Below are 56123 nucleotides of genomic sequence, written 5' to 3' on the forward strand. Positions count from 1 at the left end.
GGAAAGAAGATTTCTGCCGTTCTTGCGAGGACGACCATCCCCAATTTAGCCCCCATTAGAACAACACAGACTAATAATATGTTAATGGCTTGAATCGGAGTTGTCGGCATAATTTGGACGATCATAAACTCACCTACGTAAAATACCACTTGAGAACTAAAGATGAGCGTACAGAATGCAACGCTTAATGTGATTAGCTTCCCCAACCATTTGCCAAAAACGAGTTCATTAATCTCGAAAAGGGACGAAGACGGATTCTGCTTGGCAACGAGCATATATAACATGACTAACGCTGCTCCCATTCCAATCCCTAACAATTCCGGCATCCACGCGTCCTGCTTGGCTTCAGACGCTACCGTTGATGGAACGACTAAAATTGCAGTGCCAATCGCATATAAAATGACCATCACCATAAATTGCCTTGGGGTAAATTGATCTTTTCCCATGGATATACGTCCTCTTTTCATTTACCTCGCAAGTAACCAAGCCCGAGCAACAGGACAGGATGAACGCCTCCAAAATATAGCGCCAAAGGTATCCATGTCTGCTCATCCCACTCGCGAATATAGGCTACATTGGGATACACAACTAACGATAGTACTGCGACAATGATTCCGGCTGGAGTCGAGAGCGCTTTGTAATTCTGTGATCGAAATAGAGCCGCTATCCCTCTAAGCATGACATGAAAATATAGCGTTAATTTAAAATAAATCGATATAAACCAAACAAACGCAACCGTGACCTCAATCCGCTGTAAAAAGTTGCCTACGCTAATTTTCTTTGCCAAGGCATACGTGGAATACACTTGTCTGGATGATTGGTCTGAACCCAACACCAAGATGCCAAGAAGTACGATAATAATCATAATGCCACCGCTTAGCATCCCCCCATAAATGAATGATTTAGAGAACCTCATAGGGAATTGGGTGTCTTTAGAAATTAAGCAAAGGGTAAATACGATCGGGAAATACGAATAAACAACAATCATTAAAGAAGCACGCGCATTGGATAAGATACCCGCTTCGCCAATGGGCAAGAGGTTGATCAAATGGGACTGCGGACTTACGAAAATCACTAAAAGGAAAAACAAAAGCAATATCCACGGAAAAAAGATTTCCGCTGTCCTCCCCAGAACGATAACTCCTGTTTTGGCACCTATGATTACGAATGTAATCATAAGTATGTGAATAGCTTGAATTGGCGTTGTCGGCATGATTTGAGTGGTCATGAATGCGCCAATATAGAAAAGTACCTGAGCGCTTATGACAGCCCCAACAAGAACAAAAAAAAGAGTCACCACGGTCCCAAGCCATTTCCCCAACACGAGATTATGGATATCGAACAGTGTACATCCTGGAAACTTCTTCGCTAATTTGACATAAAACCATAAAAAGAGAAGACCTATTCCTACCCCTGCTAGCCCTGATATCCAGGCATCCTGCTTCGTTTCTGCAGCTAACAAAGTGGGAACGACTAAAATCGACGTGCCCAGCGAAAATAAAAAGATCAAGATCATGAGTTGACGGGCTGTGATGGTTTTCTCGTTGTTCATAGCTTTAATAACCCGATCTGAACTAATAGTTTGGTTAATGGCGCTACAATAACCGTAATCCAGTCGGCCGGATTAGGTATTTCTTTGGCAATTCCTTTCCATGTAGCCATGACATTGCCAAGCGCCATGAGGGTGCAGTAAATCCAGACCTCCTTTCTCCATCCTTGTTTCCATATACGAGGGATTTCAAAGCACGCCAGTGCGACAGAGATCAGAAATACGCATATACCAACTAACATCTCAATTACTCCTTCACATCGCCTACAACCGAGTCGCCTAGCGTCCCTGTTCCTCGAACTTTTACATCGATGTTTAAATGGGGTTCAATTTGCTTATATGTGTCTTCCCAATGATCCTTCACTTTCTTCCAATATTTCGGGTCAGCACGATGCACAGCCTCCCCAAAGCCAAAAATGTCCGTTCCAAAGCTCTGCGTTTTCTTGATCGTTTCTTTCATATTGGACATCCCAAACGCAATAATTTGTTTGTTTATGTAATCAATCGTTTCTGTTTTGAAAAGTTCAATTGGGCATTCCACATCCGAAACATTACCTTCCAGTCGCATTTCAATGTAAATTTCTGGCTTATCCTTTTTGACGACTGCATATATCTTGGATTTGCTGCGGGCTATATCTACGCCAATCAGTCCTTCTTTGGGACAGGCCACGTGCACGGAAGATCGTTTCGCCTGATTGGTGATGATGGAATAAGCACGAGATTCTTTTTCGTTCAGCCATCCGACAAGCTTATCTTTCTTGAACACTGCGTTACCGGAATATTGCAACCGAACCAGCGGGGCCGTGTAATAAATATTGGTTTTGCCGGTGCCTGACGAAGGCTCTCCCATAATTCGTATCCCGGACACGACAGGACTCTTGCCTGCGGTCACTAGCGCGTTGGATAATTGGTCCAGTTTGATCGTTACCGCAGAAGTCCACTCTTTCTTGGCAGCCTCAAGAGAATTATAGATATAATTAGCGGGTACTTTTTCCAAGGGGGTCACAACGCCCAGCAGTTCCTTAGCCGTACTTTCCCTCGCGATCACCACGTCGAAATCGGAGCGAAACTCACTCCCTCTCATCAGATAGTCCATCGATTTGGCGATACCTTGCTTAGCCAACGTTTCAGAGAAGACCAGAATTCGAATGTGCGCGAAATAGATGTTCCGTGATATGGAAGAAGTCAGTCGTTTGACGGCTTCGTTCAACGTTGTGCCCTTGGAGGAATACACGATAACGGGAATCTCATGTTCCCCTTTACCTTTTGTAACACTGCTCGGATTTACGACTTGGACGGTTAATTCATACTGGTTTCCAATGAAATCGATGCCAACACCCTCAGCAATGGCAATATCGTTTAGCTCCCTGCGGCTCCAGCAGCCGCTTAACAGCAAAACGATGACTAGTAGGCTCACCGTTAGCCGCGCTTGTGATTTCACGTCTGCCTCTTCCCTCCTTCTAAGGTTTGAAGGTCTTCCTTTTCGCTTGCTTTACAACATTTCGGGCATGTGCAGCACGTACTCTTGTAAATAAGGTTTGAAAAGGAAATCTAAACAAGGCATCTTTCTGCTTGTCCAACTCCAACGGGGCAAACGGGCTCAAATAAGGCACACCGAATGATTGCAAGCTGTTCAAGTGCAAAATGAGTCCGAGTAATCCTGCAAGTATTCCAAATAGCCCGAATGAGGCAGCTAGAGCCATTAATGGGAACCGCAGAATGCGTATGGCGTTCGATAAATCATAGGAAGGAGAGACGAAGCTGCAAATCGCCGTAATCGAAACGACAATAACCATAGCCGCCGAGACGATGCCCGCTTCGACAGCCGCTTGACCGATAACGAGAGTTCCAACGAACGATAGTGCGGAACCAATGCTTCGCGGCATGCGAAGTGCTGCTTCACGCAGAATCTCAAAAGTAATTTCCATGAGTAAAGCTTCGATAAAGGCTGGAAACGGAATGCCCTCCCGCTGTGCAGCAAGGCTGATCAATAGCTGGGTCGGCAGCATCTCTTGATGAAATGTTGTTATCGCTACATACAGTGAAGGAGACAATAGGGCAATAAGAAAACCTGCATACCGAAGCATCCTCACTAACGTGCTGATATCGACCCGATGATAATAATCCTCAGATGCTTTCAGGAAAGATTCAAATAGCGCTGGAGCAATAAGTACGAAAGGCGTGCCATCAACAAGAATCGCAACTTTACCTTGCATCAATTCGAGCGCTACTACATCAGGCCGTTCCGAGTTATAAATCGTAGGGAATGGTGTAATAATTTCATCTTGAATCAATTCTTCAATGTTGCTGCTCTCGAAAATGCCATCGATTTGAATCTGCTTCAAACGATTGCGCGCCTCCAGAATCAGCGATTCCTGAGCAATCTCTTTTATATACATAAGCGCGACATCAGTCTGTGTAACCGTACCGATCTGTATCGTTTCCACCCATAAATGAGGATCTTTAATTTTCCTCCGAACCAATGCGGTATTCGTTCGAAGCGATTCGGAGAATGCTTCCCGCGGTCCGCGCACGACAGTTTCTACGAGCGTCTCCGTGACACCCCGGTCTTTCCACCCTTTGGTGCTGGCAGCAACTCCGACCGTATACCCGTTAATCAAGATTACCGAGTCGCCAGAAAGGATATGATTCAACATCACTTTCATATCCGATACTTGTTGAATTTCACCAATCGTCAGGGTGTGTGCTTTTAATACGTCAAAAGGATCTTGTTCGGAGTCCACTTCCGTAGACTCCGTCATTAACGATCTCAAGATGAAATCATTGATGACATTCGCATCAGCAAGTCCATCCGTATACAGAATCGCTATCGGTTCCGTAATGGCATCATACGTAAATTCGCGAATCACGAGATCCGTACTGTACCCAAGTACGCTTTGAACGTAAGTTATATTTTCTTGAATGGTTGGAAATAACGGCAAGGATGCTATAGGTTCGATGATTTCCTGTGACTGCGTGTGCTTTTTGGAGCGGAGCCAACGAGCGAACATGTAGGTTTCTCCGAATTCTAAGTTGATAATGTCTTACCGACATTATTTCCTAAACTTTCCTGAGGTATGCGTAAATTGGATTACGAGGCGGGAACCGTTGCAAAAAAGAAAAACGACATTCGAATGAACGTCGCTTCGTGTGTATCGTATGAGAGTTATAATTTCTTTTCATAACACAAGCTTCCCGGAGTATCGATATATTCGTCGAACGGTTCAATCGGGTAGTACCCATATTTGGTATATAAGGCAATGGCCTCCGGTTGCGCTGCGCCTGTTTCCAGCCTAATGGTATGATTGCCCGCTTCCAGAGCCTGTTTCTCCAAGAATGATAGCAATTGCGAAGCAATACCCCGATTGCGGTATTCCTTATCGACAAAGAAACGCTTCAGCTCGGTGCTCCCCGGACTTATCGGACGCAACGCGCCGCATCCGACAGGCATGTCCCCCTCAAACGCGACGGCAAAGGTGATCCGCTCAACGGAGGGATCATTGAAATCGACAAAATGAATCTCTTCAATCGGGTATCGCTGCATCAAATCTTGATCCAGCTTGGCAATAAGCGCCAATAAAATCGGGTCCGTATGTTTCACGAGTTGAATATGTAAGCTCATGGGATACTCTCCTCCAGGATGGTCATTTTTAAAAAGATATAGTTTGAATTTGGGCGGGCTCTGCGAGTGCTTTCCTCGGGTAGCCGATAGAGGCGTTAATAAACCGGCAATGATGATGCACATAGTCCATCCGATGATGGACATGTCCGAAACACCATATTTTATTTGCGAGTTGATTGCTATAAGAAGATCCGTCAAAGTAGTAGAAGCTGGTTGTCAAATCGAGCTCCATGCCCTTCGGTACCTGGCTCCAATCGGGTGATACGTGTGTGAGAATGACATGCGAAGCAGCTATAATCTTATCTAATTTGGCTTTTTCGTTTTGAAACATATCCAGCGTCAATCGGGGCTTCCCCCGAAGCCGGGAGTAATCGTTCGAGACTGTCAACCAATGCTTAAATACCCGGTCCTGAGTCGATTGAAGTACTTGAATCCCATACTGCAAATCGTACCACATGCCGCAGCCGCCGTAGACCACACCATCCAGCTCGACGGCATCTCCGTCCAAATATTGAACACCGGACAATTGACTCGCGAGCAGTTTCATTTCCTTCATCCGATCCAGCGAATCACGATGTCCGTTGCCTTGCAGAGTCGCCTTGTCCAAGTAATAATCGTGATTGCCCATAACGAGTAAAATGTTCGCATAATGAGTTTTAAGCAGCTTAAGGAACAAATAATTCTGTTTATTGCTATGGCCCAAATCGCCTGCAATCAGCAGCGTTTGCGAGGATGGCTCCGGCAATATCCGCCGAATGAAGGACTTCAGCTTCCTTTGCAAACTCCATAAACTCCCCGTATCTTTAACCCAAAAATCAAGATGAATATCGGAAATAAGATCGAATTGTCTCATGATATCCCTCTTCGCGTACGATATATAGAGAGTTTACAACATAAAGCGACATGTATCCAAGACCTTTTTTCATGAAGAAGTTCAATTCTGCTTGAAAGCCTATCAACCGTATACTATACTTTGGGCAAATACCATTAGGAGATCATGCCATGGATCATCCATCTCATACAACTTACGAAGTCGCACAAGTATGCCTGCTCGCCGGGAAAATTATGCTGGAGAACGGCGGAGAAACGTATCGCGTTGAAGATACGATGACACGCGTCGCAGATGCTTTCGGGATTCCCAATGCGCACAGCTTTGTGACTCCGACAGGTATTATCTTTTCAATCGACGGACCCGAGCACGCAACGCGCTTGATTCGAATCTCCGAACGGTCAACGGATTTGCATAAAGTGACCCTCGTCAATGCGATTTCCAGGAAGATTAGCCAAGGCGAGCTTACCGTTAATGAAGCCTGCAGTCTGTTGGAGCGAATCGATGCGGCCAGCCCAGGCTATCCCATTTGGTTCAAAATTATGTCTGCGGGCATTGCGAGCGGCTGCTTCCTGATTATGTTTGACGGAACATGGCTGGACTTTGTTCCTGCCTTGTTAGCCGGTGGCGCCGGTTTATCGTTCCTGATATACTTCCATCGGTTAGTGCCGATCAAGTTTTTCGCCGAGTTCCTTGCTTCCTTGCTAATAGGGACAATGGCTTATTTGTTTCTGAAAATAGGGCTCGGTCATGATTTGGACAAAATCATTATCGGTTCCGTAATGCCGCTCGTTCCGGGATTACTGATCACGAATGCGGTCCGGGACTTAATGGCCGGCCATTTTGTATCCGGGCTTTCCAAGGGGGCCGAAGCGTTCCTGACGGCATTCGCGATCGGAGCCGGGATTGCCTTCGTACTTTCTTTTTACAACGGGGAGGGTTTGATCTGATGCTCATACAGCTTGCGACAAGCTTCATTGCCACTGCCGCTTTTGCCATTCTCTTTAATGTGCCGAAGGGCACTCTGATCCAGTGCGGATTTGTCGGGATGATAGGCTGGATGCTTTATTTGCTGTTTCTTCAAGTCCCCGTTAACCCGATTATGGCGACACTTATTGCTTCATTTATCGTAACGCTCGCTAGCCAAATCTTTGCAAAAATTTACAAAACACCTGTGATCGTATTCAGCGTTTCCGGCATTATTCCCCTTGTTCCCGGCGGACTTGCCTATGATGCGATGAGAAACGTTGTTGAAAACCAATACGATCTGGCGGTCCAGCTGGCTGCCAAAGCTTTTATGTTGTCCGGAGCGATCGCAATCGGTCTTGTTTTCTCTGAGGTGATCAATCATGTCATCCGTAAGACCAGCAGAATGAGTCGTTAACTAGTCCATCGCAGCTCCACTCCCTCGACTTATTTTCACAATAAGTCAGAACGACTTTATAGTTATTACCTATAACGATCATCGGATCTATATATTAGTTCTTTCCTCATATTTCCGCTAAGATAGTTCCAAGACAGCATGCAAATCCAAGAACGGAGTGAAACTGCACATGAACGATGCGAAGCACAATCCAATTCAAGCCAGATTCGATGAAATTGCTAGTAAGTATGATTCACAACGTAGAAAGCTTATCCCTTGTTTTGACGAATATTATCAAATTGCAGCCTCGCTAATTCCAAGTGGGAGCAAAGCGCCGCATATCCTTGACCTGGGCGCGGGTACAGGACTGTTCTCCAGCCTCGTATCGGCGCAGCACCCCGATGCTTCCTTCACGCTCATTGATCTTTCGGAGGGCATGCTGGACATTGCCAAACAACGTTTTGGGGCTGAGAGTCCGAACTTTAAGTACATCACAGCTGACTATTCACGATTTGATTACGCCGATTCTTACGATTGCATTATCTCTTCTCTCTCCATCCATCATCTGGAGGATCATGAGAAATATGATCTGTATCATCGTATTTTCAAACTGCTGAAACCCGGCGGTGTGTTCGTTAATGCGGACCAGGTGCTAGGAAGCAGCCCTTTTCTGGAGAACTTATACCGCTCAGATTGGGAGGGTAAAATCGAAGCAACCGATTTAAGCCGGGAAGCGCTGCAAGCGGCCTATGAACGGACCAAGCTCGATAAAATGGCAACGCTCGATCACCAATTGAACTGGCTCCGTGAAGCCGGATTTGTAGACGTAGACTGTGTCTATAAGTATTACAACTTCGTTGTTATGCACGGTAGAAAAGGCTAGAGATATCGTGAAAACTCGGTTTGTCCCGACATCAATTCCAGACATCTCTACTCGCTTTTTTACAACTACCACAAGGTTGGCTTCGCGACCATAAACCACATCATCGATAGCGTGATCAGTACGTAGGCAATCAATGCTTTCCGCAGTTTATGTACTAACACCGACCGATTATCATGTGGCGCCAGAAGCTGGCGTATGAGCGGTGAAAACGCCCTTGCAATAAAGTACAAAGAGGCAACCATGATCAAGACTGTAATGACAATCCACGATGTTTTCCAAGTCCAGGCCGTGATCCACGTCAAAATGATGCCTGTCGCAACCAGCACATGACCTGCATGTTTGGTAAGTCGAACCGTGATTCGAAATGGCTCCAAATAATCAGGAAGTTTATCAAACGGGGCGGCTTGGATTTTAGTCAATAGCGGGAACAAGATAAAGTAAGGTCCAATACTTAGAATCACGCTAAAAATATGGATATATAAAAGCAGTACATACCAAGACAACATCATCATCCATTCTTCATCATTCGTTTTTTTAACAAAACAGTGCGGATCCGCAGACCCGCACTGTCGTTGTGTAATAGCTATTCAGCGAGTTGGAATTCATGCACCCATACTTTCATATGCGGCAGCCAAGGCATGCCGGGATGCATAGACAGAATGCTTTCCTTGTACGATTCAACTGTTGGATGCCCTTCTCTGTTTGCATCTTGTTCAGTCAGCTCACCTAACGATTGTTGATAAACATTTGTAACGGTAAAATTTTTCCCCTGCAGCTCCATCGTCTCTCCGATGTCGGCATAACGACCGTTGCGTCGGCATGCCGTCTTTTCACCGGCAAGGACTTTTACTACTTCATTTTCTTTCGTAACCAAACGGTCAATGGAACAAGTTTTTGGCGGTAATGTTTCGTTCATATTAATTCCTCCTTTTGCCAATGTACATTATATCGAAATGAAGAGACATTGTCGATTCGACGGCGCTATTCGCGCAAAGCGTCCTTCAGCTTCGTGGACATGGAATCCATAGACTTCATAGCAGGTCGCTTTGCACTGCGAAGTTTAGTAATTTCTTGCTTTAATCTTAAGTTTTCTTCCGTAAGTCTCTCAATTTCTTTTTTCAAATCTTCCTCGTTCATTCCATTATCCCCTATCTGACTAGTAGAAAAGACCCCTTCGACCAACTGGCAGCTAATCCCGTAACGGGTTGAGCCATGCGGCGAAAGGGGCATGTTTCAGCTATTCGTTTATTGCTTAACCACGTATAATCGGCCCGTCTCTTCCCATACTTCTCCTGGCTCTAAGGAAACCAAGCCGATTTGCTCAGCCGGAAGATTGACATTCGGCGCATTCACCAAATTCATTTGCGGCTCCGGACAGAAGAAACCTTCGGTAGCCCCATTATTCCATATCATCCACTGCTTGTAAGAAGTGCCTACATCATAAATGAGCTTTACGCCGGCTTTGGCATCTGTCAGCTCCATATAGTTGCGGCCATTTTGCGGCGCTGATGTGTAATGATTGTCCATGGAATCGAAGAATGGAGACAATCCGCCCGTTTTCATCTTCTCTTCAGCTTCAGTCAAAGGCTGGAATTCGCCCGTTGGCAGCATTCTTTCGCTTAACTGCCAGCGATTGCCGATCGTCATTTTGAATGTGTAATCCGCTGCTTGGCTTGCGTGAGCAAATGGCGCATTAATAGCTGTATGGAACGCCAGCAAGCAAGGCATTGCGACCTGTCCTTCGTTATGTACGCGGATTTGTTGATGCAAGCCGTGCTCGCTAAGCGTGTATGTAAGGCGAATTGTAAACTCGAACGGCAGGTAAGCATACACGGAATGACCTGCTCTTACCCGCAATGCAAGCGTCACACGACTTTCCGTTTCGTCAGCGGCAAATTTCTCAACCGACCATGGAATATTGTGTACAAAACCGTGCAAGTGATTGCCCGTTTTCGGTTCATTGACGGGGAATTCGTAGACGTTGCCCTGCCATGGAAACTTACCGTCCTCATAGCGGTTCGGCGGAAATAAGACCGGAATGCCATGAATAATCGGGCGTGCTTTAAACGCTTCCATTTCATCCGCTGCCGGTTCGTGCAAGAAACGGTACCCATTGTCCATATCTCTAAAAGCGATCAAATTTGCGCCGATTTCCGGCAGCACAGCCGCCTCATAGCGTCCGGCTTGAAGCCAAATGGCTTGTTCTCCTTGATACGTGCCTTCAAAAGCTTTCGTTGTCATCCCCAAAGCTCTCCTCTCCAAATAAGCGCCCCAGAAATGGGACAAGTCACTGAGTTAACTTTAATTCATACGGATCAAAGAAGTCAATGGACGAAAGTAGCGATCATATTGATAAATGTGACATTATTAAGCGTGAAATTAAAAGACCGTACATGATTGGGATGTACGGTCTCCACTTTAAGAACGCTATGGAAGCAGGCCTTGTTTCACAATGGTTTGCAGGGTTTTGTTACGGTCGCCGGTAACTTCCCAAGACATGGCGCCGCCTAGGCCTTTAGATTTAATATAGTCTACTTTCGCTTGTATCGATTGCTCATCATCGTATGATATATAAGTGCCGCCGCTTGGATTATATAAATAAGGGGTTTTCGTTACAGAATTCCAATAACGCGTGTAGCCATTCTTGTTGATGTAATTAGCTTGAAGGTCATTGAAGTCGTAGGAACCCTTCTCCCAAGTTCCTGTTTGCGAGACCCCGCTGCATGTTTGATATTGCCCGCCATTGACGTTAGCGCAGCCTGCCCATCCACGCCCATAGTAAGGGAGTCCAAGCACAAGCTTGGATGCCGGTACACCCGCAGCAAGGAAGGAAGTTACAGCTTTATCGACGTTGAAGTTTACGGGGTCGGAGCTTGAATCGGCCGGATCGAAATACAGCGGAGCGTTTTGACCTGATTTGGCTTCCCAGCTTCCATGGAAATCATAACTCATCAAATTGACCCAATCCAAGATCGATGCCATACTTGAAAGCTGATTATTCGTAATGTAGCTCGGTCCTGCGCCTGCAGCGATCGTCAAATAATAATGCTTTCCGTCCGCTGCTCCAGCTGTATCCAGTTCCGAGCGAATGGCTTGAAGAAGAAGGATGTAATTCTGTTTGTCGGCAGTCCGATAGCTGTTTCCGGCTAAACCGCCGCTAACCGGATATTCCCAGTCCAGATCAACGCCATCGAATTGATACTTTTTAATAAAGGAAACGGCTGATTTGGCGAAATTGGAACGTACGGTCGCATCTGCTGCCACATCTGAGAAGCGGTTCGACCAAGTCCAGCCGCCAACGGAAATGATGGTTTTCACATTCGGATTCGCCTGTTTTAACTTGACTAATTGATTAAAACTGCCTTTGATCGGCATATCCCAAGTATCCCCGGTATAAGACATGCCCGTATCCGCCCATGGATCGCCTTGAACAATCGTCCCGTTCGGCACGCTGATATTGCCGGTCTCGTCAGCACATGCCCATGTTTGCGGATTAGGTCCCGTAGGGTCTGAATTGCCATGAACCCCATTCCAGCAAATATCGGCAAATGCATAGTTAATCACATTAACTTTCGAAGCATCGATGTCCGGAACTTTAAAGCCACGACCATAAACGGCCCATTCCGGATAGTAAGTTACAATTTTCGCCCCTGTCAGTCCGCCGCTGCCTGCTTGCGTTTTCACCGAGAGCGCTGCGCTTGCCGCCGAACTATTTCCTGCCGCATCACTCGCTTTTACCGTAAAGGAATACGTTGTGTTCGCTGCAAGTCCGGTCACTGTAAATGTTGTTCCAGCAGAAGCCCCTACGCTCGTTGTGCCTTGATAAATGGTGTAACCCGTAACACCAACATTATCCGATGACGCTGTCCAGGACAAAGTTACGGAATTGCTAGTTAAAGCTGAGGAACTCAAATTTGCTGGAGCGGTTGGCGCTTGCGTATCGCTGGATGTGGTTTGAGTCGTTCCCGTCACAGCTGTGCTTGCAGCCGACGCATTACCTGCGGCATCTTTCGCTTTAACCGTAAAGGAATAGGAAGTACCTGCTGTCAACCCGGAAGCTGTAAAAGTCGTTCCTGCAACAGTACCCGCAAGCGTCGTTCCTTTGTACACATCGTAGCCTGCGACCCCAACATTATCTGTCGATGCTGTCCAGGATAATGAGATGGAGCTTGTGGTTGTTGCCGTTACTTTCAAATTGGCAGGCACCGTTGGCGCTTGTGTGTCGGCAGTACCTCCCCCGCTTTCCAGCTTCCACAACGCCGGCACATTCGGCGGCTCCCAGCCGGTTAACGAAGTATGAGCTTGCAGACAGCTATAAGTGGATCCTCCGTATGTGACGATATCACCGACATGATAACTTGTGTTTGGTGCCCATGCGCTTGCACCTAAAGCCGTTGCAGGGACAACTGCAAAAATGAGCAAGAAAGTAAGCAAGATGGCAAGCGTTCGCTTTCGATTGGCAGTCATCAACTCTACCTCTTTCTTTTTTCGAATTGTAATCGCTCACAAATTCTTGGAAATGATCAAAAACTTCAAACAATGCCTCCTTTCTGCGTAACAATGTCTTACAGCTCCATTATTCATCGGTTTTGGTATTTCTGGAACGGATAATATTCGCTTGAATTGGGATAATTTTCAATATTTGAAACAAAAAGAAGCCCGGAGAACAACTTGTCTCCGAGCTTCATATTATCGTTCTTATCGTCTCCAGGCCGCTTCGCTCCAGCGCAGCTCGTTGCGGAACTGTAAAGGCGACGTGTGTTTATTAATAATGACACATTCGACGCCGGCCAACTCCGCCCAATCCACGAGCTGTTCCGTGGTCACCTTGTAAGAGAACACGGTATGATGAGCTCCACCGGCATAGATCCATGCCTCAGCTGAGTCTCGCAGCGACGGCTGAGGTTTCCACAGGACGCGTGCGACCGGCAGTTTAGGCATCGCCTTCACAGGCTGCACCGCATCCACTTCATTGATCAGCAAACGGAAGCGGGTTCCCATATCGATCAGCGACGCATTCAATGCAGCACCTCCGGCTCCGTCGAACACAATTCTTGCCGGATCGGCTTTCCCGCCGATTCCGAGCGGATGCACTTCGATTTTCGGGCGTGTAGCCGCGATTGTCGGGCAAATCTCCAGCATATGCGCGCCGAGAACAAGTTCATTGCCAGGCTCCAGATGGTACGTGTAATCTTCCATGAAGGATGTGCCTTCATTCGCCGCGATGATTTTCATCACGCGGGTGAGCGCTGCTGTTTTCCAGTCGCCTTCACCGCCGAAACCATAGCCTTGCTCCATCAAACGCTGCACCGCAAGACCTGGCAGCTGCTTCAAGCCGTGCAAATCTTCAAATGTCGTCGTGAAAGCGCCGAAGCCGCCTTCCTGCAGAAACCCTTTGAGTCCGAGTTCAATTCGCGCCTGTTCGCGAATAGCATCGCGAATGGGACCCGCAGATCGGCCTTCGGCGGTAATGTCATAGCGCTCGTTGTATTCATCCATCAACTCATCCACCTGCGCTTCCGAGATATCCCCTACGCGCTGAACGAGATCGCCTACACCATACCCGTTAATCGACCAGCCAAACTTAATTTGCGCCTCCACTTTATCACCCTCAGTAACGGCTACTTGACGCATATTGTCGCCAAATCGAGCCACTTTCAGGTTTCGTCCTTCAATGAAAGCCACGGCTGTACGCATCCAACCTGCAATTCGGCTAATTACCGCCGGATCTTCCCAATAGCCGACGACCACCTTACGGGATATTCCCATCCGTGCGCCGATAAAACCGTACTCGCGATCGCCGTGCGCTGCTTGGTTCAAGTTCATGAAATCCATATCGATCGATTCCCACGGAATATCGCGATTGAATTGCGTATGCAAATGAAGCAGCGGCTTACGCAGTTCGGAAAGGCCGGCAATCCACATTTTCGCCGGAGAAAATGTATGCATCCATGTGATGATTCCTGCGCAGTTGTCATCCGTATTGGCTTCGAGACAGAGCCTGCGAATCGCATCCGGCGTCGTTAGGACAGGCTTGAAAACGATTCGGTTGGGAATCGATGGGTCACGGTCAATTCCTTCTGTAATTTGCCTGGAATGCACTTCCACTTCCTGCAGCGTTTCAGGACCATAAAGATGTTGACTTCCGGTTACGAACCAAAATACTTTCTCTGAAAATAGACTCATTGGCGAAATGCCTCCCGCATCTTAGAAATGAAATAAGTTCGTTTAATGCTGCGCTCCCTCACGAATCGCACGAAGCCGCTTCATCACATCGTTTTCTCCGCGCCCGAAATAATCGTGAAGCTTGCTGTATTCTTGATACAGCTGCTCATACACGGCTACATTCTCCGGTATTGGCTTAAATGTTTCCTTACGCACGCGTGCCATCTTCTTGGCGGCGTCGACAATGCTGTCATAGCCGCCTTTCGAGGCGCCCGCTGCAACAGCGCCGAACATGGCTGCCCCCAGCGCCGGCGTCTGCTTCGAATCGGCGATTTTGATCTCGCGATTCGTCACGTCTGCGTAGATTTGCATCAGCAGACGATTTTTTTGCGGCAGCCCGCCGCAGGCGTATAGTTCTTGGACCTCGACGCCATTGCTGTGGAACGCGTCAACAATTTTGCGTGTTCCGAAAGCGGTCGCTTCCAGCAGTGTGCGATAAATTTCCTCAGGCTTCGTCAATAGCGAGTAGCCGACAATTAACCCGTTTAGCTCCGTATCTACAAGCACCGAGCGATTGCCGTTCCACCAATCCAGTGCGAGAAGCCCTGTTTCACCGGGTTTGTAAGCGGATGCATGACGCTCCAGCCACTCGTGCACACTCACGCCTTCCTGTTCCGCTGCTTGTGTTACATAGGCCGGAACGCCTTGCTCCACGTACCAGGCGAAGATGTCGCCGACAGCCGATTGTCCGGCTTCATAGCCCAAATACCCTGGAATAATGCCGTCTTCGACAACGCCACACATGCCTTCGACTTGCTTCTCTTCCGTGCCAAGCAGCATATGGCAAATTGAAGTCCCCATCGCCATGACCAGCTTGCCTGGTGTGACAACGCCGACTCCGGGAACGGCGGCGTGCGCATCCACATTCCCTACAGCAATGGCCGTACCAGGGCTTAACCCCATCCGTTTCGCCATGGACTCAGTCAACTCGCCCGCCTTGGTGCCAAGCGCTACAACTTCTCCGCGAAGCTTCGTTTCTGTTACATGCTCAAGTCTTGGATCCAATGCTTTAAAGAAATCCTTGCTTGGGTAGCCTTCCTTCTTATGCCAGATAGATTTGTAACCAGCAGTACAACTGTTACGTACAACTTGACCCGTCATTTGCGAAACAACCCAGTCTGTAGCTTCTAAAAAACGGTCTGTTTGTTCATAAATGTCCGGCGCTTCATTCAGGATTTGCCAGACCTTGGCAATCATCCATTCAGAAGAAATTTTCCCGCCGTAACGGGGCAGGAACGCTTCTCCTCTGCGTGCCGCAATCTCATTAATGAGATTCGCCTCATCTTGAGCGGCATGATGCTTCCACAGTTTTACCCAACTGTGCGGGTTATTTTTGAGCTCGGGATTGAAGCACAGCGGCTCACCTTGCTCATCGATGGGCAACATCGTACACGCCGTGAAATCAATGCCTAGACCGATAACATCGTCCGGATTCACGCCGGAAGCTTGCATCACGGCAGGCACGGATCGTGTGAGCACATCGATATAATCCTGCGGATGCTGCAGTGCCCAATCGTACTCCAGCTTGTTTCCGGATTCGGGCAGCTTTTCATCGATAACGTTATGCGGGTAAGGTGTTACATGGTCGGCGATCTCGGTCCCGTCGCTCAAGTCGACGAGTACCGCGCGGCCCGATTCCGTTCCATAATCGACGCCGATGGCATATTTGGGGGACATGAGGAAGCCTCCTTTGGATGTAATAACCAAAGTATATCACTTGTACGTACAAGTTGGCTAGATAAATTTTAACTTTGCCGCAGTTGCTGAGTAGAATCGCGAATGATTAATTCCGGAGTATACACTTTGCCCGATTGTGCATTCACATTCCGCTTATTTTCGATCATATCGATCAAAAGCTCGGCCGCATCAACACCCATATCTGTTTTCGGGTGCGAGAGCGTTGTTAATTTCACCTCGGTTGCAGTGGCGAGCATTGAATCATCGAAACCGACTAAAGATACATCTTGCGGAACTTGCAGCCCTAATTTACGTATAGCTTCAAGCAAATGAACGGCTAATTCATCGTTATAGCACACAAACGCCGTCGGTCTCTCCTCGCCTTGTCCCAACATCGACAGCGTATTTTCATAAGGCTTTTGCGTTTTCTCTTCAGTCGTATAATGTATGACAAGATCCGGCGATAACGGGATTTGATAGTGACGGTGAGCGCGAATAAATCCTTTAAGCCGATTAACCCCTTGCAAGTCGTCCGTCTTGAACAAACCGGCTATGCGCTTATGTCCGAGCTCGATCAGATGTTGTGCCGCCAGGAAACCGCCTTCTTCATCATCCACAATTAAGGACGGACAATTCATTTCCGGGTAACGTTCGTTAATCATCAGATACGGAATATTATGAAAATCAAGCGACAGATAATAACTCAAATTCGGATTCCCTTCCGCACTTTTCGTCGGCTCGACAATAAGTCCGCTCAAAGGCTGGCTCATCATCATATTCAGGCTTTCCTTCTCTTTTTCTTTATCGTTATCCGTGCTGGACAAAAGCAATCGGTAACCTTTATTCCTTAGCGCCGCCTCAGCACCGCGTACGATATGCGGGAAAATATAATCCGAAATATAGGTCGTCAGGATGCCAATCGTCTGAATATCACGGCCTTTTTGTGTTTGCGGCGTGGATACGAACGTACCTTTGCCCTGGACCCGGTACAGCCAGCCTTCTTGCTCCAGTTCACCGAACGTTTGCCGCACCGTTTGCCGGCTCATCTGAAATTGCTCCGCAATCTCATTTTCCGACGGCATCTGGTCTTCTGCCTTAAGCTTTCCGGTATGGAGCCACTGTAAAATCTCCTGTTTAAGCTGCATGTACTTGGGTAATTGCTTCTCTTTCATACTTCACCTCGGGCATTGATTTTGAACGTATTATAGCATTCGTCGAACTTGTATGTACATATTTTGAGACCGTTTCTCTTGTGGTGGCCAGTCAGGGTAAACTTTTGCCGACATTCATGTGCACACAATCCCTTCCGCTCAGAAGTACCTATGGAAATGGAAAGTAGCCTGTAGCCATTATCCCATAGACTCAGTAACGAAGAAACATTCATCCATCATCAATTCATTGACCTTAATCTGAGTGAAGGGGATAGTGCCAATATAGCAGACTTGGATCTTTAACATGAGCAGAACTCAAATCAAATGCATAAAAACCCGTGAATTCACGGGTTTAGCTGTTTTTTCCTCGCTATGATGGACTGATAATGAACAGACATGCCCTCCATCGGCAGGACGCGATATTGCTCGATTTCGAAAACTTCACTGACTTTTCTCTGAATGTGCTCGTCCTCATAGAAGGCAAAAAACCGCTGAGGTCTGTAACTGTCCTCGTCCCATATGCCCTCGCTCTCATACCCGCCATACATGCCGAGATACAAAAAACCGCTAGGCTTAAGCACCCGTTCGATCTGAACGAGCACTTGCTTCAAACTATGCTTTGGCACGTGAAGCAAGGCGTTCATCGTCCAAACCGCATCAAACGATTCAGGCTCTATATCCAATGAGTAGAAGTCCATAGTATGGGCGTCAAGCCCTTTTTCCCGGCAAATTCGTACCATTTCATCGGATAGGTCCACGCAAGACACCTCGCAACCGTGCTTTTGCAAATAAGCGGCTTGATGGCCGGGACCGCTGCCTAAATCCAACACCTTTTTACCGCTTTCGCCAGCCTGCAGCAGTTTATTGACCACGAAATCCATCTCATTTACTTTCCACAATTGCACTTCATTTTGGTCCCGCAGTTGAGCTTGCCGATCATAGCTTTCTTTTAAAATTTGTTTCACATCGGTGTCCAGCGCTATCCTCTCCTATCGACCTACATGGTTTACGGCTGGGCCTTCAAAGCATTCAAAGCCGCATCAACCAGTTGGTCAAAGTATTCATCTTCTTCCAGCAAATCTTCCACAGCAAGAATATCCTCCTCTTTGCCTGAATCCTTTGAAAAATTCAATGCGTAGCTCCAATCCCTGCGAGATTTGCTTTGCAGTGTAATCTCATACGGAAATGAATGTCCTTCTACAGTGAACTCCACGTGCCCCACATAACCTTCTTCTTTGCTGTGTTCCATATTGGCTTTTAGGATTTCAATCATGTTCATCTTCCTTTTCAATTGGTGTATTTCCCAGTGGGTATATGCTTTGCAACCAAGGCCAAATAACGTTCATGATGGTTTGCAAATTCGAAGAACCGTTCATGACATAAGGCTCATGGTTTCGAAAATAATCCGCATGTCCTCCCAGTAAGGACAAAGTAGTTCGATGAATGGGAGCATTCTTCAGCCTGTCCCAGCGCCAGAAGCCAGGCCGTGTTTTCACCCAGCCTCCCCACGTTCCTACAAGCGGAACTGGGTCCGGTTTACCGCTTTGGTTAACCGCTCTAATATAAAGAACACGCTCCTTTAGCGCGTCAGGAATGAAGCATTTGGGCGATCCGATTTGCACAACGCCAACGATCGTTCTTCCCTCTTTCCGCAGCTGTTCTGCCGCCTGAACGGAAGCTACAGCTCCACCGCTATGACCTATCAAAAGCAAAGGTTCATCCGCTAAGGCATCTTGCGAGATGAAATTGTATAAGCTTTTGCCCCCAAAGAAAGAAATCCCTTGGCGAGACGAGCGCCAGAGATCGCTGCCGATTTCGCGTAATTGAGCCACTCGTTTTCTCGACCAATCCCCATAAGGATAATGAACGGCAATACGCGGACTCCACCCCGCTTGCTGCAAGCGGAGTGCCAATTCCGCTGCAAGTATATCCAAAAAGGACGGCGCCGTTGCAAAGCCTGCCGATATATAGATCGCGATTCGATTAGCGGGAGTCAGGCATGCCATGAATTCCCAGCTCCCTTTCATCTTGATGATTCATGTTCATGTCCGAGGCTTGGCCCGATTGGTTGGGACTGCGGCCATCGGATCGTCCGGCCAGTAATGTTTGGGGTAGCGGCCTTTGAGATCTTTTTTCACTTCGAAGTATGCGTCCCGCCAGAAGCTGGCCAAATCTTTCGTCACTTGTACGGGTCGTTGGGCGGGTGACAACAGATGCAGCGTTAGCGGAACCCTTCCGTTAGCAATCCGCGGCGTATTGGACAAGCCAAACATCTCTTGCAACCGGACTGACAATACAGGAGACTCGCTATCACTGTAATCTATCGGGATGCGCGAACCGCTAGGCACCTGAATATGCGTTGGCGCCCACTCTTCTAACCGGCGGCGCTGCTCCCAGCTCAGCATTTCCTCTAAAATACCGGTTAACGGCAATCGTTGAAGATCTCCCCGGTTTTTTAAGCCATAGAGATGGGGGCCAAGCCAATCCTTCACGGAAGCAAGCAAAGCGGCTTCGCGCATATCCGGCCAATCATCGTCCGAACGATGCAAAAACATCACCCTCGCTTGAAGCTGTCTTGCACTGCGCGACCATTGGAGCAGATCAAGCGATTCTAATGCGATTCCAGCTAATAAAGCTTCTAAAAGCAAATCGGGGTCAGGATCCTGCACAGGGGCTTCCCTCAAGGTTAAAGCACCTAGGCGAAGCCGTTGTTTCGCCTTTACGGATTGAGTCTCCCGGTTCCAAAGGACTTCCTGCTCCCTGGTCAAAAGATCCCCGCCTACATCAAGCAGCTCTTCCTCTTGAACCGGGGCTGCCAAATAAATACGGCTCTCGACGCCATAATCGTCCAGCTCGGCCGCAACGATATAACGTTCATTCGAGAGCGCCTGCAGCTCTGTCAGCACCGCACCGCGGCCGTTGCTGAGCAAGAACCGGCCGGCCGATCGCCGCTGCGCGATCCGGTCGGGATAGGCGAAGGCGAGCAGCAATCCGCTCGCCTCTGCCCTTTCCTTGCCGCTCGGACGAATGCCGAGCGACTGCTGCAAGGCTTTGGCTTCCGCCGCAATGCGGCGGCATAAGCCAAAGTCAACGTCCCCGCGCTGCTCCTGCCGGGCAGCGCTCCATAAGGCCTCGATGCGGGTGCGTACATCCGCATCGCGATCTTTGGCGGCGCGCATGATATCGCGCTCGCTCAGCATTGCCGCGAGCTCGCACGCCATCGCGCCGAGCTCCGCCGGTATGGCTTGCAGCACCATGTGCGCAAGCCGGGGATGCAGGCCTAACTCCGCGAGGCGCTTGCCGTGCGGAGTTAGGCCGCCGCCCTCGTGCAGCGCGCCGAGCTGCACGAGCAGGTCCCGCGCCTGCTGGTATGCAGCAGCAGGCGGCGGGTCGAGCCAGACCAGCGCAGCGGGGTCCGGCACGCCCCAGGCGGCGAGCTCCAGCGCCAGCGGCGCGAGATCCGCTTCGCGGATCTCCGGCGTGCTGCTTGGCGGCAGCTGCCGCTGCTCTTGCTCGGTCCATAGGCGGTAGCACACGCCTGGACCGAGCCTGCCCGCCCGCCCTCTGCGCTGATCGGCAGAGGCTTGGGACACAGGCACAGTCGTCAGCCGGGTCATGCCCGTGCGCGGTGAAAAACGCGACACCCGCATGAGCCCGCTGTCAATTACAACCGTGATCCCTTCGACGGTCAGACTGGTCTCGGCGATCGAAGTGGCCAGCACGACTTTCCTCTGTCCTTGTAAACAAGCCCTTAACGCCTCGTCTTGAGCTTCTTGCGAAAGATTGCCATATAACGGTGCAATGACGACTTCTTTGCCCAAACTTGAGGCAGCCAGCGCCGTTTCAACGCGATGTATTTCGGCTGCACCCGGCAAAAAAACAAGAATACTGCCGTCATGAACTTGAAGAGCATGCAGGATCGTTTTAACCATCAATGGTTCAACTCTGCCTTCGATGGCGCGATCGAGATAATGCGTCTCTACCGGGTATACACGACCCTCACTTCGAATAATCGGCGCATCGTCAAGCATCGCAGCTACCGGTTCCGCCTCGATTGTAGCCGACATAACCACAATTCTAAGATCTTCTCGCAATAAGGATTGCGACTGCCTGCATAACGCCAGTCCAATGTCTGCATGCAAACTTCGCTCATGGAACTCATCAAAAATGACGGCTCCGACTCCTTCTAATGCTGGATCAGATTGAAGCATTCGTGTTAGTACACCCTCGGTAATGACCTCGATGCGTGTTTCTTGGCCAACACGAGTATCATTCTTCACGCGGTAACCGATCGTCTGGCCGACCTGTTCGTTAACCTGCAAAGCCATGAAACGAGCTGAAGCGCGGGCAGCTAACCTCCGCGGTTCCAACATCAGTATTTTCTGGCCCTGTAACCATGGTTCACTTAACAGGGCTAATGGCACCCTAGTCGTTTTTCCTGCACCGGGTTGTGCGACCAATACTGCGCATGCAGCAGATCTAAGAGCTTCTTTCAATTCCGGAAGTACCGATTCAATCGGTAATGGATTCATTCGTTTTCACTCCGACACGTTTGTAATTCTAAGTAACGCTCTCCATTTTTTAATTAATACCATTAATTATTAACAACATTAATTTTTTTAAATCACTTCTCTTTTCAAGCATTTCCTGACGCAAGCCTGTTCCTTGTCCTTCCAATCGTGTATACTGAATTAGAATCTGGTCACTAAAGGAGAACTCTAACATGAATGTACATGAAGCGATATCGAAGCATTCGACGGCGCAGCACCTGCATTTGGTTCGATTTGCTGAGTTGGATGAACAGCGTGAGCAGGCGATTGAAGCATGCGTCGATCTCTGCAGACGCAACCTTCCATTTTCTGTCGACGAAGTCAACGCCATTACCGCCCAAATCATCGCCCATGCCAAGCAGGGCATTTCTCCGCTCCGTTCATACGTAACTGAGGACATGGTGCGCGATTACGTCAACAAAGGGTAAGGAGAAACCGTACGATGGGCATTTTAACTTTCATTTCCATGCTGATTATGGGATCGGCATTCAGCGCAGGTTTCCTGCTTCTATTCAAGCGCAAAACTGTACTGGGCATCCTGCTCATTTTACTCTCGATCGCTTGTTATTTCCTCTATGCCTACATCGCGACTAAGTACTTTGTGTAGGCCATCATTGCCAAAGAACCGTACGGAATAACGTTTCGGTTCTTTTTCTTTTACCTAGCGGTATAGACTATAATCCCGAAGCGTCTGAAAAAGCAGATCAAAATAGGCTGTCGGATGCGGAACCAGATCGGAAAGCGAGATTGGTTTCGTGATTTCCCTAAGCTGTCCATCGCCCAGCAATTCATAGCCCGAAGCTGTTATGACCGTTTGTTGACCATGAACCAATTGATCCAGTTCCTCGACTTTCACAGCAAATATACCGCTAATTTCATCTTCTTGCAATTTGTAGTCCTTTAGAGGCTGATCACAGCGGTAGATGAATACATGACAAAACTCGCGGTCCATCAATTGTTCCGAAATGAGATCTTCCTCGGCAAACTTGCCGCAGGCCAGCAAATCATCAAAATGGACGTTGAGACCAAGCTCCTCCTCCAGTTCTCTGACTCCCTCTCTCACCGTCTCCCCGGCTGCCAAATGACCTGCTGATGAAATATCAAGCAAGCTTGGAAACAAGTCTTTGTCCGGAGCTCTAAGCTGCAGCAGAATTAAAGGTTCCGGCTTTTCAAAGCTAACAATCCAGCATTGAAACGTTTGATGCCACAGTCCCTTTTTATGTACCTCCGAGCGCGGAGCCACCCCAAGCCAATTCATTTGCCGATCATAAATATCAAACATTTCTTCCGAATTGCCCATGAGGTCTGTCCTTTCTCATACATATTATCTCCGGGTTGATTTTGATATTTTTAGCGCGTAGAGATCATCTTCCAGAGAAGCCATTTTATCCAGCAGTGTCTTGCGGGCATCTTCGATCGCCTGATTATAAATAGGGGCAGCTAATTGCTCGAGCATATAATCCACTAATTGTTCAGCAGCCAACCTTCCAAGGCTAATATCATGCTCGCTTTCAAGGTGACTTTGTAAGTCCTCTACTAAGATTTCTTTTTCTTCTTTTGGCAATTTTAGCAGTCTCATAATGGGCGTATCTCCTCACGTATATTGCATAAAATCAATTTCTTGAAAACGACTCACTTCATTCACCCAGCGTTTCTCGACATACGCTATGTGTGCAGGATGCACATTATAGGCATCGTAAGCGGCCTGATCGGCAAATATCATCGAAAACCCATAATCATAGTCTGTTTTCTTACTGATCTGACGTAACACTTCAAATTGCTGAACGCCCGGGATGGCAGCCAGTTCAGCAGCGCTGTCCTTCAGAAAATGTTCCGCTTCCGTTGTGTCTTTTCCTTTGTGCAAACAAAAAACGACCATGTGCTTAATACTTGTAGAATGCATGGTTCCTCTGCTCCTTTTTTTCTACATCTAATTTCCATTATAACGGACATCAGTGATCCGTTCTATCTAGGAATGATTTTCAATGATTGCAGTGTAGCTGCTCTTACAATTATTGATAATTGCTACGATTTTGCGATCTTCCTGCTCCATCTCGTTTCGCAACCGATTTACCTCCCTTAGCTTCTCCTCGACTTGTTCCAACATAGCTTGAATTTTATCCTGGACCAACCAATCGGTAATCAATCCGTCAAAGAAATAATCGGAGAATCGGAGAAAACCGCTGATATTTATATCAGTCGATAGCGTTACGCGCACATGTCGCAGCTCCTTCTCAAAGCGGCTTAAACTGTGCTGTGCGTTGCGAATATGCGTCATTGCGGCATCAATCTTCCCATTTTTGATGTGAGTGGACAGCAGCCCTCCACCCAACATATCATAAGTGCCCCAATTACGTGCCGAACGAAGATTTTCCAGCACAAGTTGTAAATGATCTGCGACCGTCCTGCCGGCTGCAATTGCTTCCTGAAACTCTTTGGACTGCAATTCGCATTCGGCCTGTCTTTGAACCAGTACCCTCAATTGTTTGCTTTTGTCTGAATCGTTGGCATGAATATACGCCTCAATTTTCTTCGTAAACTCTTCAACTTCAATGTCCCAAAAACGGACCGAATGCAGTTTCACCTGAAGCTCCAGTATGTGCTGCTGAACATTCTCTTTCGCATGAATCGCTTCTTCGTATTTCAATTGAGCTTTTATGACTTCCTCTTCCTCAGCTGCGAGCTTTTCTTGCTTCTTGTCGAGTAAATCGTACAATAAATTGATGAATGTACGGCTCTTTAGCTTCTCCACATCTTTTTCTTCATCCTTAAGCTGTTGCTCCCAAAGTTCAGCACTGCGAGAATACGCCTCATAATCATCTTGCAAGGCAACCATTCGCTCCGTCCAAACTTTTTGTAATCGGCCGTTTTCTTTGGCATTTGCCAATCGCTGTATCCATTCAAGAATCAATATAATGACTTCCTCTCCTTCTGGATATTGTTTATATAGACGTTATAAACCTTTAATCGGTTTCAACCCACCTTCCTTTTTTTGGAGATGATTCGAATAAAATGCGCCCCAGGTGCAAACGTTAATGCAGAACGCAAATTTGATCCTGAAAGGATGATCCCCATGGTCGAAAACAACAATCATGCCGGCAATTATACAGGTTCGGCAAATATGAGCGCTGAAAACCAAGATATGGAGATTGTTAACGATACGTTAGAGAACGCACCAAACACTACACCTGTAAACATTGCCAAAGACGATATAAGTGAAGGGCAAGAAGATAAACAACTGAATCAAAAGTAAAAAATTCGGTTGTTGTTTAATAATACCATTGTGTTGAGAGCAGTCAGCTGTCTCTGTTTATAGGGCAGCGGTCTGCTCTTTTTACGTTGTCAACTTGGCATCTTCCCATGGCTTGCGGTAGTATGAAAGGAGTTAACTATGTTGGGGAGGTCATTAAAGTGGATCAAGTGATCATTATCGGGGCTGGACCATGCGGACTTTCGGCCGCAGTTGCTATGCAGCGGGCAGGCTTATCGCCTTTAATTATAGAGAAAAACTGCATCGTGCACTCCATTTACTTATATCCTACCTATTTACAGTTTTTTAGCACGCCGGAGCTGCTGGAAATTGGCGGTTACTCTTTTACGACGCCGCATGAAAAGCCGTATCGCCAGGAAGCTTTAGTCTATTATCGCGAAGTAGCACGCCGTGAGCAATTAAGAATCCAATCTTATGAGGAAGTCGTTCGCATTGAGCGTATGCAGGTTGGTTTTCAAGTCCATACACAGAATCAATTCGGCAAAAAGTCCGTTTATACCGCACGATTCGTTGTTATCGCTACCGGCTATTTCGATCATCCAAATATGCTGGGCATACCCGGCGAGGAGTTGCCGAAGGTGACGCATTATTATAAAGAAGCTCACCCCTATTCCGGAGCAAAGGTTGCGATCATCGGGGGAAACAACTCCGCCGTCGATGCGGCGATGGACTTGCTCCGTGTCGGCGCTGAGGTAACAGTCGTTTACAGAGGCAGCCATTTCTCTGCCAATATTAAACCATGGGTACGTCCGCTTTTCGAGAGTATGGTAAATAAAGGCCGTATCCAAATGTGGTTCGATGCCCATGTCGAGCAAATCGAAGAGCATTCGGTTGTCGTAAGACACGGCAGCGAAAAAGTTTGCTTAGACAATGATTTCGTTCTGGCGTTGACGGGATTCCGGCCGGACCGTCATTTGCTGACTTCCCTCGGAGTCGGGTTTCATGAAGAAACAGGCGCCCCTCTCATCGATCCTGAAACGATGGAGACAAACGTGAAAGGCTTGTACGTCGCCGGAGTCGTAGCTTCCTCTAAATATGACGCCAACGAAATATTTATTGAGAGCGGACGCCTCCATGGTCTTGCGATAACCAAGCATATTTGTTCAATGTGATTGATTGCGATGCGAATAAGTTTTCATGATAAGAACAACCTGTTGAAATTAAACAGGTTGTTCTTATTTCATTGCTTTTTGTTTCCATGTTTCATATTACATTATTTGGATTTTTGCTTCGCGGCTGATTTTCCTAACTTTTGTGTTTGTCCGGATTGTCTTTCCACTTCTTGCGATCCATTTTCTTTCTTGTTCGCCATTCCTGCTCACTTCCTTCTTTATCATAAAGTTCCTGCAAAAATAATATGAATATTTTTCCCATTTTCTATTCAAGCCTCTTCCATTACGAACAAACGTTTGCTATAATAGAAATACAAACAAATGTTCTTATAAGGTGAAGGAGGTTGTTTACATGATGAACACAAGTCACAATTTCCGTTTTATTGAGCGAGACTATTGGTACCACAAGGCATTATGTAACACCGATAGTCTTCTACCCGATCAGATTGAGGAACTTTTGGACGAGGCTCATAACCACTATTGCGATTACACATTTAAGTTTTACGACGATGGATCCGTGACGATCATCGACAACGATACGAACAACCAGATCAAACCGCGTGAATTGACCGGTGCGGTTTACGATTTTTACATCCGCAAGCGGATCCACTTAATTAAAACCAACCTCTATGAGAAACAACTCCAATACGCATAACATGAGAAAGAAGGCATGCCTGCAATAGACGATTGTCCATTTCAAGCATGCCTTCTTTCTATGAGTGATGAGTATGGCGAAAACAAGATTTCGTATGATCGTTGACCATCCCTGTTGCTTGCATATAAGCATAACAAATGGTGGAGCCTACGAATTTAAAGCCACGCTTTTTCAAGTCTTTGCTCATCGCGTCCGATTGTGCCGTTTTCGCGGGAACTTGGCTGAGATCTTCCCATTGATTGATGATGGGTTGACCACCTACAAATCCCCATATGTAACGGTCGAAGCTGCCAAACTCCTGTTGAACTTGCAGAAATGCCTTGGCGTTTTGAACTACAGCTGCAACTTTCAATCGATTGCGAACAATACCGGGATTTTGTAGAAGCTCCGCAATTTTCTCATCATCATACTTTGCGATTCGGTCCGGATCGAATTGCTCAAATGCCTCCCGATAATGTTCGCGCTTCTTCAATATCGTATACCAGCTTAATCCCGCTTGTGCGCCTTCCAGGTTCAACATCTCGAACAGTTTGCGTTCATCATGGACAGGAACGCCCCATTCATGATCATGGTAATCGAGATATAATGGATCTTCATTGACCCAGCCGCATCTGACTGTCATTTATACACCCGCTTCATAAGTAATCAAACATACGTTCCCATATCATTATAAAGGGTCTGCATATCGATGTCCAGAAAGAAGACTATTCAGTCATTTACAATCGAATAAAACTTCCTTGTATTTTGTAAAAGGCTTAGAGCCACCTCGTCAATCGGAATTGATTTCAGACATGCAATTTGCTCTATAACTGCGTGGATCATGATCGGATTCGTCTCTTGTCCTTCAAAAGGCCCCTCGAACGGCCAAGGTCCGTCCGTTTCAACCATAATCTGTTCAATGGGATAGCTGCGGACAAGCGATTGAATTTCTTCTTCATATAGAACGTCCGGCGTAATCGAAATATAGTAACCAGCACGAATCATTCGCTCTACTGTCTTCTGCGAACCCTTAAACCAATGAAAGTGAGCATTATGTATCTCGTACTTGCTCAGCAAATCACATACGATGTCCGCGTCCTCATACACAGCGTGCAGTACTACCGGCTTCTTCAACTTAGCAGCAAGCCCTAGCAGGCAATCCAACAGTGAAATATAAGGAGCCAAATCGAAGGTCTGGCCACGTTCCTCGGCTTCCTGTCGCATATAATACGGCAATCCGATTTCTCCAATCGCTGCCATTTGCTCTGCATGTGCGCAGATCCAATTCAATAATTCATTCAGCTGCGTTTCACTTGGAAGTTCTTGCTCCGGATGATAGCCGTATGCGGCGAATACGCGATCGGGAGCATGATCTCGCAGCTGTTTCGTAGCTATGCACGATGCCATGTTTCTTGAAACCGCTACTAGCGCCAGCACATTGTTTTCCGGCATTTCGTTCAGCATGGCAAGTGAGCGAGACTGATCATACATGTCCAAATGGATATGGGCATCAATGCCTTTTATCATAACTTATCTCCTTTCGCAGCAGAGATTGAATATGAAGACGAAGCTCCTGGAAAATAGGATCCTGCAAATCAGCTTCTTGGCGCGGCCGACGAAAAGGAATCACCAATTCTTCAAGAATTGTAGACGGTTTATTAGATAAAACATAAATGCGATCTGACAAGTACAAGGCCTCTTCAATGCTATGCGTCACAAACAAGATTGAACGTCTGTTCTGTTCCCATATATTTAAGAGCCAGGCTTGCATATCTTGCCGGGTCAATGCATCTAACGCCCCAAATGGCTCATCCAGACACATAAACTCCTGAGGGCTGAGCAGAGCTCTAAGAAACGACACCCGCTGCTGCATACCACCTGATAACACATGTGGCAGTTCGTTCTCGTAACCCCCAAGTCCGACTTTTGGGAGCCATTCTCTTGCTTTTTCCAATGCTCGTGACCGTGATTCCCCAGCAACTTCTTGGGCAATGGCCACATTGGATTCGATGGAACGCCATGGGAACAAAGCCGGCTGTTGCGGCATATAACTGATCAGCCCTTTCGTTCCCGTCACATTGGCCCCACCCAACCAAACCTCACCCGCTGAAGGGGCTATAAGACCGCCGATGATATGAAACAAAGTACTCTTCCCACTGCCGGACGGGCCGATTATTGAGACGAATTCTCCGTCATTTACATGTAGAGTAATATCCGAAAGTACGATTAAGTTTTGCTTTTTCACAGGAAATGAATGCCGAATGCCGCGAAGTTCCAATTTACTCATACACTCACCTCATTCCCTCTTACGATGATCGCTTGACGTTCCAACGGATCACCAGCTTTTCCAGCAGTGCGATAATCCAGAAGAACAGCAGACTCAAGCTGACAATTACGAAAATAGCGACAAATTCCCGATCAGCCCGGAATGACTGTTTTTGCAAGATCATATAATAGCCCAGTCCTTCCCCGCTGCCCAGCCACTCAGCGATAACCGCCCCCATCACACTATAGGTCGCGGAAATTTTCAAGCCTGAGAATAGGAAGGGAAGCGAATGAGGCAGTTCAAGTTTGAAGAAAATCTGACGCTTACTTGCACCAACCATCTTCATGTAGTTGTACAGATTACGATCTGTTTGCATGAACCCATCCAGCGTTGCCATCGATACCGGAAAGAAACAGACCAGAGCGATCAATATAATTTTAGGTAAAATGCCAAAGCCAAACAAAATAATGAGCAGCGGTCCCAAAGCAATCGTCGGTACATTCTGCGATAAAATAAGAAGCGGATAAAAGCCGGACTTGAACCCTGGCACGATATGAAGCACACTCGCCGCTATAATGCCCACGCTGACACCCGCCGCAAATCCTATGAGCATAATCCGAACGGTAGCGAGTGTATGGATCCATACCCGAGGCAAATCGGTCGTGCCGTCCGTAATAATTTTAAGCGGACTGGGCAGTAACCAGCTCGCCGTATTCCCCCATGTTACGGCAAGCTGCCATATAAGCAGCACAAGGATGACCACAACTAATGGTGGCCATCCTGTTTTCATCCAGCGCTGCTGTTTCATTATCTGTATTTCTCCGTTAGCTTGTCCATCGAAGCGCCCGACGGGTTAAAATATATTTTCACTTGGGAAATCACGTTCGTGCTTCCCATCTCAATCATTGCTTCGTTCATCTCTTTGACGATGTCAAGCAACTGATCGAGCTCTCCTTCCATCGTCGTTTCAAGCGGACTGACCAAGTGCTTGACCCCCGATTTGGCGATCACTTCAATGGCACGGTCGACATAAGGGATAATATCCTCATTATTTTTCGTTTTTGGTAAAATTTGAATACTAACAAGTGCGTTAGCCATGTAGCAAAACTCCTCTCAAATTCCTACTTATTTAGAACTTGCGGGCAAGAAGTCGTTTGTAAATGCTTTATCTACATCCAGATTTTTCTCGAGCAGCTTGTGCTCCAACATCCAGTTCGCATAATTTTCCCAGACTACGCGTTTTTGCTCGCCCCACCGTGGCGCATCGTCTTTGTAGCGCGGGCTGAGCCACTTCTGGCTAGCCAGAACAAGCTTTTTATCCAAATCCGGCACCGCTTTGATTAAAATATTCGCTGCATCCTCCGGCTTATCAATTGCAAATTGGTAGCCTTTAGCAGCTGCCGCTGTGAACGCTTTGACTAGTTCAGGCTTTTCTTGGATCATTTTCTCGCTCGTGGCCAAAACCGGTGTATAGTAATCCAGTTTATCCGAATATTTGTTTAAATAAATCATATTCAACGGTTCACCTCGAAGCTCTGCATCTACGCCTGTCCACGCGTAATAAATCCAAGAGAAATCGATGTCGCGTTTCACCGCTGTGAAATAGTCCGCTTCCCCGATGTTGACGATTTTTACCTTACTGGCATCCGCTTTCTCGGATTGCATCAGCGATTCGATCATCGCATTTTCGGCAGGGGCTCCCCAGCCTCCGTATGTTTTACCTTCGAAGTCTTTCGGAGTTTTGATGTTCTTGGCAACTGGTGATGCGAAACCGGAAGTATTGTGCTGAATGATTGCAGCAATCGAAACGAGCGGAACCCCCTGGATGCGTCCTTGGGTAATTCCTTCTTGATAACTGACTCCGAACTCGGCCGCTCCCGAAGCGATCATCGCATCCGCGCCGCCTTCACCAGGCTGAACGATTTGTACATTCAAGCCCTCTTGTTCAAAGAAGCCTTGGTCTTTCGCTACATAAAGTCCTGTGTGATTCGTGTTAGGCGTCCAATCGAGGACAACCTTCACATCGGTCAGCTTTTTCACCGGCGTCTGACTGGCAGTAGCAGCAGCTGTTGCCGCAGGTGTTATTGTAGATTTAGAATCTTGTTTTGCAGCTTGATTGCCGCAGCCGGATACAGCTAGTGCAACGCTGACCAGCATAAGTGGTGCGATTTTGTTCCATTTCATTAGTAAGTTTCTCCTCTCTGTTTGGAACCAAAAGAAAAAGCCCCCGGAATCCAGGAGCGCCATGTAAGTAGAAAATGAATATACCCATTCGAAAAACATATCCATGAGGACGTGCATGAATGCAGATTCTCTACGCTGGCATTACCCAGATCAGATTAACGGTTAGTGACAGGTACGGTCACAGTCTCAGCCTGACTTCCTCAAGCTCCCGTGGGTCTTATTGGTTTGTCTCTACCATACATCAAGTTGAGTATGATTGCAATGAATAACTTTCAAAAACTTTACTTTAGTGAACGTTAGGCAAACAACCACTCTTTCATCGTTTGCCCCATCCGCTTCGCATCTTCGTAGCCAAGCTCATGCAAGGCTTCTAGCTTCAAGGGATCCTTCTCCATACGGCCAACGACCACTCTGGCGGAAGGCCGAATGACAATTGCACTGCCGTTCTGTTCCATTCGTTCTATCGTTTCAAGCGTGTTGTTGTAAATTTCACTGCGGTTGACGAGCACGTTAACAAGCCCGTTATACTGCGGATAAAAGCTTTTGGCCAGCCATTTTTGTTTGAACGGACGCTTGCGGTAGCCTTGCTCTTTGGTCAGCACGATGACGTGCTTCTTGTTGCCGTCCGCGACTGACTTTTGAACCGGAATCGGGTCCACCAAGCCGCCGTCAAACAACGTTCTGCCCTCATAATGAATAGGCGTTGATACAAAAGGCAGTGAACTGGAAGCCTGTACAATCGGCATCGTTCGCTCCATCAGCTGATGCTTCGTATAATAGACCGGTTCACCTGTGTGCGCGTCGGTCGTGCCGATTGCGAATTTCTGCGGCGACTCATAGAATGCGTCATAGTCAAACGGTACCAACACATCCGGCAGTTCCCTAAATATGAAATCCATGCCGAAAATACTTTTATACCGAACCAAATTACGGTAACTTAAATACCGGGAATCACCGATATATCCGATCGTTACTTTCTTGTTGCGACCCGGTTGTTTGGAAATATACGAAACTGCGTTGCAAGCGCCGGCCGAAACGCCGACTACATAAGGGAAATACCAATCTTGCTCCATAAAGTATTCTAAGACTCCTGCGGTGTATACGCCTCGCATACCCCCGCCTTCCAGTACGAGTCCGATGCCTTCCAAGGTGACACCTTCTTTCTATCTGTCAATCTCTAGCCCTTTTCTAGCATACAGGAAATGTAAAATAAAAGAAACGCCCCTCTAACTTTTTGACGATTTTATACGAGTATTTGAACATATAAAAGGCTGCTTCACCATCTTCAAGCGACGGTGGAACAGCCGAAATATTACTTAACTTTCATTTTTGGGAATGCGATTTAAACTGGGAACATAATCGGCAGCCGTTTCGCTTGTCAACGTTTCTGTTTCTTCCATGAAATTATCGTTATTCTGCTGATTGTCTTTACTATCTGCTCGATTATCTGCACGATCGTGTTTAGGATCGGCGCTATTCTTGGGCATTACATTCACCTCCATCATCTCATACTTAGTATGAGGAGGTTGTTTGCATTTTATCCCAGTTTCCCTGAACTAGCGCTGCTCTTTGTACGAATCTTTAATCGCGATAAACTCATCCAGATTCGCCATAAACAGATCCACGATCGCCGGATCAAAATGCCGTCCTCGCTCTGTTTCCAACAGTTCCAGAACCCGATCCAGCTCCCATGCCTTTTTATAGACACGATCACTGCACAAGGCGTCAAACACATCCGCCAGCGCGGTAATGCGGCCATAAATATGAATCTCTTCCCCCTTGAGGCCCTGCGGATAGCCGGTTCCGTCATATTTCTCATGATGCTGCTGGGCGATAATCGCGGCCGCATTCAGCACTTGCTTATTCGAATGCTTGAGCATTTCGTAACCTAGATTGGAATGAGTTTTCATAATATCAAACTCGTCTTCCGTCAACTTGCCCGGCTTGTTCAAGATGGCGTCAGGAATACCGACTTTACCGACATCATGCATCGGTGATGCGAGTCGGACCACCTCTGCTTCTTGTTCGGATAACCCGTACTTGATCGCTAGCAGCCGTGAGTACTCGGCCACCCTTTTTACGTGATGGCCCGTCTCTTGCGAGCGTGTCTCGGTAATTTCACCCATCGTATAAATGATCTCTTTTTGCGTGCTCTCGAGCTCATCATTTAAATAAATGTTCTCAAAGGCGACGGACACGTTCGTGCAGTAGATATCGATCAGATAATGCTCCCATTCGCTGAGCGCCTTGAAGCCGTTCATATAAATGACATTTTCCATGCCCATTTTACTCTGGAAATAAATGACGAAGCGATCCGCAGCGAAAGAGCTTTTTTTCGTATGAAACGCTTGTTCAATCTCCTTTAGCATAACGTCCGGGACAACGTCTCGTGCCCGCTGATCGTTGCTTGACGCGTAATCGCCGCTGGCGGCTAGGATATAAATGTCTTCAATTCCTTTTGTCACGGCAAAGCTGCAGTGGATGGCATTTTTATGTAAATTAACGATGGACGTCATTTGTGTAAGCACGCCAGAAGCGAACTTTTTCATCGATTGCAACTCAAATAAGGTTGCCGAAGATTTAATTATTTCTTCTAAGCCGGATCGGCTCTTTTCTATAGTCTTAATATCACGATAAGAACGTAAAGCCGTAACGACCGTAGTAAACAGTTTTTGCGTAGTCAGTTCCGTCTTTTCTTTATAGTCGTTAATATCATAGTCCATGATGACGGTCCGCTCAGGAGCTTGCCCTGGTTGTCCTGTCCGTAAAATGATGCGAATGGCGTTATTATTCAGCTCTTCCCGGATGTATTTCACAATGTGGAGTCCGGCATCGTCATGCTCCATAACAACGTCTAATAAAACTAAAGCCGCATTCGGCTGACTTGCTAATAGTTGTTTCGCTTCGAGAGCGGAATAAGCGCTGTGAAATTCCAGTCTCTTCCCATCAAATTCAAAATCCTGGAGCACCATTTTGGTCACTTGATGGATTTGTTTTTCATCATCAACGATTAGGACAACCCAAGGCTCATGCTCGCTTTCTGCTTTAATGATGGAATCCGAATCATCCTCATCGGCAAAAAGCAGCTCGTCTTGGTCTACCGGTTTGTCATTCAAAGTCATTGCACGGATTCCTCCTCTTTCGGAATTTCAATTTGGAACAGGCTTCCTTTACCAAGGGTGCTGGAACAACGGATTGTCCCTCCAAGCGATTGGGTGACCAGGTTATACACGATATTCATACCGAGCCCTGTACCTCCCTTGCCGCGGCTAGTTGTGAAAAAAGGATCGAAGATCTGATCCAGAACTTCTTGAGTCATTCCTTTGCCGTCATCGGTATAAGTGAGCGTGATTCGATCTTCGTGTTCGACGACATGCATGCTCAAATTGCCCTCTTCTTCAGGGGCATAGGCATGATTCAATGAGTTCATAACCAAATTTGTAATAATCTGCGATAATGCTCCTGGGTATGTATAGAGAACAACAGACTCGTCGCAGTCCACTTCGACACGGAGTCTTGTTTTCTTCAAGGTTGGCTTTAGACTCAAAATGATGCCTTCCAAATAATCTTTCACATGAAAAGAACGTTTGACCTCAACACTTTGATCGACGGAGATTTGCTTGAAACTGCGCACGAGCGATGAAGCGCGTTCCAGATTGGACTGCACCATGGCATTCGTCTCTTGGACGACGGACATGAAATGTTCCAAATCCGACTTCTTCATTTTGCCCGTTTCAAACAACGACTGGAACTGCTTCGCTTTTTGATCCAAATACGAAACAGCAGTCACACCTATGCCAATCGGCGTGTTGATTTCATGCGACACACCGGCAACCAGACTGCCGAGAGCTCCCATTTTCTCCGACTGCACCAGCTTATCCTGGGTACGTTGAAGAGTAGTTAATACATCTTGAAGCTCCTGATACCGTTCTTCGAGGTTATGGACCATATCGTTAAAGGCTTCAGAAACGTCTTCAATTTCCGGAGAAGCCTTGAATTCAAGCTTAGGCAGCTCACCGCCCTGCTTAACGATGATGGCAGCTTCACGCAAACGTTTCAAGGGACCGATGACGATACGACGCAAAATTAACCATAAAAGGATAGATAAGATGACAGCGACACTAAGTCCGACAATAAAAATTAGCGTTGTCCGATTCTTCAAGATTGCCGCTTCTTCCGATGAATCAAAAATCACTTCTACGGCTCCGACAACCCCACCATCCTCTTGTAAAGGAGCTGTTAAGCGGACCACCGGCTTGTTGGTCTCCGCCATCGGCACGCGGTCGACGATCGTCTGATCTTGAGCAGGGATAAGCATTTTTTTACTCTGGAGCGTTTTCCCCACTTCAGCGCGGTTGGAAGCTGCAAGAATGACTCCTTTGGTATCATAAAGCTTCATTTCTATAACGCGGCTGTTCTTGTACTGAATATAGTCAAAAATTTGCTGAACATCGCTGATCGAGTGTGATTCCTCAAAGCGTCCATTAATCGCCATTGTCATGCCGCTGATTTGACTTACGTAAGCTTGCCGAATCGATTGATTTAAACTGATGGTATCAAAAGCTATCATCGCCGATAGCATGATCATGGTCACACAGGAGACAAGGAACACAATTCTTTGCTGCAAACTTAACCTTTTTTTTAGTACTAACATGAGTGGATTCTCCTACTTCACTTCAAAGCTGATCGTTTTACTTACGTCGTAAGGTGTATGATCGTTGTTATGTAATGATACTTTTACGCTATGAGGACCTTTGCTCAAATGATCCAGCACTTTCTTCGTGTCGATCAGAATCTGCTTATCACCATCATCCACAGAATAATGAATATGACCTTCGCCTTGTTTTCGTTCTTGATCATAGTGCTCTTTGGATAGGATCAGATCGGTCGTTATTTGAATCGTTGCCGTATCACCGTTCACGTTGGCACTGACATCTAATGTAGGCGTATAGGACGCAGCAGGTGTCGAATTGCTCTTGGCGGTTCCGCACCCGGCAAGCACCAACGCAGCCGCAGCAATTAAACATAAGCTTTTAAATGTGTTCATGGATTCATCCCCTTATCGAAGCACTTAAATGTCTAATCATGTCAAAAAATAGCGATCAATACTAGCTTAAAAAGAATTGTAAAGTTTGTCCATCTTTATTTTGGAAATTATAAGTTTTACTGGTCGAAAAAATTTGATTTATCCATTTCTTCGGAATTATCTGACAATTGCTGTCGAAATCCATAAAGTCTTCTCGCATTTTGCGCTTGCCCAGGAAATAAAATCAATCAATTTCCCGCGGCAGGAATGATTTCCCCTGATTTGGAGCAATGTAGTAAAGTCGAAACAAACTCAGCGCATACTTAATCCCCAATAGGAGGACAATCATTCTATGACAGACACCCGACAACACCAGGAACCGATCAAACACGCCTTGGAAGCGGCTGATCAAGCCATTCTTCTCGCTCAGAAAGCGGAGCATAAGCTGCAAGCCGCCATGACGCAAGCCGACCCGCAGGCGATTCAATCCTCCCAGGCTGCGCTCGTGCAAGCGAAGCGGCAAGTAGCGGACGCGCAAAGTCAACTTCAAACCTTCAATAATGAGCAATACGGGCAGCAGATTCAACAAACATTGGAACAGTTATCACAGGCTTCCCAAGATATCGATTTCAATACGGAGAAATTCCATACACCGCGGCAAATTCGCTAAAGGTTAAGGATGAGGAAAGCGATCGTAGAGCGATCGCTTTTTTCATTGTAAACAATATGTTAAACTATTCGGTATGAGTTTCAAGTTACTTGGGGAGGCACTACATTTCATGCTTGTTATTGGTATAGCCGGAGGTACCGGATCAGGAAAGACAACCGTTGCTCGTTCAATTATGAATAAGCTCGGATCCGCGAACGTGACACTAATTTCGCAAGATAATTATTATCTTCATCATAACGGTCTTACATTTGAAGAACGGGAACGCATTAATTACGATCATCCGAATGCTTTTGAGAACGGATTATTATTGCAGCATTTAACAGAGTTAAGAAACGGCAACTCGGTTGATATCCCGGTCTATGATTTCTCCCAGCATGCCAGGTCACAAGAAACGATCCGGATCGAAGTGAAACCGATTGTACTTTTAGAAGGGATTCATGTGCTAACGGATGAAGTGCTGCGAAGTGCTTTGAACATCAAGGTTTTCGTGGATACAGATCCGGATGTCAGGATCTTACGCCGACTTTCGCGCGATATCAATGAACGCGGCCGCACGTTGGAATCGGTATTCGATCAATATTTGACTACAGTCAAGCCGATGCATGACGCCTTTATTGAACCTTCCAAAAAGTATGCGGATATCATTATTCCTGAGGGCGGGGAAAATGAGATTGGCATTTCCATGTTGACCATTTTAACCGAACGGTATATGACAGATCGTGCGGCAAGCTATGAAATTGGCTAAACGTTTCCTCATTTACTGCAAAAAAGAAAGACACTCTTCCCTTTTCAGGGTTCGAGTGTCTTTTGCCATGCTGCTTTTCGTTGAAAGGCAAAACCGGCAAGTGCGAATAAGAGATAAAAAATGCCCAGGAAGTAAAAGATGCTTTCAGCGCTAATATAGCGAATGCTGAGCCCGCCGATTAAAGGCCCTGCGATGCTGCCAACGCTGTACTGAATGGAGCCGATGACATTGGCTGTCGGCAGCAGATGTCTGGGAAGTATGTCGGCCGCATAGGCCAGCCCCAGTGAAAAGAACGAACCGACCATCCCCCCGGCTATCGCAAAAAGAATAGTGATTAACCATAAGTTGCTGCCGGCAAGTGGGAGGCTAAGGAAAGCCAAGGCGCCGATGGTCCCGGCTGACATCAGGATATTTTTTCGCCCGATACGGTCGCTCCAAATGCCTAATGGCAGCTGCATAACGAGGCTTCCGATACCGATCACAGGAAGCAGCAGTCCAATTTCCGCTTCTGTAAGGCCTTTACGAAGTCCATAGAGTGGAAAGTTACTGTTCATGGAAGACTCCATATATCCATAGAGAAGCGATGGAATTAAAGGAAACCAGGCCAAGGCATACGCCTTGGAAGCGCGTTTATGTACCGCTTCCCCTCTCTCCCCTTGCTCCGGACGATCATTTGGAAGTCGCAGCAGGCATGCGAGTACAATTAGAAAAAAGCCGCTCGTCAAAAGAAATGGAGCCCACATCCCGACTCTCAGAAGATTAATGCCGATAGGCCCCAGACTGAAGCCTAGCCCGTAAGCCATTCCATACAGCGAAATATTACGCCCCCTGTGCTCTTTAGGACTGGAGGATATGATCCATAGCTGAGTCGCATAATGCAAGGCGCTGTCACCTACGCCAACGATGATACGCAACACAAACCATAAGCCCATATGCTGCCAAGCAGGAAAAAGACATGTGGCAAAAGTGACCAGCACCATGCCCACTGTAATGACAGGCTTATACCCAAAGAGCCTTACCGGCTTTTCTATGAAGAACATAGTTGAAAAGATACCGATGTAAAGCCCCGCGGCATTGACGCCATTTGCGTCCGCGGATACGCCAGAGCGATCGAGCAGGATGGTCAGCAGCGGAAGCAGCAGACCCTGACTCATCCCGGCTACGATGATAACGAGGATTAGGATCAATAATCCGCCATTACTGATGCGTTGATTAAGAGCCATTCGATATCTCCGCGACTTCCCATCGCTCCGAGTATTCATGCAGCATCTCGTGAAGAGGAACTCCATATCGGGTGAAAATGACCAGACGCGCTTTCTTAATCCATTCCCTAAAAGACGGATAGGTCACGAACAGATTCACGTATCGGTCGCTCATCGCAACAAAATAAGGACCCGGGTACTTATCCGTTAGAAAGTTCAGTGAAGTATCCAGCGGGGTATATTTCTTCCGCTTTCCTTCCCAAGTATCAACTTCCAAATGTACAGCTGAATGTTGTGTTTGTTTTAATGAACTTTCCAATTGTTTCACTCGCGCATGATACGGCAATTCGCATGGGATCCCCATTCTGCGCAGTGTTTCTTCATGCTGCGGATAGAATATCGCACGTACGAACTTCCTCTCACTCGCCCATAAGGCTAATGCTTCAATATCCGCTTCCATCCAGTCCTCAAAAGTTTCAAAGTTAAGAAGCGTTCCCTTGCGAGCTTGAACAGGCGGCTCATACCCGAAAGGCACTTTGATTTGATCTCTGGCCATGAAGTCCTCCTCTTGTTGTATTGGTCTACACCGATTTACATTGTAGCATACCCGTGATCCGTCTACGAAATGCCGCTTTAATTCGCTTAGGGACTCAGAATGCGTTATACTTTGGTAGTAACTATATTCAAATGAGGGAGAACTTCCGTATGAGAGATCCAAGACTTCAAACATTCGCACGAAACATTATCCGCTACTCCGTGAGCCTTCAGCCCGGTGAGAAGATATTAATCGAAATGATCGGCGTTAAAGACCCTGAACTTGCCAAGTGCTTCATTGAAGAAGTGTATGCGGTGGGCGGAAAACCATTCATCGAGCTTCGCGAGCCTGCCATTCTGAGAAGCCTGCAAATGGGCGGCAGCGAAGAACAGTTCAAAGAATGGTCTGAATTCGAAATGGTTCGGATGAAACAAATGGATGCTTACGTCGCGGTACGCAGCGGAGATAACATTACGGAGACTTCCGATGTACCCGACGATCAAATGAAGCTTTACCTGAAGCATTTCCAGCGTCCATTGTTCGACGAGCGAATTAATAATACAAAATGGTGTGTCATGCGTTATCCGAACGCTTCAATGGCACAACTGGCCAGCAAAAGTACAGAAGCATTCGAAGATTTCTACTTTAATGTATGTAATCTCGATTACGGGAAAATGGCTGTTGCCATGGAATCGCTTGTCGATCTGATGAATCGTACGGATCGCGTTCGTCTTGTTTCCCCTGGAACAGACCTTACCTTCTCGATCAAAGGAATTGGAGCCGTACCTTGTTCCGGCCTTCGCAACATTCCCGACGGCGAAGTCTATACGGCACCTGTGAAAAATTCCGTTAACGGCATCATTAGTTACAACACACCTACCATCTACTCCGGTACCTCCTTCGAGAACATCGTTCTCCGTTTCGAGAATGGTCAAATTGTTGAAGCGACAAGTAACGATACGAAGAAACTGAACGAAATTCTGGATACAGATGCAGGTGCACGTTATATCGGTGAATTCGCGATTGGCGTCAATCCGCATATCAAGCATCCGATGAAGGATATTTTGTTCGATGAAAAAATTGACGGCAGCATCCATTTCACACCGGGTCAAGCTTATGAAACCGCGGATAATACGAACCGCTCTTCCGTACACTGGGATATGGTGTTAATTCAACGCCCTGAATATGGCGGAGGCGAAATTTACTTTGACGATGTACTGATTCGCAAAGACGGACGATTCGTCATTCCTGAGCTGGAGAAGTTGAATCCCGAGAATTTAATGTAGAGATACTCCTTTTTATTTATTTTATGTGGTTAATTAAAAAGCAGCTGCGGCATGCGGACGCAATCGTCCAGCATGCAGGCAGCTGCTTTTTAATAAGCCATTAGTTAGGCATCATACCGGTAGTGATCGCTAATCTGTTCCAACTATTAATGACATTAATAGCCATAAGAATTGCCGTAAATTGCTTTCCGTCAAAGTGACGTCTGGCCTCTTCATATACCGCTTGCGGAACTCCGGCTTCCGAAATACGCGTTACCGCTTCGGTAAGAGCCAGTACCGCTCGCTCCGCATCGGTATAGTATGGCGCTTCCCGCCAAGCGTTCAGCAAGTAGATGCGCTGTTCGGTTTCGCCTTGTGATCTTGCGTCTTGCGCATGCATGTTGAGGCAATAGGCGCAACCATTCATTTGGGATGCGCGCAATTTGATCAGCTCAAGCAAAGTTTTATCAATTCCGCTCCCTCTGACAAACTTCTCCAGCTTGAGCATCGCTTGGAAAGCTTCCGGGTATTCTTTCGTGTAATCCATTCTCAATGTCATATGAATTCCTCCTAAGTGAGCTTCATTTATTTGAGCTTCAGCCTTAAGACGAAATGCCTTTCTTGTTTGTGACACCAACTCAACCTAACCAATGAAAAATAATATTCTCTGGAGTTTGATTAATAATAGGTAGTGAAACTGGGATCATGAGTTGAGTATTTTCTACTGGGGCCAGCTCGGTTGGACCCCCTCCGGATGCCGCAATCTGAACTTCCGTACCTTTAGGGACGAACGCAAACAATTGTAAAATATCTCGATTCGTTAACCGAATGCAGCCTAGAGATTTATCGTTACCGATTGAACTTTCATCCAGTGTACCGTGGAGGGCGATCGCGCCTAGCCCTAAACCAGCATCGCCATAGCTTTGCTGATGTTTGCCTTTAGGATTCATCACCCGATCCTGTACGATAAAATCCCCAACCGGGGTACTTTCATTAGCGCCTAAACCAATTTGCTTGTCCCACAGCAAATGGGAGCCGCTAACGAGCTTCAGGCGATGCTCATCTTTGTTAATCAGGATATGCAGAGGTTCGTAGGGAACAGAATTTGCTCCAATGACGTTCGGATAGAACATTTGATCCACTTGAGCAGCTGACGGATGATAAACCCATCCCCCGCTTCCATCCCATTCAGCATGAATCTGATTGGACCCCGTTTCAGCTTCCAAGGGGATAAAACTTAAAAAGTTGTTAGGATAACTTTGTAAAAGCGATTCTAAGCTGGCCGGATTCATCCCAAAATCTTTGCGATAAGCTTCCAAGGCCGTCCTAACTAAATTAGCACCAATCGCACTGAGCGGCTGGTGCTTCTCATTTTGTCCATTCAAGAAACGAATTTTAACGGATCGATCGGAAGGTGGATGGTACTCAGCAATGACAATAGCGTTTTTTGTTAACTCATCGTTGGTCAGCAGCAGCGTTTTCCCCTGATTTCTAGCATCATTTGAGACAATGCCATAAATAATGATATTATGCTCAGGCATATCTGAGGCGAGTTCCAGGGCTTGCTTGTGCAGCGCCGACTCGATCGTATCCTTCTTCACATCCGGCTTCAAATACATGACATATGGCACGTCAACGGTCTCGTATGTGATATCCGTTCCCACAACCCACATCTTTAACGAAGATATCGTTTTATAAATGGGATGATCCCCGAAAAACAAGGTAACCAGCAGCAGATTGAGAACGAACAATACGATCAGTAGCGTTTTCATAAACGGCGGCAGCAGCTGTTTGCGCGGCTCAGCAAAAGAATCTGCCTCAACTGAAGCACGCTGAACTGCAGACTCTTGCTCCATATTATGGATTGCCCTGTTTGCTGCAGAGTAGAACGGTGACGGGTATGTTTTCAGTACTTCCTTATAATGAAACAGCGCCCTCTTACGGTTCCCTCGCAGTTGAAACTTTTGGCCCAGCTTAAAGTGCGCTTCCGGTGAATGGGCATCCAGGTAACGGATGACTTTCTCGTAATATTGCGGATCTGAAGGACTTATGTACAAATTCTTATTCAGGTGGATGAGATTCTCATCCAGATGGTTTCGAAATCGTTGGCTGCTTCGAATCATTCGGCTCCTCCCCGATCTATCCGTATAGGCTCGTCCAAAACTGTGATGAATGATACATTTTGTACCCCTGATACATAATGTATCATGACATCCGAACGTTGACAACTGTTTTGTTGTCCAGCGCATGAATCAAGTCCGTTTAGCACAAGCTGTACCGGTGGAGGTGATGAAGATGAGTGGAAGAAATAATAAGCCAAAGAACAATGGCCCTGCCAGCAGTCCATCTCGATTAGACCAATACGGAGACAGAGCCGTTCAGCACGAAAAGCAAGAATCCAAGCAACGTCAAGGTAATAAAAATAACTGTTAATGAAAAAAGTCTTGGGGACATTGTTCCTCCAAGACTTTCTCCCATGAAATTTTAACCCCTGTTAACTGAACGGATAATGCATAATGATTTGTTCGCCCTTCTCGACTTTCCTCCGAAGCCCTTTGTCGATAAAACCCGATTTCTCATAAAGCGTTCTCGCATACGGATTATTTTCATTAACAGCTAATACAATCTCATCCACTTCGCGAAAATGTGTTTTTACAAAATCAGGCAGAATACGTAACGTTTGTTTGGCATATCCCTTTCCTTGATGCTCATGATTCACTGAAAAAGCCCTCAGCAAAATCGCTCTGGGATTGCTGGTGAACGGACTGATGTTCTCCCCCACATGCAGCACGAAAAACCCGCTTGCAACGTTGCCGGTTAAAATGACGATAGGGTGCCGATCCTTATCGCTCTCACACATATGAAGCGCCAATGCAGGCGTAGCTGTGAATTTTAATTGCTCATCCGTTAAATAAAAATTTTCGAGCGTCTCACGATACTTTTCTTGATAAAAAGCTAGTTCGATATATTTAGTATGTAGTTGTTCATTCATCAATGTAATTATCACCTCAAATGGAATCTTTCCAAATTATAACATAGGAGCATATGTTCTGTGAATGTATATTTAATATCGCTAAAGAAACAAAAAAGCTGCTGACACATTTCATGTCAACAGCCTAGAAGTTTAACCATTTTGATTTCGAATTAATGAGCGACCTGATTGTAAGTCATAATCCAGATCGAACCGGCGACAATCGTCAGCAAGATAACCAGGCCGAAAACGAGCGCCATGATGTTCCAGCGCGCGTTCTCGCCCTCCTTCACATGCATGAAGAAGAACAGTTGCACGCCGAATTGCAGTACCGCCATGAGCAAAATCAAAATCAATGTACCTGTTTTGCCGAGCATATGATTCATAACCGCAACTAATGGAATAATCGTCAAGACAATGGATAGGACGAACCCGATGATATATGACTTCAGCGATCCGTGAGACGCATGCGCATCATGAGAACCTGCTTTGGATTGACTCATCCTACATCACCCCCATCAAATAGACAACCGTAAAGACGAAAATCCAAACGACATCAAGAAAGTGCCAGTAAAGCGAAATGATTTCAACTTTGCGTTTCGTCACCGCTGTAATGCCTCTGCGGTTTAATTGAAGGATCAAACCGATCATCCAAACTAAACCAACAGAAACGTGCAATCCGTGCGTGCCAACCAGTGTAAAAAATGCAGAGAGAAACGCACTTGTACTAATTGTCGCATTCTCATGCAACACCATGTTAATAAACTCCGTCAGCTCTAGACCGATAAACGAAGCCCCAAGCAGGACAGTTACGATCAGCCAGCCGATCAGTTGCTTTTTGTTTCCTTTATGCATGCCAAGAACCGCGAGACCGCTCGTAAAGCTGCTTGTCAGCAAGATAAACGTCTCGGCTATGATGCCGGGCATTTTGAACAATTCTTCCGGGGTTGGTCCCCCATTCGTGTTCTGGTGAAGCACCATATACGTAGCAAACAAAGAGCCGAATAAGATACAGTCTGTAATCAGGAAAATCCAGAATCCGAACGTCTTGAGAGATTCGTGCTCATGTTCATGATCGTGCGCATGGTGTTCGGAATGAGCCGCAGCATGTGCCATTAAACTTTCGCCCCTTTCCATGCAGCTTCAGTTTGTTCGATTTCATCAACCGGAATGTAATAATCCGTATCATAAGAGAACGAGCGTGCAATCATACATAGAGCAACGCCGATCATCGCAGGTATCGCCAGCCACAACCAGTTCCAGACAAAGCCGAATCCTGCAAAAAACCATAGAGACGACATGATAAAAGGAATTGCCGAATTTTTAGGCATATGAATCGGTTCGTAATGGACAGGCGCTTCCTTCGCTCCCGCGGTGCCATGCTTTTGCTTTTGGTCCCACCAGTGATCCACATCTTTAACATGCGGAAGCACGGCGAAGTTATAGATCGGTACCGGAGAAGGAATCGACCATTCGAGTGTTCTTCCGTCCCAAGGGTCGCCCGTCACGTCACGCTCTCTGAACTTAATGCTGTGTGCAATTTGCCAAACTTGGAAAAGGAAACCGATCCCCATCAAGAATCCGCCAACGGTAGAAACAAGGTTCAGCGGTCCCCAGCCCATATCCCAGCTGTACGTGTACGTACGGCGTGTCATTCCGTCTAAGCCTAAGAAATATTGCGGCATGAAACAAACGTAGAAACCGATGTTCCACAGCCAGAATGCCCATTTGCCCAGATGCTCGTTCAGCTTGAATCCGAACATTTTTGGCCACCAGTAATACAATCCGGCAAAATAACCAAATGCAACGCCGCCAATCAAAACTTGGTGGAAATGCGCAATTAAGAAATAGCTGTTATGGAACTGGAAGTCGGCTGGAGCTACAGATAGCAATACCCCAGTCATCCCGCCAACTACGAAACAAGGAATAAATGCAATCGTCCACAACATCGGCGTCGAGAACTTAATTCGCCCTCTGAACATCGTGAACAACCAGTTAAACACTTTAACTCCGGTCGGAATCGCAATCGCCATCGTCGATATCGCGAAGAATACGTTGACATCGGCGCCAGAACCCATTGTAAAGAAGTGATGTGCCCAAGTGAAGAATGACAGCAAGCTAATGATTAGCATCGCGAATACCATGGATTTGTAACCGAACAATTTCTTCTTGGAGAAGGTCGCCACAATTTCAGAAAATATCCCGAAGGCTGGTACAACAACGATGTAAACCTCAGGATGTCCCCACATCCAAATCAGGTTGATGTACATCATCGGATTGCCTCCGCCATCCAGGGTAAAGAAGTGCGCCCCAAGGAAGCGATCCAGGAACAACAGAGCCAGAGTAATCGTTAAAATTGGGAAAGCGAAAATAATCATAATGCAGCTGGAAAATACAGACCAAGTGAACATCGGCATTTTCATCATACTCATACCCGGTGTCCGCATTTTTATGATCGTAACAATAAAGTTGATCCCGGTTGCCAAACTACCGATACCGGAAATTTGAATACCCCAGATGTAGAAATTCTCACCGACTCCCGGGCTATGCGACATCTCGGACAATGGCGGGTATGAGAGCCAGCCGGCGTCTGGAGATCCGCCGATCACGAACGATACGTTGAACAGCATCGCACCCCAGAAAAACATCCAGAAACTGAGTGAGTTTAAAAATGGATAGGCGACATCACGTGCGCCGATTTGCAAGGGAACTACAATGTTAAATAAACCGAACATAAGCGGCATCGCCATGAAGAGAATCATGATAACGCCATGCGTTGTAAAGATTTGATTATAGTGCTCCGCTTGTAAGAATTGGTTATTCGGCATAGCAAGCTGCAAGCGCATCAGCAGAGCATCCACACCGCCGCGGAACAGCATCAGAATGGAACAAATGATATACATGATGCCAATCCGTTTATGATCGACGCTTGTTAACCATTCGCGCCAGAGCCAGCCCCATTTTTTGAAAAAAGTAAGCACGAACACCATGGCAACCATGGCAAGTCCAATGCTGACTTGCGCACCCAGGATCATCGGATCGCCCGTGACGAAGAACTCGGATGCAAATTGTTTGATTGTATCCAGCATAGCAAATCTTCCTTTCATGAAGACGTCAATTATGATTGTGCATTGAACCGTGATCCATCGGCGCTTTATAGTCCGGCTGTTGAGGTTTCTTGACCTCATCCACTACCGCGTCTGTAGACTTCTGCATGGATTTCATTCCGCCATGACCAGTATGGATCATTTGTCCCTTTTGATATTTGGTCACGATATATTGAAACAATCCATCAGGGATCGAGGAAAACGATTGTACGCCTGATTTACCCGGCTGTGCCAAGGCTTCGTAACTCTCCATCGTGAGCTTTTGAGGAGACTGCTTTGTCTTTGCGACCCAAGCATCGAAATCAGCTTGTGTAGTCGTATTCACATCAAAGGTCATATCCGCGAAATGCTCACCGCTGAAGTTCGCACCCGTTCCGAAATAATGCCCAACCTCATCGGCTTGCAGGTACAGCGTCATCGCCATACCGGACATCGTATAGATTTGTCCGCCTAATTGCGGAATCCAGAAAGAGTTCATCGGCGCATCGGATGTCAGCTCGAATTTAATGGGTGTATTTTCTGGAATTTGTAAGTAATTAACCGTTGCAATACCTTGTTCCGGGTATGTAAACAGCCATTTCCAGTCAAGTGAAGTTACTTGCACGGTTACCGGTTTCTTATCGGATTGAATGACTTTGGAGGGTTCTAAAGCATATGTGTACTTTACCGTAATCACCCCAAGGGTAAGAATAACCACAATGGGAATGCCCCACCAAATAGCTTCTAAAGAATTGCTATGCGACCAATTCGGACGATACGAGGCTTTGTTGCCTTCTTTATCCCGATAGCGCCATACGATCCAAGCTGTCAGCGCCAGTACGGGTATCAGAATAATACCGCACAGCACCGAAGAGGTGACGATCAAGTCTCTTTGACTTGCTCCGACTGGACCCTTTGGATCAAACACCATCACCTTGTCGCTGCAGCCGCTCAATAACATGATGAAGGTTATCGCTATCAGCGGTAACGCAGCTTGTACGAACTTTCTCTTTTTCACCATACTGATCCTCCCTATCCATACATTAAGTAAGCATGATTTTTCGTTGTAGTTTTCATATCTACTCTCAAGATAGCAAATTCAAATCAAAAGTACACTGCCGCATACAGGACTTAACAAATACGTCAAAGGATCGACGTTAACCTGTAAAACAAATGTCACAGAACGTTTGTTGACTAATATGAAAATGTATGAAAAACATAAAAAGTCCTTTAAGTTTTTCACTTAAAGGACTAGTTTTCATCATTTTAACCTACATTATTCTTCTTTTGCATTTATTCTTGAGTGTACCAAATGAATGGCGGTGCGAATGACATAAATGAAGACACTGCCGACCATGAAACCAATTCCTACCATCAGGGATATGTTGCGGTCACTAAAATGATTTATGCTGAATAAGCTTAAAATTAACCCAATGCCCAGCAACGTCCATGCTGCAGCCGTCATCATCTTTACCAATGGCATCACATCGCGCTCGCTGCGGTCTGTACTGCTCGTCGAAACTGTTCTTGTCGCCATGAGAATCACTCCAAACATTAATGTAAGTGCTTTTATAAATCTAGTATACCACACTTTCGCGATTTTGTTCATATTTTATTCACACGTTGATCAAAATTTGGACAAATATTTGTCCATTTATATTTTCTTAGCTTTAATGCTTATCATTTCACCTCTTTCAGCGAAACATACTTACACTTGCTTATAAAAATCTTCCAATTACTTATAATTTGGATTATACTTACTTACAAGAGGTGATTTTCATGTTTCAAGAGGAGCGATTGCTGAAAATTCTTGCTTATTTGAATCAACACCATGCCATGAGTGTCATGGATATCTGCAACCAATTTGACGTATCCAGAGATACGGCGCGCAGAGATATTGTCCGTTTAGTGGAAGAAGGCGTGGTTATTCGAACTCACGGAGGGCTGGCCTTACCTAAATTGCAAAAGGAAATAGCCTCCTACCAGGATCGCTTGATTGATGAATCCGATAGCAAAAGAAAAATCGGAAAAATTGGCGCAAAACTGATTCAAGATCATGAAACTGTCATTTTAGACGTTTCCACCACTGTTCAATCTGTTGCTGAACAAATGAACGCTAAAAATATTACAGTGGTCACTCACTCCATCGATAATGTAGAGATTTTATCCAGAAAGGATGATCTTCGAATTTATGTTCTCGGCGGCTACTTACATACCAAACACCGACTGCTCCATGGTTCCTCCGTCATCGACAAACTTGCCGAGATGCGCGCCGATAGAGCATTTATAGGTGCTACTTCCATTCAGTACGATGGACTCTACTATCCTTATGAAGAAGACTCCCGTGTTAAAAAAGAGATGGCCCGCAGATCCGATCAGGTGATTGTCGTTGCCGATTCCACCAAGTTCGCCAGCAAGTCTTTTTACCGATTAGATTTTGATTATGTGGATATTTTGATCACAGATCAAGAAGTGCCAAGCGAAATTAAAGAAGTCCTGGATCAAAAAAATATTGCGATCATTCTTTGCCAAGAAAATAACCGACAAGAGGAGAAGTATAATGATGACTGATAAAATTTTGCAGCATCTACAAGTTGTTCTGCCAGATCGCATAATCCCATCAGCCACGATCTGGATCAAAGATGGTAAAATCGGGAGAATAGAACCTGGAAACCCTCCTATTGCAAAAGGTGAGTATGAATGGATTGATGGTCAAGGTCAGTTGCTGATTCCGGGAATGATAGATGTTCATATTCACGGTGCCAACGGGTTTGACATGATGGATGGCGATGAAACGAGTATTCAAGAGGTTTCGCGGGCATGCGCGCTGGCGGGGTGCACTTCGTTTCTGGTCACCTCAGTCAGTTCTACTATCGAAGACCTTCTCCGGATGATTCGCAGCGTAAAGCACGTAATTGGACGTGAAGTTGGAGCTAAGATTGCAGGTATTCATTTAGAGGGACCTTATTTGAACCCGCGTCGAAAAGGCATGCAAAATGAAAAATTTTTACGGCACCCCGATATGGAAGAAATGAAAGAGATTTTTCAAGAAGCGGGCACACTGATTAAAATGGTTACCATCGCACCGGAACTGCCTGGGGGTATGGAACTCATCGACTTTTTAAAAAATCAGGATGTTATTATAGCGGTCGCGCATTCCGATGCTACATATGAGGAAGCAAAACAAGCTTTTGCTGCCGGAGCGAGTCATGTTACGCATTGTTTTAATGGCATGCGCCCAATTCATCACCGTGATCCGGGGCTGGTTGTGGCCGCATTTGAAGAAGAACATGTAAGTCTCCAAGCTATTGTGGACCAGGTCCATCTCCACCCTGCTATTGTTCGGATGATGCATCGATTGAAAGGACCTGAAGGCATGGTCCTAATAACAGACGCGTTGCAAGCAATGGGACTTGGGGATGGAAGCTATCTATTTGGCGGCCATCATGTAACGGTCTCGAAAGGCGTTGCGCGGCTGGAAGACGGTACGTTAGCCTCCAGTACGGTGACCATGAATGAAGCTTTACGCTTAACCGTTGAAGCTGGAATTTCCTTGACGGATGCCGTACAAATGGCTTCAACTACGCCTGCCCGCATTCTTAATCTTACTAGCAAAGGTATGATATCAACCGGTTTTGATGCGGATCTGGTACTCTTAGATGAAAACTTTCAAGTTCAACTGACGATGATTAACGGTCAAATTGTTTGATGAACAAGATAGAAAACTTGGAAAAATTCATCAAAGAATTGTAACTTGACATTTTACTCATTTTATGTTATAATAAAATATTTAATTGACATTCAAGATTCCATTTGATTATGATATCTCTTAGACTCGATCAAATGGAGGTAATTGTAAATGAAAATTGCAAACGGTATCGAAATGCTGGAAATTTCCGCTCCTGTGATGGGAGGCATTGATGTTGTTTACCCTACCCTTCTTTGGGATGATCACGAGGCGGTATTAGTGGATACCGGATATCCTGGATTGGTGTCCCAAATCAAAGATGCGATCGAGCAAGCCGGCGTTTCGTTCGACCACTTAACTAAAATCATCATTTCACACCAAGATTTAGACCACATCGGAAGCCTGCCTGGTCTTTTAAGCGAAGCCGTAGCACCGATTGAAGTCCTTGCCAACGAAATCGAGAAACCATATATTCAAGGCGAGAAAATGCTTATAAAAGTGACCCCGCAAGCGATTGATAAAGCTGTCGCATCTTTACCGGATCACGTTTCACCCGAATGGCGGAGCGCTTTCAGAAAAACATTGGAGAATCCACCTCAGGCACCCGTTGACCGAATTCTGAAAGAAGGACAAGAACTGGCTATTTCAGGAGGCATCGTTGTTATCGATACGCCGGGTCACACGCCTGGCCACATCAGCCTTTATCACAAGAATAGCAAAACATTGATCGCGGCTGACGCTCTGATCGTTAAAGATGGCCAACTGTTCGGCCCCTATCCACCCTACTGTGTGGATTATGACTTAGCTTTGGCATCCCTCCACAAATTCAGAGAATTTGATATTGAAACCGTGATTTGCTATCACGGGGGCTTATACAGGGATCAAGTCAATAAACGCATTGCAGAAATAGCCATAGGAAATTAAAAAACAAAAAAGCAGAGGGCTTCAAGCTAAACCTCTCTGCTTTTCTTTTTCAATCGTTTCCTTTATTTCAACAATGTATACGAGCCAATAATCGGTAACGGCTTGACTTGCCCTTGCGCTGCCGCCACAATGCCTAGAATTGCGAGGATACAAACCGCCAAATTAGCTAAAGGCAGCAATAGCCACCCAATAATGGGGACGAAACCAAGAATAACATTCACCAACACCGCTGTAAGAAATAGCGTCAGCCCTTGATTCGTGTGGTACATGGCGAATTTTGATTCTTTTGCAACCAGAAGCGGCACGAAAAACAAAATGTACGCAATAATCGCCGCTCCTTTGTTATTCTGAATATCCGTGACGTCATACATGGGCTTCACCTCTTTATCCAATAGTCGTTACCTATTTCATTATATTCGGTTCGGCCCATGTATTCTGTTAGTTTTCGAACTTTTCGAAAAATTTATCGGGTTGGTTTCCACTCGTATAATTGTTTGACGTCACAGCCGATGACTTCCGAGATATGAATAGCTGCTTTTAGTGGCATGATTCTTTTATTATCCATATAATCTTGCAGCTTTTCCGGTTTGTACATCAATATGCGTGCAAGATCATCCTTATCCATTCCGGATTCGATCAGCCTCTCGTTCAGCAAACACCGGCCAAGCTCATCTTTCATTATCAAATTTCATTCACCCCAATACTACATGCTAAATACTACAACGCCCGCTCACGCCATCGGCGAAGAAGTTCCGTTTCTCTGCCTGCTTCCATCCCCGCTTTACGATTCATGTCCGCCGGACGACTTAGATCCCACGCTAATGTATCTCGAACCGTCTCAAGCAGCGGTCTGGTCGTTAAACCAGTCTCTATAGCTTTCGTATTATCTATACCGAACATACCCACCAGGCTATCGCTTCGTATCCATAACGGCAGCTCGATCCACTCACCTACATCTTCTTCCACTAAAAAAGATTCAGAAACCCAAGTACACGTGGTCCGAAGTTCACTTGCTTGCCCGCATGTCTGGATGAGTTCTTCCATCGTATAGCTGCTGCCACTGGCATGAATAGTACCAACAATTTTCTGTTCCACCAGCCGCACAATCCATGATGCCAAATCTCTTACATCAATGAATTGCAAGTTGCGTTGTTTCGGCAGCGGAACCAATGCCTCCCCGCCCCGATTAAGCCGAGATGGCCAGTAAGTGAAGCGGTCTGATGCGTCATAGGGGCCTACAATTAGCCCAGGACGGATATTAAGCGTTCGACCTGGCATCACTGTTTCAACCGCTTGCTCACAAAGCGCTTTCAAAGCACCATAATGCTGTGCGACGTCTTCGGTGCTTTCATCATCGAGCTTTGCCACAGGTGCACTTTCGTTCACATTCATTTGACGAAGGTCTTCATAAACTGAAATGCTGGAAATGAACGTATAGTGATCGACCTGATCCTTAAGCAATTGTGCCGAAGCACTTACGAGGCGAGGAACAAATCCGCTCGTATCGATGACAGCATCCCAGTGGCGGCCTTGCAATCGAACAAGATCACCATCCCTGTTCCCAATGATGTGCTCAACTTGGGGAAATGCGCTCGCATCATGCTGACCGCGGTGGAAAAGAGTAATTTCATGGCCTTGCTCCAACGCGGTATGGGTAATCGCTCTTCCAAGGAACTTCGTGCCTCCTAGAATAAGAAGTTTCATGAATAGACCTCCAAACAATAAAATAATAACGTAAAATAATATTATTACGTAAACGATTTATTGTAAATAAAAATTTTACGCTAATTTTCATTGTTTACATGTTTGTATCAAGCAGCCAATGCAGCCGGTTCATCTGGTGCCTATCCGGCATCCAGCTCAGCACTTGATTACGTAATGCCATGGCCAAAGGATGATCTAATTGCACCATGCGGCCCATTTTGCGTGATTGCCTAACTATTCGGCTTGTGCGTGGTATCCGTTTTTGTTCATACAAATGCAAGCCTTGAATATCGTCAATATTACCGGTTAAACATTGTGCGAGAATAAGCGCATCCTCCATAGCTTGTGCGCCTCCCTGACCTAAATTAGGCAGCATCGGATGCGCGGCGTCACCGAGTAAAGTAATTCTGCCTTGACTCCATCGCTCAAGAGGTTTGCGATCATAAATATCGTGATTTAGAATCGCAGCATCCTCCGTCGCCTGAATGACAACTTCAATAGGCGCGTACCACCCTTTAAAATTACGCAGTAGTTCAGCCTTCATTTGATCTTGCGGAATTCGTTGTGTCGCAGGCGCATTGATTGCCGCAAACCAGAAGATTCGGTTCTGCCCCAAATGCGAATAGCCAAAGCGTTTGCCACGCCCCCACGCTTCGAATCCTCCGCCTTCCTCAGGGACATATCGCTTATTTTCGTAAGTTGTAACACCTCTGTAGGCTGTAAATCCTGAATAACGAAGTTCGGACTCGCCAAACAGTATACTTCTTATGGAAGAATGAATACCATCTGCGCCAATCAAAATAGTTCCTGATTCTTCGGTACCATCCTCAAATTTAGCAATTACGGCCCCTTCTTTTTGTTCTGTCCCTATGAGTTTCTTATTAAATTTCAACTTCGTATTATCAGCCAAGCTTCGATACAAAATGGACTGGAGAGAAGCGCGATGAATTAAGTAGCTGTACGTCCCATATTTCTCAGCTAGTTTATGTGTTGGCAAAGAGGTGATCAACTTCCCGCTCCATGTTCTTATTTCTGCTATACCTACCTTAGCTCCTTCCTCCCGAACTAATGACGCCACGCCCAATCGTTCCAAGACCCCCATCGCATTTGCCGCCAGCACGATCCCAGCGCCAAATTCCGAAAGTTCCGGCTTTTTCTCGAATAAAACCACTTCCCATCCTTGCTGTTGCAGCATAACTGCAACACATAAACCGCCGATTCCCGCTCCAATAACCAGCGCTTTTTTCTCGCTCATATGCGCAAATTCCTCGTTTCTTCCACCCATGAAAGCAGACTATTTTTATTCACTTTATCATAAACTATACATGACAAAAACTCCCAAACCGAAGTCAGGGAGCTGCTTTATGTGAGTGATGTTTATTTCGCTGCCAAGTTCGGCTGCACTTCCACCATTTCTAAATTTGAAAAGGAACGACTTAATTTGATCATTTTCTCCGTAGCCTCTAATTTAGTTAGCGGGGAACATAATGGCTTCCCTTTGTAACATATGACGTACAACAAGATCGACCACCCCTACTCATAAACAATATTATTATCCGATACACTTTGTATCATACAATATTTAGGAAATCTTTGCAACAAAAAAAGATATATACCAACATATTATGATAAATACGATGCTGATGTTCAGGACTTTTGTACCTGATGGCGAATTGGGTCTAATGGCGTTTATTTTTTTAAATTTTCTGAATATAATTGATATATATACTGAAAAGGCTTACAATAAAGTGAATAGGAAGACAAAGCTGTGTGAAGGGTGATGATGGTGATGAATAATTATCCAAACACTGCAACGGGCTTCGTGAATGGCATTATGTTAAGCGCCTTCATATGGATATGTGTATTTACTGTATGTTGGTTTATTCGACTCTTTTAAGGTTACGAAGCCACTTTCAAGCGGCTTCTTTTTTTGGACTTCAAAGAAGACAAGCCGCTCTTTCCATTTGGAAGGGACGGCTTGTCTTGTGGTTCGATCTTATTTTACACGATACTTAATTCTTTAAGCTTCAAACGGACATTTTCAACTACATCCGCTGCATCGGCGGCACGGTTCACGACATCTACGCGATCCATATCGACAATCAGCACCTCGGAGGCGTGATAATGATTCATTACCCAATCGTCATATCCAGACCATAGAAGCCGATAATAATCGACTAACGATTGATCTTGCTCGAAGCTGCGTCCGCGCAGCCCGATGCGGTACATGACCGTTTCAAACGATGCTTTTAGATAAACCATTAAATCCGGCGCTTTTTTAGGCAACTCGGCAAGCTCAGACATCATGTTATCGGCAAGACCCTCATACACATCGAATTCCAACTGGCTAATCCGACCCAATTCTCGGTTTACCTTGGCAAAGTACCAATCCTCGTAAATGCTTCGATCCAGCACGTTGCGATTATGTACCAAAGCTTGCTTTATCGATTTAAAACGCGTATTCAAAAAGTGCAATTGAAGCAGAAACGGATACCGTTTCTTCTCGATTTCTTCCGGTGTAGACGTATAAAACAAAGGTAAGATCGGATTATCATCCACACTTTCATAAAATACATCCGAATTCAATTCTTGCCCGAGCAACGTGGCTACTGACGTTTTACCAAGCCCGATCATTCCCCCAACCACAATCACAGCCATTGACCCCTTTCCCCTTCTGCCCATCCATATTAACCAACAGTCAATTCTTGCAAAGCTCCCCTATTATACAAGGAAATCCAAACCGTGGGAACCCTATAATTTGATCAATTTGATCCCTAGCCTTCTACCTCTTCTTTCGTAATTCGTTCGATCACAGCGTGCAGATCATCCGGATGATGCAAAATTTCTGGCATGCATGGCTCATATTCTACATATTTAAGGAAATCCTCAAAGTATCGGGCATGTGAAAAAAATGCAATCGTGTGCGTGACGACCTGCGTTCTCATGCTGTCTCTAGTAATGACATGATACATGCAAACATAAAAACAACAG

Annotated in this window: 64 protein-coding genes (1 of these 64 only partly in view); 14 read left to right on the forward strand and 50 right to left on the reverse strand. The window is 46.2% G+C overall.

All coding sequences use genetic code 11. The features are described 5' to 3' along the window. From ACFQZT_RS23110 to ACFQZT_RS23140, 7 genes are all read right to left on the reverse strand, one after another. On the reverse strand, window positions 1–446 hold the start of the coding sequence (locus ACFQZT_RS23110; RefSeq protein ID WP_379303557.1) for a GerAB/ArcD/ProY family transporter. The gene continues 667 nt to the left of window position 1, outside the view; 446 of the gene's 1113 nt are visible here — the first part of the coding sequence; it begins with the start codon at window positions 444–446; its stop codon lies beyond the left edge, outside the window. 17 nt (window positions 447–463) lie between these two features. Beyond that, complete coding sequence (locus tag ACFQZT_RS23115) at window positions 464–1552, reverse strand: GerAB/ArcD/ProY family transporter (protein WP_379303559.1); 1089 nt, start codon at window positions 1550–1552, stop codon at window positions 464–466. Further along, window positions 1549–1791: a hypothetical protein gene (locus ACFQZT_RS23120; RefSeq protein WP_379303561.1), complete on the reverse strand. Its 243-nt coding sequence runs from the start codon at window positions 1789–1791 to the stop codon at window positions 1549–1551. The genes ACFQZT_RS23115 and ACFQZT_RS23120 overlap by 4 nt, the downstream gene beginning before the upstream one ends. Window positions 1792–1796: 5 nt before the next feature. Further along, window positions 1797–2990 (reverse strand): Ger(x)C family spore germination protein, encoded by a 1194-nt coding sequence (locus ACFQZT_RS23125; protein ID WP_379303563.1) that lies wholly within the window; start codon window positions 2988–2990, stop codon window positions 1797–1799. 19 nt (window positions 2991–3009) lie between these two features. Beyond that, complete coding sequence (locus ACFQZT_RS23130) at window positions 3010–4560, reverse strand: spore germination protein (RefSeq protein WP_379303565.1); 1551 nt, start codon at window positions 4558–4560, stop codon at window positions 3010–3012. 155 nt (window positions 4561–4715) lie between these two features. Beyond that, window positions 4716–5171 carry a GNAT family N-acetyltransferase gene (locus ACFQZT_RS23135; RefSeq protein ID WP_379303567.1) on the reverse strand — a complete coding sequence of 152 codons (456 nt, stop codon included), beginning with the start codon at window positions 5169–5171 and terminating at the stop codon, window positions 4716–4718. 28 nt (window positions 5172–5199) lie between these two features. Continuing rightward, the gene (locus ACFQZT_RS23140; RefSeq protein WP_379303569.1) at window positions 5200–6024 is read right to left on the reverse strand and encodes a metallophosphoesterase family protein; all 825 of its coding nucleotides are present in this window, start codon (window positions 6022–6024) and stop codon (window positions 5200–5202) included. Between the two features lie 149 nt (window positions 6025–6173). Between ACFQZT_RS23140 and ACFQZT_RS23145 the strand changes: the two genes are divergently transcribed. The 3 genes from ACFQZT_RS23145 (at window position 6174) to ACFQZT_RS23155 (ending at window position 8246) form a co-directional block, all read left to right on the forward strand. Further along, window positions 6174–6950 carry a threonine/serine exporter family protein gene (locus ACFQZT_RS23145; RefSeq protein WP_379303571.1) on the forward strand — a complete coding sequence of 259 codons (777 nt, stop codon included), beginning with the start codon at window positions 6174–6176 and terminating at the stop codon, window positions 6948–6950. Next, a complete protein-coding gene (locus tag ACFQZT_RS23150; protein ID WP_379303573.1) occupies window positions 6950–7384 on the forward strand; it encodes a threonine/serine exporter family protein in 435 nt (144 codons plus the stop codon). Before ACFQZT_RS23145 ends, ACFQZT_RS23150 begins: the two co-directional genes overlap by 1 nt. Window positions 7385–7553: 169 nt before the next feature. Further along, the gene (locus ACFQZT_RS23155; protein ID WP_379303575.1) at window positions 7554–8246 is read left to right on the forward strand and encodes a class I SAM-dependent methyltransferase; all 693 of its coding nucleotides are present in this window, start codon (window positions 7554–7556) and stop codon (window positions 8244–8246) included. A gap of 65 nt (window positions 8247–8311) precedes the next feature. Here ACFQZT_RS23155 and ACFQZT_RS23160 read toward each other — a convergent pair whose 3' ends face one another. From ACFQZT_RS23160 to hrpB, 12 genes are all read right to left on the reverse strand, one after another. Next, the gene (locus ACFQZT_RS23160) at window positions 8312–8758 is read right to left on the reverse strand and encodes a hypothetical protein (RefSeq protein ID WP_379303577.1); all 447 of its coding nucleotides are present in this window, start codon (window positions 8756–8758) and stop codon (window positions 8312–8314) included. A 71-nt stretch (window positions 8759–8829) separates the two neighbouring features. Then, entirely contained in the window at window positions 8830–9162 is a 333-nt protein-coding gene (locus ACFQZT_RS23165; RefSeq protein ID WP_379303579.1) for an ASCH domain-containing protein, read from the reverse strand. A 65-nt stretch (window positions 9163–9227) separates the two neighbouring features. Beyond that, window positions 9228–9383 carry a hypothetical protein gene (locus ACFQZT_RS23170; RefSeq protein ID WP_379303581.1) on the reverse strand — a complete coding sequence of 52 codons (156 nt, stop codon included), beginning with the start codon at window positions 9381–9383 and terminating at the stop codon, window positions 9228–9230. A gap of 108 nt (window positions 9384–9491) precedes the next feature. Continuing rightward, complete coding sequence (locus ACFQZT_RS23175) at window positions 9492–10487, reverse strand: aldose 1-epimerase (protein WP_379303583.1); 996 nt, start codon at window positions 10485–10487, stop codon at window positions 9492–9494. Between the two features lie 186 nt (window positions 10488–10673). Further along, window positions 10674–12713, reverse strand: a complete 2040-nt coding sequence (locus ACFQZT_RS23180; protein WP_379303585.1) for a glycosyl hydrolase family 18 protein — start codon at window positions 12711–12713, stop codon at window positions 10674–10676. Window positions 12714–12944: 231 nt separating this feature from the next. Further along, window positions 12945–14432 carry an L-arabinose isomerase gene (araA, locus tag ACFQZT_RS23185; protein WP_379303587.1) on the reverse strand — a complete coding sequence of 496 codons (1488 nt, stop codon included), beginning with the start codon at window positions 14430–14432 and terminating at the stop codon, window positions 12945–12947. A 42-nt stretch (window positions 14433–14474) separates the two neighbouring features. Continuing rightward, entirely contained in the window at window positions 14475–16148 is a 1674-nt protein-coding gene (locus ACFQZT_RS23190) for a ribulokinase (protein ID WP_379303589.1), read from the reverse strand. A 68-nt stretch (window positions 16149–16216) separates the two neighbouring features. Then, window positions 16217–17320 (reverse strand): GntR family transcriptional regulator, encoded by a 1104-nt coding sequence (locus ACFQZT_RS23195; RefSeq protein ID WP_379303591.1) that lies wholly within the window; start codon window positions 17318–17320, stop codon window positions 16217–16219. Window positions 17321–17643: 323 nt separating this feature from the next. Continuing rightward, entirely contained in the window at window positions 17644–18264 is a 621-nt protein-coding gene (locus ACFQZT_RS23200) for a class I SAM-dependent methyltransferase (RefSeq protein ID WP_379303593.1), read from the reverse strand. A 41-nt stretch (window positions 18265–18305) separates the two neighbouring features. Then, window positions 18306–18572, reverse strand: a complete 267-nt coding sequence (locus tag ACFQZT_RS23205) for a hypothetical protein (protein ID WP_379303595.1) — start codon at window positions 18570–18572, stop codon at window positions 18306–18308. Beyond that, window positions 18565–19305 carry an alpha/beta hydrolase family protein gene (locus ACFQZT_RS23210; protein ID WP_379303597.1) on the reverse strand — a complete coding sequence of 247 codons (741 nt, stop codon included), beginning with the start codon at window positions 19303–19305 and terminating at the stop codon, window positions 18565–18567. Before ACFQZT_RS23210 ends, ACFQZT_RS23205 begins: the two co-directional genes overlap by 8 nt. A 36-nt stretch (window positions 19306–19341) precedes the next feature. After that, window positions 19342–21831, reverse strand: a complete 2490-nt coding sequence (gene hrpB, locus ACFQZT_RS23215; RefSeq protein ID WP_379303599.1) for an ATP-dependent helicase HrpB — start codon at window positions 21829–21831, stop codon at window positions 19342–19344. 191 nt (window positions 21832–22022) lie between these two features. Here hrpB and ACFQZT_RS23220 point away from each other — a divergent pair, with 191 nt between their 5' ends. Both ACFQZT_RS23220 and ACFQZT_RS23225 read left to right on the forward strand, forming a co-directional pair. Continuing rightward, window positions 22023–22277: a YpbS family protein gene (locus ACFQZT_RS23220; RefSeq protein WP_379303601.1), complete on the forward strand. Its 255-nt coding sequence runs from the start codon at window positions 22023–22025 to the stop codon at window positions 22275–22277. A 14-nt stretch (window positions 22278–22291) separates the two neighbouring features. Then, window positions 22292–22456, forward strand: a complete 165-nt coding sequence (locus ACFQZT_RS23225; protein WP_379303603.1) for a hypothetical protein — start codon at window positions 22292–22294, stop codon at window positions 22454–22456. A 54-nt stretch (window positions 22457–22510) separates the two neighbouring features. Here the strand turns inward: ACFQZT_RS23225 and ACFQZT_RS23230 are convergent, their stop codons facing one another. The 4 genes from ACFQZT_RS23230 to ACFQZT_RS23245 form a co-directional block, all read right to left on the reverse strand. Beyond that, entirely contained in the window at window positions 22511–23149 is a 639-nt protein-coding gene (locus ACFQZT_RS23230) for an NUDIX hydrolase (protein WP_379303605.1), read from the reverse strand. A gap of 24 nt (window positions 23150–23173) precedes the next feature. Continuing rightward, a complete protein-coding gene (locus ACFQZT_RS23235; RefSeq protein WP_379303607.1) occupies window positions 23174–23428 on the reverse strand; it encodes a DUF2164 domain-containing protein in 255 nt (84 codons plus the stop codon). A gap of 15 nt (window positions 23429–23443) precedes the next feature. After that, a complete protein-coding gene (locus ACFQZT_RS23240; protein ID WP_379303609.1) occupies window positions 23444–23752 on the reverse strand; it encodes a Dabb family protein in 309 nt (102 codons plus the stop codon). 66 nt (window positions 23753–23818) lie between these two features. Then, window positions 23819–24760 carry a hypothetical protein gene (locus ACFQZT_RS23245; RefSeq protein WP_379303611.1) on the reverse strand — a complete coding sequence of 314 codons (942 nt, stop codon included), beginning with the start codon at window positions 24758–24760 and terminating at the stop codon, window positions 23819–23821. Between the two features lie 162 nt (window positions 24761–24922). Between ACFQZT_RS23245 and ACFQZT_RS23250 the strand changes: the two genes are divergently transcribed. From ACFQZT_RS23250 to ACFQZT_RS23260, 3 genes are all read left to right on the forward strand, one after another. After that, on the forward strand, window positions 24923–25102 hold the full coding sequence (locus ACFQZT_RS23250; RefSeq protein ID WP_379303612.1) for a hypothetical protein: 180 nt from the start codon (window positions 24923–24925) through the stop codon (window positions 25100–25102). 158 nt (window positions 25103–25260) lie between these two features. Further along, entirely contained in the window at window positions 25261–26232 is a 972-nt protein-coding gene (locus ACFQZT_RS23255; protein ID WP_379303614.1) for a YpdA family putative bacillithiol disulfide reductase, read from the forward strand. A gap of 352 nt (window positions 26233–26584) precedes the next feature. After that, complete coding sequence (locus tag ACFQZT_RS23260) at window positions 26585–26887, forward strand: hypothetical protein (RefSeq protein ID WP_379303616.1); 303 nt, start codon at window positions 26585–26587, stop codon at window positions 26885–26887. Window positions 26888–26945: 58 nt separating this feature from the next. On the opposite strand, the gene ACFQZT_RS23265 is transcribed toward ACFQZT_RS23260, so the two are convergent. From ACFQZT_RS23265 to ACFQZT_RS23315, 11 genes are all read right to left on the reverse strand, one after another. Further along, a complete protein-coding gene (locus ACFQZT_RS23265) occupies window positions 26946–27509 on the reverse strand; it encodes a DNA-3-methyladenine glycosylase I (RefSeq protein WP_379303618.1) in 564 nt (187 codons plus the stop codon). Window positions 27510–27595: 86 nt separating this feature from the next. Then, window positions 27596–28393, reverse strand: coding sequence for a TatD family hydrolase (locus ACFQZT_RS23270; protein WP_379303620.1), 798 nt, complete (start codon window positions 28391–28393; stop codon window positions 27596–27598). Then, window positions 28377–29153, reverse strand: coding sequence for an ABC transporter ATP-binding protein (locus tag ACFQZT_RS23275; RefSeq protein ID WP_379303622.1), 777 nt, complete (start codon window positions 29151–29153; stop codon window positions 28377–28379). The genes ACFQZT_RS23270 and ACFQZT_RS23275 overlap by 17 nt, the downstream gene beginning before the upstream one ends. A 19-nt stretch (window positions 29154–29172) precedes the next feature. Further along, window positions 29173–29940 carry an ABC transporter permease gene (locus tag ACFQZT_RS23280; RefSeq protein ID WP_379303624.1) on the reverse strand — a complete coding sequence of 256 codons (768 nt, stop codon included), beginning with the start codon at window positions 29938–29940 and terminating at the stop codon, window positions 29173–29175. Then, window positions 29940–30230, reverse strand: a complete 291-nt coding sequence (locus tag ACFQZT_RS23285; protein WP_379303626.1) for a thiamine-binding protein — start codon at window positions 30228–30230, stop codon at window positions 29940–29942. Before ACFQZT_RS23285 ends, ACFQZT_RS23280 begins: the two co-directional genes overlap by 1 nt. 27 nt (window positions 30231–30257) lie before the next feature. Beyond that, entirely contained in the window at window positions 30258–31316 is a 1059-nt protein-coding gene (locus tag ACFQZT_RS23290; RefSeq protein ID WP_379303628.1) for an ABC transporter substrate-binding protein, read from the reverse strand. Window positions 31317–31612: 296 nt separating this feature from the next. Further along, complete coding sequence (locus ACFQZT_RS23295; protein WP_379303630.1) at window positions 31613–32464, reverse strand: patatin-like phospholipase family protein; 852 nt, start codon at window positions 32462–32464, stop codon at window positions 31613–31615. A gap of 168 nt (window positions 32465–32632) precedes the next feature. Next, window positions 32633–32803 carry a hypothetical protein gene (locus ACFQZT_RS23300; protein WP_379303632.1) on the reverse strand — a complete coding sequence of 57 codons (171 nt, stop codon included), beginning with the start codon at window positions 32801–32803 and terminating at the stop codon, window positions 32633–32635. A 69-nt stretch (window positions 32804–32872) separates the two neighbouring features. Next, on the reverse strand, window positions 32873–34438 hold the full coding sequence (locus ACFQZT_RS23305; protein ID WP_379303634.1) for a DUF3369 domain-containing protein: 1566 nt from the start codon (window positions 34436–34438) through the stop codon (window positions 32873–32875). Continuing rightward, entirely contained in the window at window positions 34435–35970 is a 1536-nt protein-coding gene (locus tag ACFQZT_RS23310; protein WP_379303636.1) for an ATP-binding protein, read from the reverse strand. The genes ACFQZT_RS23305 and ACFQZT_RS23310 overlap by 4 nt, the downstream gene beginning before the upstream one ends. Before the next feature lie 12 nt (window positions 35971–35982). Further along, the gene (locus tag ACFQZT_RS23315; protein WP_379303638.1) at window positions 35983–36363 is read right to left on the reverse strand and encodes a hypothetical protein; all 381 of its coding nucleotides are present in this window, start codon (window positions 36361–36363) and stop codon (window positions 35983–35985) included. 331 nt (window positions 36364–36694) lie between these two features. Between ACFQZT_RS23315 and ACFQZT_RS23320 the strand changes: the two genes are divergently transcribed. Together ACFQZT_RS23320 and udk are read left to right on the forward strand one after the other, a co-directional pair. After that, complete coding sequence (locus tag ACFQZT_RS23320; RefSeq protein WP_379303640.1) at window positions 36695–37012, forward strand: hypothetical protein; 318 nt, start codon at window positions 36695–36697, stop codon at window positions 37010–37012. A gap of 109 nt (window positions 37013–37121) precedes the next feature. Beyond that, the gene (gene udk, locus ACFQZT_RS23325; RefSeq protein ID WP_379303642.1) at window positions 37122–37757 is read left to right on the forward strand and encodes a uridine kinase; all 636 of its coding nucleotides are present in this window, start codon (window positions 37122–37124) and stop codon (window positions 37755–37757) included. Window positions 37758–37801: 44 nt separating this feature from the next. On the opposite strand, the gene ACFQZT_RS23330 is transcribed toward udk, so the two are convergent. Continuing rightward, window positions 37802–38980 carry an MFS transporter gene (locus ACFQZT_RS23330; RefSeq protein WP_379303644.1) on the reverse strand — a complete coding sequence of 393 codons (1179 nt, stop codon included), beginning with the start codon at window positions 38978–38980 and terminating at the stop codon, window positions 37802–37804. Beyond that, window positions 38970–39515: a hypothetical protein gene (locus ACFQZT_RS23335; protein WP_379303646.1), complete on the reverse strand. Its 546-nt coding sequence runs from the start codon at window positions 39513–39515 to the stop codon at window positions 38970–38972. Before ACFQZT_RS23335 ends, ACFQZT_RS23330 begins: the two co-directional genes overlap by 11 nt. 149 nt (window positions 39516–39664) lie before the next feature. On the opposite strand from ACFQZT_RS23335, the gene ACFQZT_RS23340 reads away from it, so the two are divergent. After that, window positions 39665–40780 carry an aminopeptidase gene (locus ACFQZT_RS23340; RefSeq protein WP_379303647.1) on the forward strand — a complete coding sequence of 372 codons (1116 nt, stop codon included), beginning with the start codon at window positions 39665–39667 and terminating at the stop codon, window positions 40778–40780. A gap of 100 nt (window positions 40781–40880) precedes the next feature. Here the strand turns inward: ACFQZT_RS23340 and ACFQZT_RS23345 are convergent, their stop codons facing one another. The 8 genes from ACFQZT_RS23345 to ACFQZT_RS23380 all read right to left on the reverse strand — a co-directional run bounded on the left by ACFQZT_RS23345 (window position 40881) and on the right by ACFQZT_RS23380 (window position 48353). Continuing rightward, the gene (locus ACFQZT_RS23345; protein WP_379303649.1) at window positions 40881–41318 is read right to left on the reverse strand and encodes a carboxymuconolactone decarboxylase family protein; all 438 of its coding nucleotides are present in this window, start codon (window positions 41316–41318) and stop codon (window positions 40881–40883) included. A gap of 79 nt (window positions 41319–41397) precedes the next feature. Further along, window positions 41398–42882, reverse strand: a complete 1485-nt coding sequence (locus ACFQZT_RS23350; RefSeq protein WP_379303651.1) for a L,D-transpeptidase family protein — start codon at window positions 42880–42882, stop codon at window positions 41398–41400. 371 nt (window positions 42883–43253) lie between these two features. Next, complete coding sequence (locus ACFQZT_RS23355) at window positions 43254–43751, reverse strand: GNAT family N-acetyltransferase (RefSeq protein ID WP_379303653.1); 498 nt, start codon at window positions 43749–43751, stop codon at window positions 43254–43256. A gap of 152 nt (window positions 43752–43903) precedes the next feature. After that, complete coding sequence (gene cyoD, locus ACFQZT_RS23360; RefSeq protein WP_379303655.1) at window positions 43904–44233, reverse strand: cytochrome o ubiquinol oxidase subunit IV; 330 nt, start codon at window positions 44231–44233, stop codon at window positions 43904–43906. 1 nt (window position 44234) lies between these two features. Beyond that, on the reverse strand, window positions 44235–44846 hold the full coding sequence (gene cyoC, locus ACFQZT_RS23365) for a cytochrome o ubiquinol oxidase subunit III (RefSeq protein WP_379303657.1): 612 nt from the start codon (window positions 44844–44846) through the stop codon (window positions 44235–44237). Beyond that, window positions 44846–46819, reverse strand: coding sequence for a cbb3-type cytochrome c oxidase subunit I (locus ACFQZT_RS23370; RefSeq protein ID WP_379303659.1), 1974 nt, complete (start codon window positions 46817–46819; stop codon window positions 44846–44848). Before ACFQZT_RS23370 ends, cyoC begins: the two co-directional genes overlap by 1 nt. Before the next feature lie 25 nt (window positions 46820–46844). Beyond that, window positions 46845–47837: a ubiquinol oxidase subunit II gene (gene cyoA / locus ACFQZT_RS23375; protein WP_379303662.1), complete on the reverse strand. Its 993-nt coding sequence runs from the start codon at window positions 47835–47837 to the stop codon at window positions 46845–46847. A 255-nt stretch (window positions 47838–48092) separates the two neighbouring features. Then, entirely contained in the window at window positions 48093–48353 is a 261-nt protein-coding gene (locus tag ACFQZT_RS23380; protein WP_379303665.1) for a hypothetical protein, read from the reverse strand. A 242-nt stretch (window positions 48354–48595) separates the two neighbouring features. Here ACFQZT_RS23380 and ACFQZT_RS23385 point away from each other — a divergent pair, with 242 nt between their 5' ends. From ACFQZT_RS23385 to ACFQZT_RS23395, 3 genes are all read left to right on the forward strand, one after another. Beyond that, entirely contained in the window at window positions 48596–49387 is a 792-nt protein-coding gene (locus ACFQZT_RS23385) for a DeoR/GlpR family DNA-binding transcription regulator (RefSeq protein ID WP_379303667.1), read from the forward strand. Further along, the gene (gene nagA / locus ACFQZT_RS23390) at window positions 49380–50525 is read left to right on the forward strand and encodes an N-acetylglucosamine-6-phosphate deacetylase (RefSeq protein WP_379304187.1); all 1146 of its coding nucleotides are present in this window, start codon (window positions 49380–49382) and stop codon (window positions 50523–50525) included. The genes ACFQZT_RS23385 and nagA overlap by 8 nt, the downstream gene beginning before the upstream one ends. A gap of 150 nt (window positions 50526–50675) precedes the next feature. Continuing rightward, window positions 50676–51428 carry an MBL fold metallo-hydrolase gene (locus ACFQZT_RS23395; RefSeq protein ID WP_379303669.1) on the forward strand — a complete coding sequence of 251 codons (753 nt, stop codon included), beginning with the start codon at window positions 50676–50678 and terminating at the stop codon, window positions 51426–51428. A 62-nt stretch (window positions 51429–51490) separates the two neighbouring features. On the opposite strand, the gene ACFQZT_RS23400 is transcribed toward ACFQZT_RS23395, so the two are convergent. The 6 genes from ACFQZT_RS23400 to ACFQZT_RS23425 form a co-directional block, all read right to left on the reverse strand. Further along, on the reverse strand, window positions 51491–51799 hold the full coding sequence (locus ACFQZT_RS23400) for a DUF4870 domain-containing protein (RefSeq protein ID WP_379303671.1): 309 nt from the start codon (window positions 51797–51799) through the stop codon (window positions 51491–51493). Between the two features lie 92 nt (window positions 51800–51891). Next, complete coding sequence (locus ACFQZT_RS23405; RefSeq protein WP_379304189.1) at window positions 51892–52107, reverse strand: helix-turn-helix domain-containing protein; 216 nt, start codon at window positions 52105–52107, stop codon at window positions 51892–51894. Window positions 52108–52145: 38 nt separating this feature from the next. Next, window positions 52146–53132, reverse strand: coding sequence for an NAD-dependent epimerase/dehydratase family protein (locus ACFQZT_RS23410; RefSeq protein ID WP_379303673.1), 987 nt, complete (start codon window positions 53130–53132; stop codon window positions 52146–52148). A 94-nt stretch (window positions 53133–53226) separates the two neighbouring features. Further along, complete coding sequence (locus ACFQZT_RS23415; RefSeq protein WP_379303675.1) at window positions 53227–54387, reverse strand: FAD-dependent oxidoreductase; 1161 nt, start codon at window positions 54385–54387, stop codon at window positions 53227–53229. 746 nt (window positions 54388–55133) lie between these two features. Continuing rightward, window positions 55134–55790, reverse strand: a complete 657-nt coding sequence (locus ACFQZT_RS23420; protein ID WP_379303677.1) for a deoxynucleoside kinase — start codon at window positions 55788–55790, stop codon at window positions 55134–55136. Window positions 55791–55906: 116 nt separating this feature from the next. Next, entirely contained in the window at window positions 55907–56104 is a 198-nt protein-coding gene (locus ACFQZT_RS23425; RefSeq protein WP_379303679.1) for a DUF3900 domain-containing protein, read from the reverse strand. Window positions 56105–56123: the final 19 nt, after the last annotated feature.

This window comes from Paenibacillus sp. GCM10027628, from assembly GCF_042676385.1.
Classification (GTDB): Bacteria; Bacillota; Bacilli; order Paenibacillales; family NBRC-103111; genus Paenibacillus_E.

Excerpts from the sequence above, each read along its gene's own strand:
- ACFQZT_RS23175 (WP_379303583.1), bottom strand. The coding sequence starts at position 10,487 with ATGACAACGAAAGCTTTTGAAGGCACGTATCAAGGAGAACAAGCCATT.
- cyoA (WP_379303662.1), bottom strand. The coding sequence starts at position 47,837 with ATGGTGAAAAAGAGAAAGTTCGTACAAGCTGCGTTACCGCTGATAGCG.
- ACFQZT_RS23385 (WP_379303667.1), top strand. The coding sequence starts at position 48,596 with ATGTTTCAAGAGGAGCGATTGCTGAAAATTCTTGCTTATTTGAATCAA.
- ACFQZT_RS23150 (WP_379303573.1), top strand. The coding sequence starts at position 6,950 with ATGCTCATACAGCTTGCGACAAGCTTCATTGCCACTGCCGCTTTTGCC.
- ACFQZT_RS23400 (WP_379303671.1), bottom strand. The coding sequence starts at position 51,799 with ATGTATGACGTCACGGATATTCAGAATAACAAAGGAGCGGCGATTATT.
- ACFQZT_RS23205 (WP_379303595.1), bottom strand. The coding sequence starts at position 18,572 with ATGATTGAAATCCTAAAAGCCAATATGGAACACAGCAAAGAAGAAGGT.
- ACFQZT_RS23235 (WP_379303607.1), bottom strand. The coding sequence starts at position 23,428 with ATGAGACTGCTAAAATTGCCAAAAGAAGAAAAAGAAATCTTAGTAGAG.
- ACFQZT_RS23250 (WP_379303612.1), top strand. The coding sequence starts at position 24,923 with ATGGTCGAAAACAACAATCATGCCGGCAATTATACAGGTTCGGCAAAT.
- ACFQZT_RS23310 (WP_379303636.1), bottom strand. The coding sequence starts at position 35,970 with ATGTTAGTACTAAAAAAAAGGTTAAGTTTGCAGCAAAGAATTGTGTTC.
- ACFQZT_RS23130 (WP_379303565.1), bottom strand. The coding sequence starts at position 4,560 with ATGTTCGCTCGTTGGCTCCGCTCCAAAAAGCACACGCAGTCACAGGAA.
- ACFQZT_RS23120 (WP_379303561.1), bottom strand. The coding sequence starts at position 1,791 with ATGTTAGTTGGTATATGCGTATTTCTGATCTCTGTCGCACTGGCGTGC.
- ACFQZT_RS23420 (WP_379303677.1), bottom strand. The coding sequence starts at position 55,790 with ATGGCTGTGATTGTGGTTGGGGGAATGATCGGGCTTGGTAAAACGTCA.
- ACFQZT_RS23280 (WP_379303624.1), bottom strand. The coding sequence starts at position 29,940 with ATGAAACAGCAGCGCTGGATGAAAACAGGATGGCCACCATTAGTTGTG.
- hrpB (WP_379303599.1), bottom strand. The coding sequence starts at position 21,831 with ATGAATCCATTACCGATTGAATCGGTACTTCCGGAATTGAAAGAAGCT.
- udk (WP_379303642.1), top strand. The coding sequence starts at position 37,122 with ATGCTTGTTATTGGTATAGCCGGAGGTACCGGATCAGGAAAGACAACC.
- ACFQZT_RS23180 (WP_379303585.1), bottom strand. The coding sequence starts at position 12,713 with ATGACTGCCAATCGAAAGCGAACGCTTGCCATCTTGCTTACTTTCTTG.
- ACFQZT_RS23195 (WP_379303591.1), bottom strand. The coding sequence starts at position 17,320 with ATGAAAGAGAAGCAATTACCCAAGTACATGCAGCTTAAACAGGAGATT.
- ACFQZT_RS23155 (WP_379303575.1), top strand. The coding sequence starts at position 7,554 with ATGAACGATGCGAAGCACAATCCAATTCAAGCCAGATTCGATGAAATT.
- ACFQZT_RS23230 (WP_379303605.1), bottom strand. The coding sequence starts at position 23,149 with ATGGGCAATTCGGAAGAAATGTTTGATATTTATGATCGGCAAATGAAT.
- cyoD (WP_379303655.1), bottom strand. The coding sequence starts at position 44,233 with ATGAGTCAATCCAAAGCAGGTTCTCATGATGCGCATGCGTCTCACGGA.
- ACFQZT_RS23415 (WP_379303675.1), bottom strand. The coding sequence starts at position 54,387 with ATGAGCGAGAAAAAAGCGCTGGTTATTGGAGCGGGAATCGGCGGTTTA.
- ACFQZT_RS23285 (WP_379303626.1), bottom strand. The coding sequence starts at position 30,230 with ATGGCTAACGCACTTGTTAGTATTCAAATTTTACCAAAAACGAAAAAT.
- ACFQZT_RS23115 (WP_379303559.1), bottom strand. The coding sequence starts at position 1,552 with ATGAACAACGAGAAAACCATCACAGCCCGTCAACTCATGATCTTGATC.
- nagA (WP_379304187.1), top strand. The coding sequence starts at position 49,380 with ATGACTGATAAAATTTTGCAGCATCTACAAGTTGTTCTGCCAGATCGC.
- ACFQZT_RS23265 (WP_379303618.1), bottom strand. The coding sequence starts at position 27,509 with ATGACAGTCAGATGCGGCTGGGTCAATGAAGATCCATTATATCTCGAT.
- araA (WP_379303587.1), bottom strand. The coding sequence starts at position 14,432 with ATGAGTCTATTTTCAGAGAAAGTATTTTGGTTCGTAACCGGAAGTCAA.
- ACFQZT_RS23260 (WP_379303616.1), top strand. The coding sequence starts at position 26,585 with ATGATGAACACAAGTCACAATTTCCGTTTTATTGAGCGAGACTATTGG.
- ACFQZT_RS23225 (WP_379303603.1), top strand. The coding sequence starts at position 22,292 with ATGGGCATTTTAACTTTCATTTCCATGCTGATTATGGGATCGGCATTC.
- ACFQZT_RS23140 (WP_379303569.1), bottom strand. The coding sequence starts at position 6,024 with ATGAGACAATTCGATCTTATTTCCGATATTCATCTTGATTTTTGGGTT.
- ACFQZT_RS23320 (WP_379303640.1), top strand. The coding sequence starts at position 36,695 with ATGACAGACACCCGACAACACCAGGAACCGATCAAACACGCCTTGGAA.
- ACFQZT_RS23190 (WP_379303589.1), bottom strand. The coding sequence starts at position 16,148 with ATGTCCCCCAAATATGCCATCGGCGTCGATTATGGAACGGAATCGGGC.
- ACFQZT_RS23300 (WP_379303632.1), bottom strand. The coding sequence starts at position 32,803 with ATGCCCAAGAATAGCGCCGATCCTAAACACGATCGTGCAGATAATCGA.
- ACFQZT_RS23165 (WP_379303579.1), bottom strand. The coding sequence starts at position 9,162 with ATGAACGAAACATTACCGCCAAAAACTTGTTCCATTGACCGTTTGGTT.
- ACFQZT_RS23355 (WP_379303653.1), bottom strand. The coding sequence starts at position 43,751 with ATGAATGAACAACTACATACTAAATATATCGAACTAGCTTTTTATCAA.
- ACFQZT_RS23145 (WP_379303571.1), top strand. The coding sequence starts at position 6,174 with ATGGATCATCCATCTCATACAACTTACGAAGTCGCACAAGTATGCCTG.
- ACFQZT_RS23350 (WP_379303651.1), bottom strand. The coding sequence starts at position 42,882 with ATGATTCGAAGCAGCCAACGATTTCGAAACCATCTGGATGAGAATCTC.
- ACFQZT_RS23170 (WP_379303581.1), bottom strand. The coding sequence starts at position 9,383 with ATGAACGAGGAAGATTTGAAAAAAGAAATTGAGAGACTTACGGAAGAA.
- ACFQZT_RS23380 (WP_379303665.1), bottom strand. The coding sequence starts at position 48,353 with ATGGCGACAAGAACAGTTTCGACGAGCAGTACAGACCGCAGCGAGCGC.
- ACFQZT_RS23330 (WP_379303644.1), bottom strand. The coding sequence starts at position 38,980 with ATGGCTCTTAATCAACGCATCAGTAATGGCGGATTATTGATCCTAATC.
- cyoC (WP_379303657.1), bottom strand. The coding sequence starts at position 44,846 with ATGGCACATGCTGCGGCTCATTCCGAACACCATGCGCACGATCATGAA.
- ACFQZT_RS23160 (WP_379303577.1), bottom strand. The coding sequence starts at position 8,758 with ATGATGATGTTGTCTTGGTATGTACTGCTTTTATATATCCATATTTTT.
- ACFQZT_RS23370 (WP_379303659.1), bottom strand. The coding sequence starts at position 46,819 with ATGCTGGATACAATCAAACAATTTGCATCCGAGTTCTTCGTCACGGGC.
- ACFQZT_RS23405 (WP_379304189.1), bottom strand. The coding sequence starts at position 52,107 with ATGAAAGATGAGCTTGGCCGGTGTTTGCTGAACGAGAGGCTGATCGAA.
- ACFQZT_RS23340 (WP_379303647.1), top strand. The coding sequence starts at position 39,665 with ATGAGAGATCCAAGACTTCAAACATTCGCACGAAACATTATCCGCTAC.
- ACFQZT_RS23220 (WP_379303601.1), top strand. The coding sequence starts at position 22,023 with ATGAATGTACATGAAGCGATATCGAAGCATTCGACGGCGCAGCACCTG.
- ACFQZT_RS23395 (WP_379303669.1), top strand. The coding sequence starts at position 50,676 with ATGAAAATTGCAAACGGTATCGAAATGCTGGAAATTTCCGCTCCTGTG.
- ACFQZT_RS23335 (WP_379303646.1), bottom strand. The coding sequence starts at position 39,515 with ATGGCCAGAGATCAAATCAAAGTGCCTTTCGGGTATGAGCCGCCTGTT.
- ACFQZT_RS23210 (WP_379303597.1), bottom strand. The coding sequence starts at position 19,305 with ATGGCATGCCTGACTCCCGCTAATCGAATCGCGATCTATATATCGGCA.
- ACFQZT_RS23290 (WP_379303628.1), bottom strand. The coding sequence starts at position 31,316 with ATGAAATGGAACAAAATCGCACCACTTATGCTGGTCAGCGTTGCACTA.
- ACFQZT_RS23345 (WP_379303649.1), bottom strand. The coding sequence starts at position 41,318 with ATGACATTGAGAATGGATTACACGAAAGAATACCCGGAAGCTTTCCAA.
- ACFQZT_RS23240 (WP_379303609.1), bottom strand. The coding sequence starts at position 23,752 with ATGCATTCTACAAGTATTAAGCACATGGTCGTTTTTTGTTTGCACAAA.
- ACFQZT_RS23270 (WP_379303620.1), bottom strand. The coding sequence starts at position 28,393 with ATGATAAAAGGCATTGATGCCCATATCCATTTGGACATGTATGATCAG.
- ACFQZT_RS23425 (WP_379303679.1), bottom strand. The coding sequence starts at position 56,104 with ATGTATCATGTCATTACTAGAGACAGCATGAGAACGCAGGTCGTCACG.
- ACFQZT_RS23315 (WP_379303638.1), bottom strand. The coding sequence starts at position 36,363 with ATGAACACATTTAAAAGCTTATGTTTAATTGCTGCGGCTGCGTTGGTG.
- ACFQZT_RS23305 (WP_379303634.1), bottom strand. The coding sequence starts at position 34,438 with ATGACTTTGAATGACAAACCGGTAGACCAAGACGAGCTGCTTTTTGCC.
- ACFQZT_RS23135 (WP_379303567.1), bottom strand. The coding sequence starts at position 5,171 with ATGAGCTTACATATTCAACTCGTGAAACATACGGACCCGATTTTATTG.
- ACFQZT_RS23275 (WP_379303622.1), bottom strand. The coding sequence starts at position 29,153 with ATGAGTAAATTGGAACTTCGCGGCATTCGGCATTCATTTCCTGTGAAA.
- ACFQZT_RS23410 (WP_379303673.1), bottom strand. The coding sequence starts at position 53,132 with ATGAAACTTCTTATTCTAGGAGGCACGAAGTTCCTTGGAAGAGCGATT.